Origin of the sequence: Nocardia paucivorans NBRC 100373, from assembly GCF_000308675.1 — a bacterium.
Lineage (GTDB): Bacteria > Actinomycetota > Actinomycetes > Mycobacteriales > Mycobacteriaceae > Nocardia > Nocardia paucivorans.
Genome location: NZ_BAGE01000018.1, coordinates 115,344 through 173,014, shown reverse-complemented (window position 1 = coordinate 173,014; position 57,671 = coordinate 115,344). Strand labels below are relative to the sequence as shown.

Sequence of the window (57,671 nt, the reverse complement as noted above, 5' to 3'; positions counted from 1 at the left end):
TCGTTGTTCTGGAACGACAACACCACATTGAACAGCGGGTTGTGCGCGGTCGCCCGACCCGGTGCCACCACCTCGACCACCCGCTCGAACGGGATATCGGCATTGGCGAAGGCCGACAGATCCGTTTCCTTCGCGCGGTCGAGCAGTTCGGTGAAGGTCAGCGTGGGCTCCACCCGGGTCCGCAATGCCAGAGTGTTGACGAACATACCCACCAGATCGTCCAGGGCGCGTTCCCCGCGACCGGCAATGGGTGTGCCCACCGCGATATCGGATTCGCCGGTCAACCGGGCCAGCAACACCGCGACCGCGGCGTGCACCACCATGAACAGCGTGGCGCCGTGTTCACGGGCGAGCCGATCCAACGCCCGGTGGGTCTCGGGCGCCACCACGAATCCGGTGGCGGCGCCGCGCATGGACGGCACCGCCGGCCGCGGGCGGTCCGCCGGCAGTTCCAGTTCCCCGGACAGACCGGCGAGTTGGGTGCGCCAGTACGCCAACTGTCGCGCGGCGATCGAATCGTCCGCGTCATCGGTGCCGATGACCTCACGCTGCCAGATCGCGTAGTCCGCGTACTGCACCTGCAGCGGCGACCAGCGCGGTGAATTACCGCTCAACCGCGCCATATAGGCGGTCATCAGATCGCGGGCCAGCGGCGCCATGGACGCGCCGTCCCCGGTGATGTGGTGCACCACCAGCGCCAGCAGATACTCGTCGGTCCCGGTGTGTAGCAGCAGAGCGCGCACCGGCACCTCGGTGGTGACGTCGAATCCGGTGGTGAGCAGTTCGGTGACCCGACCGATGGGGTCGGTCGTGGTATCGATCTCCAAACCACCGCTGTGTACCTCGCTGACCGGCAGAATCTGCTGGTAGGGGGTGCCGTCCGGTCCCACCGGGTACCGGGTGCGCAGCGATTCGTGCCGTTCCAGCACATCGAAGACCGCATGCCGCAATGCGGAGACGTCCAGGTCGCCGTCGAGCCGGATGGCCAGCGGGATGTTGTAGGCCGGGGAACTCGTGTCGAACTGGTTGAGCAGCCACATTCGCTGCTGGGCCAACGACAGCGGAATCCGCTCGGGTCGTTCCACCCGGGTCAGGGCGGGCCGGTCGGCGACCGTGCCGATGCCCGGGGTGACCCGGGCGGCCAACTCGGCAACGGTCGGCGACTCGAACAGTTCCCGAACCGCGACATCCGCCGCCAGGGCCTCGTTGATCCGGGCCACCGCCCGGGTGGCCAGCAACGAATTGCCGCCGAGGGCGAAGAAATCGTCGTCCAGGCCGACCCGATCGGTGCCGAGCAGTTCCGCGAACACCCCGGCGACCGCCTTCTCCAGCGGGTTGGTGGGCGCCCGGTACGGGGCGCTGCCGGTGACCTTCGGTTCGGGCAGCGCCTTGCGGTCGAGTTTCCCGTTCGGGGTCAACGGCAGCGCGTCGAGCACCACGATCGCGTCGGGAACCATGTAGTCGGTGAGGAATTCGGCGACCTGCGCGCGCACCTGCGCCGGCTCGACGTGCACCTGCTGCTCGGCGGCCGGAACCACATAGCCGATGAGCCGATCGCCCGCGGGCCCGTCGGTGCGCACCAGCGCCACCGCCTGCCCGATTCCCGGACAGCGCAGCAGTGCCGCCTCGATCTCACCGAGTTCGATTCGGAAACCGCGCAACTGGACCTGTTGGTCGCCGCGACCGGCATATTCCAGATTGGCGCGACCCGCGAAACCGGCCCAGCGGCCGATATCACCGGACCGGTACATCCGCGATCCGGGCGGGCCGAACGGGTTGGCCACGAACCGTGTGGCGGTCAGACCGGGACGCCCCAGATAGCCACGGGTGAGCTGGTCGCCCGCGACGTAGATCTCCCCGGCGACGCCGACCGGCGCCGGATGTAGTCGGTCGTCCAGGACGAACGCATCCAGACCGGGCAGGGCCCGACCGATGACGCTGGCCGGGTTGTCCACCGTCTGCTCGTCCAACGACAGGAACGATACGTGCACCGTGGTTTCGGTGATGCCGTACATGTTCACCAGCCACGGGGCATCCGAATCGGTGCCGCCCGGGCCCCCGTGCCGGCTGTACCAGTCCCGCAGCCGACGCAGATCCAGCGCTTCACCGCCGAACACCACGTACCGCAGGGCGAACCGTTCCGCCTCCCCCGCCCCGACGTTCGCGTGCGCGACCCGGTCGGCCTCGGCGAGCTGGTAGAACGCCGACGGGGTCTGGTTGAGCACCGTCACCCGCTCCCGGATCAGCAGTTCCCGGAACTGTTCCGGCGACCGGGAGGTCAGATAGTCGACCACGACCACCGTGCCGCCGTTGGCCAGCGCGCACCACAGCTCCCAGACGGAGAAGTCGAAAGCGAAGGAGTGGAACAGCGTCCACACATCGGTTTCGTCGAACTCGAACAGCAGTTGCGTGTTCGCGAACAGCTCCACCACATTGCGGTGCGCGACTCCCACGCCCTTGGGCAGACCGGTGGAACCGGAGGTGTAGATGACATAGGCGAGGTTTTCCGGACGCAGTCGGCCGAGCCGATCGGAATCGGAAACCGGTGCGTCGGAGAAGGTTTCGGCGTCCTCGAGCAACACCACCGGCAATTCGCCGAAAGGCACCGAGTCCTGTTCGCCGGCGGTGGTGAGCACGGCCGTCGGCGCGGCGTCGGCGAGCACGAATTCCAACCGCTGCGTCGGATATGAGGTGTCGATCGGCAGATACCCGGCTCCGGAGATCAGCACGCCGAGCAGCGCGACCGGCAGTTCCTCGGTGCGCGGAACCGCCACGGCCACCAGTGTTTCCGGACCCACACCCTGCGCGATCAACGCCCGCGCCACCCGGTTGGCCCGCGCCATCAGTTCCGTGAACGTGAGCGTGGTATCGCCGAAACGCACGGCCGCCGCGTCGGGCTGCTGCCGCACCTGCACCTGGATGAGGTCGACCAGCGTCACCTCGGGCACATCCACCCCGGTGCTGTTCCATTCCCGCAGCACCAGTTCGCGTTCGCCGGGGGCGAGCAGATCGATATCGCCGACGACCGCAGTGGCATCCGCGGCCACGGCACGCAGGATACGTATCAGCCGGTCGGCGTGGTCCCGCACGGTCGAGTCGTCGAACAGATCCTCGGCGTAGACGAACGAGAGCATCGCACCGGGTCGGCCGTCGGTCCGGTCGGCGAGATGCACCCGCAGATCCAGGTCGGCCGTCGCCTGTTCGACCACCGACGAGGTGGCGTCACCGGCGGTGAGCGCCACCCGGAAGGGGATGTACCCGGCCGCGGCGCGCACCGTGTCGAGCTCGGTCGCGAGGTGGACGGAGCCCCGGTCCGCGGTGCCGGACGCCTCGGCCGCGGTGCGGTGGGCGATGGCGAGCAGGGCGTCGAAGGTCGCGCCCGGGTCGACCGTGGTGCGCAGTACCGCGGGTACGGTCGCGACATCGTCGGAAGCGAACGCACCGACGGCCACATCCCGGGTTCCGGACAACCGGGCCAACAGGATCGCCAGTGCGGCGTGCACCACCGCGAATACCGTCGTCTCCCGCTGCCGCGCGATATCCGACAGCGCGATATCCACCTCGGCGGGGAGATCGAGGTGCACTTGCGCTCTCCGCTGCGACGCCATCGCCGGACGCGGTCGGTCGGCGGGCAGTTCCGGCTGCTCGGCGAGCGCACCGGGCGCCCGCCACCAATCCACCGGCGCGGCGAGGGCCGTCTGCGGGGCCACCCCGATGAAGCGGTCCACAGCCGCGCGCAGCAGCTCGGTGAGCGACCGCGCGGCGGGTTCGGTGACCGTATCGCGCCGGTACCACACCCGGCACCGCAACCGGGTTCCCGGCTCGACCACCACCGTCACCGGATAGTGGGTGTAGGTCATGGACGAGATGTCCACGACCTCCAGCCCATCGATGGAACCGCCTGCCTGCTGCAACCCCTCGGCATCGATCGGGTAGGACTCGTAGGCCACCAGGGTGTCGAACAGGCCGACGCCGCCGGCGGCGCTCTGGATATCGGCGAGCCCGAGGTAGTGGTGCTCCAACAGCCCGGCCTGCTCGGACTGGATCTGCCGGAGCAGTTCGCCCACGGTCCGGGTCGGGTCCAGTCGCACCCGCACCGGGATGGTGTTGGTGAACAGGCCGACCATTTCGTCCACCCGGTTCAACTGCGGCGGACGCCCGGAGACGACGGCGCCGAAGACGATGTCGTCGCGGCCGGTGAGCCCCGCCAACAGCAGCGCCCAGATCGCCTGCACCACCGTATTGACGGTGACCTCGGACTCGGCCGCGAACGCGCTCAGCGCCGCGGTCTCGGTGTCGGAGAGGATGAACTCGAGTTCACCGATACCGTCCTCCGGCCGCACCGTCCGGTCGGGACGGTCCAGAACGGCGGTGAGTTCGGTGGGCCGGGCTCCGGCCAGCACCTCACGCCACCGGGCCAGTGAGACGTCGGTGTCCTGGCGTGACAGCCACACCAGGTAATCGCGGTACGACGGCGCGGGCGGCAATACCGACGCGTTGCCGTCGGTGGCGTACAGGATCAGCAGATCCTTCATCAGCAGCGGCAGCGACCAGCCGTCCAACAGCAGGTGGTGTACGGCCAGCGCGAAATGGATACGCCCGGCCACCGTGCGGTAGACGGTGACCTGCGCCAGCGGTGCCGTCGCCGGATCGAACCGGGTGAGCCGCTCCTGGTTGATCCGGATCGGCAGCTCCACATCGGGGATATCGGTGCGGACCCGCCACGGCACCTCGGCCTCGTCCAACACCAGCTGCACCGGTGTGCCGTCGGATGTGGTCACGAAAGCGGTCCGCAGGGCGGTATGCCGGTCGACCAGGGCCTGGGCCGCACGATGCAGCCGATCCAGGTCGACGGTGCCGGCGAGTTCGAGGGCCAGCAGCATCACATAGTCGTCCGGCGCGCCCTGGGTGAGCTGCGTGTGGAAGAACAGTCCGGCGCCCAGGGGCGGCAGGGGCAGCACATCGGTCAGTCCCGGATACCCGGTCCGCCAGGTGTCGAGCTCGTGCCGACCGACGCGCACCAGCGGGACATCGGAGGGGGTGAGCCCACCGGCGGCCGGATCGTCCACATGCCGGGCCACCGCGGTGAGCGCGGCCATCCAGTCGTCGGCCAGTTCCCGCACGGCCGACTCGGGCAATACCCCGCTCGCGTACTGGAACGACACCGCCATCCGAGCCCCGTCGGGGCCGTCGGCGACGATCGCATTGATATCGATCGCCATACCGGCGGGCATGGCCGGATCGGGCTCGATATCGAACTCACCGAGCGCGCCGGTCGGCAACCAGGCCGACCCGTCGACACCTTCCGGCAGCTCGCCCGCCGAGATCCGACCCAGATAGTTGAAACCGATCTGCGCCGGTGGGCCGGAGAGCTCGGCGGCCGTCTCGGCGTCGAGGTAGCGAAGCAGACCGTAGCCGATACCGCGCTCGGGCACGGCCAGCAGCTGTTCCTTCACCGAACGCAACAGTTCCGCGGTGGTGGCCGCATCGCGCAGCGCCGCCTCGGCATCGATACCGGTCAGATCCAAGGCGACCGGATAGGCGCTGGTGAACCAGCCGACGGTGCGGGTGATATCGGCGCCGGGCACGACGCTTTCCTCGCGCCCGTGGCCTTCCAGCCGCACCCGGGTGATCGGCGCGTCGATCCCGCGACGGGTCCGCCAGGTCCGCACGGCCAGGGCCAAGGCGGCCAGCAGGCCGTCATTGGTCCCGGACCGGTACAGGGCGGGCACCCGGGTCAGCAGCACCTCGGTGATATCGGCGGGGATCTCGATACCGAATCGCCGAACGGTCGCGTAGGTATCCACCTGCGGATCGAGAGCACGGCTGCCCAAGATCGGGTCCGGAGCCGCCAGCACTCGCCGCCAGTGGTCGAGTTCCGCGCGCCGCGCCGGATCGGCGGCCGCGTCGCGCACACCGTGCGCCCACCTGCGGAACGAGGTGCCCACGGCAGGCAATGCCGGACGCTGCCCGTGCGACAGCTGCGCCCACGCCAGCACCAGGTCACCGATCAGGATGCGCCAGGACACACCGTCGATCACATAGTGGTGCACCGCGAGCAACAATGCGTCGGCGGCATCGGGCCGACGCAGCCACGTCCCGGCCACCATGCGGCCGGTGCGCGGGTCCAACCGCGCCACCGCGGAATCCATGGCGGTGCCCGCGAGCGCAGTGAGCTCCTCGCCGGTCGTGCCCGGGGGCACCTCGACCTCGGTGATCAAGGTGTCCGCGGCCACCGCACCGGGCACACCCACCTCGAGCCGGTATCCGTCACCGTCCCGGACCAGGCGGGCGCGCAGCATATCGTGGTGGGACAGCACGGCGTCGAAGGTTTCGACCAACCCCGCTCGGGTGATGCCGTCCGGCAGGGTCAGCACCATGTTCTGGGAGAAACGCCCGAATACCCCATCGGCGAGATACTGCGCCAGGATCGGAGTGTTCGGCACGTCGCCGATACCGCCGCCGGGCAGTTCCGCCAGCACCTCCACCGGCGTCGCGTCCCCGAACACCGCGACCTCGGCGAGCGCGGCCACGGTCCGCCGCTCGAACACGTCCTGAGGGGTGAACAGGATGCCGGCGTTGCGGGCGCGGGAGACCAGCTGGATCGACAGGATGCTGTCGCCGCCGATGGCGAAGAAGGAGTCGTCCACGCCGACCTGCTCCACATGCAGCACCTCGGCGAACAGTTCGGCCAATCGGGTCTCCATCGGACCCGAGGGCGCCCGCGACGAGGTCGTGGATGCGAACACCGGTGCGGGCAGTGCCTTGCGGTCGAGTTTGCCCACCGCGTTCAGCGGGATCTCGTCCAACACCATGATCGCGGCCGGGATCATGTAGGCGGGCAGTGTTTTGCCGAGGAATGCAGGCAGCGCGTCGGTGTCCACACTGTGGCCGGGGGTCGGCAGGATGTAGGACACCAGCGCGGTCGCACCCGAGGGCAGTGTGGTGCCCAGGGTGACGGCGTAGTCGATATCGGAATGTGCGGTGAGCGCGTTGTCGATCTCACCGAGTTCGATCCGGAAACCGCGAATCTTCACCTGGAAGTCGGTACGGCCCAGGTATTCGATGGCCTCGCCGGCGGGGGTATCGATACGACGCGCCAGGTCACCGGTGCGATACAGCCGGGCACCCGGGTTACCGGTATCGCCGCCGAACGGGCTCGCGACGAACCGCTCGGCGGTCAGCCCGGGTCGGTTGAGGTAGCCGAGCGCGAGCGCGGGTCCCGACAGATACAGCTCGCCGGCCACACCCGTGGGCACCGGCCGCAACCGCGCGTCCAGCACGAACACCCCGAAGCCCGACAGCGGGGTACCGATGGTGATCTGCTCCTGCGGATCCATGGCGTCGGTGCTGGTGGCGATGATCGTGGCCTCGGTGGGCCCGTAGGAGTTGAAGAAGGAGTGCTCGGCAGCCCAACGAGCCACCAGTTCGGGACCGAATTTGTCCCCGACCACCGCCACGGCTTCCAGGTCGTCCAGACCGGTCGGATCCACGGACTCCAGCGCGGCGGGGGTGATGAGCATATGGGTCACCTGTTCGGCCGCGATCAGTTCGCTGACCTGGTACCCACCGCCCACGGTGGCGGGGGCGACCACCAGCGTCGCGCCAGAGGTGAACGCGAGCAGCAGCTCCAGAATCGAGACGTCGAAATTGGGCGAGCACACGTGCAGGACCCGCGAGTCGCCGGTCACCCCGTAGTACTCGTTGGCCGCGGTGACCACCATGGCCAGGCCGCTGTGGCAGACGACGACGCCCTTGGGTTTACCCGTGGAGCCGGAGGTGTAGATGACGTAGGCGGGGTGCTGCTCGTAGAGCGGGCGCACCCGGTCGGTGTAGGAGATGGGGTGGCGGGGGTGACGCGCGATCCGCTCGGCGTTCAGCGGATCGTCCAGTTCCAGCCAGGTGGTGGCGGAGCCGAGCGAAGGGCGATGTGCCGCCGTGGTCAGGCCGAGGATCGCACCGGAGTCGGTGACCATATGGTCGATGCGGTCGAGCGGGTAGGAGGGGTCGATCGGCACATACGCCGCGCCCGTCTTGGCGATCGCCCAGACACACAGCACCGATTCCAGGCTGCGGGCGATCCCGATGGCGACCACATCGCCGGGGCCGACACCGCGGGCGATCAATTCCCGCGCGATCTGCGAGGACGACTCGTCCAGCTGCCGGTAGGTGAGCTCACGCTGGTCGGCGGGATCACCCGTGGGGTTGTATCGAATGGCCACTTCGGTGGCGGCGGATTCCACCGCAGCCGTGAGCAGCTGTCCGAAGAGTGGGCTGCCCGAGCGGCGCCGACGGCTGCCACGAGCGGAGCGACGGGCAGTTTCCATTCGAGTGCATTCACCTCTCGCGTCGAGTCCGGGCCCGGCCATGCCCTCATATCCTGGGCATCTACCCCGAGGCAGGCGCGGCCTGAGCCATCATACGGTCGACCGCTGTACGGCCGTCGCCGCGGCGGTCGTCACCGCGGCTCTCCGGCGCTGTATCGAGGAAGAGCCGCCGGGTGTTGCACGGCGGTAGAGATGGGTGAAACAGGTCACAACCAGCCGCGCCGAATCGCCTGAACCCCCGCCTGGAAACGAGTGCTCGCGCCGAGGCGTTCCAGTAGCCGGGCAGTGCGCCGTACCACGGTACGCCGGGACATGCCCAGTCGACGGGCGATCGTATCGTCGGTGGCGCCCATGCTCATCAGGGTGAGGATGGCGCGGTCGCGGTCGTCGAGTCCGCCTGCGGTGGGGTCGACCGATACCGGAGCGGCCATGGTCCACAACACGTCGAAAGTGCGGACCAACAGGTCCAGCAGCGGTGAGGACGCGATGCGCAGGCCCATCGGATCGGGACGGCGGTCATCGGTGTGCAGGACCAGGGCGGCCCGCTCGTTGTCGGCGACGATGAATTTGAACGGCGGTTCCGGCAGGGTGCGCGCCTGCGCGCCCCGCGTATTGGTCGCCAGCGCGTAACCGAGGCGTTCGGAATCCTGATAGATGGTGTCCTGGTAGAGGATCCGGTACCGCACTCCCTCGGCCAACCGGGCTCGTTTCAGCCCCGATATCCGGTGTTCCCGGTCGGTATCGCCCAGGTGTGGGCCACGTTCGACCAGTTTTACGGTGTCGCGGGCAGTGCGGTGCAGCTCCTCGAAATCGGCCAGGATCTCGGCCCGGTTGAACACCGGGACCACCTCACCGTCGTAGGGCGACCGTCCCACCGGGCGAAGCGCCCCGCCGAAACGGGACACCGCGGCGTGTACTGCGGCAATTTGCTGTCTACGCGGCTCGACGAAGAGCTCCACAGCCTCGGTCATATCCCGAACCCCTGATCTATCGGCCACCGAAACCCCTTCGGCGGCGACGACTTCGATGCCCCCACGGAAATCAGTACGACGGCCCCCACTCCAGCGGTACGCCCCTGGCCGCCAGCCAGGGTCTGGGGTCGATCTTGTTACCCCCCTGGTCCCAGATCTCCAGATGCAGGTGCGGACCGGTGGACTGGCCCCGATTACCGACGGTGGCGATGACATCACCGGTGTTCACCCGCTGACCGGCCTGGACGAACATCTCGTTGACGTGCCCGTAGACGGCCTGGGTGCCGTCGTCGTGCTGAACCCGCACCCAGAGTCCGAAACCGGAGGCGGGCCCGGCCTCCAGCACGGTTCCGCCACTGACCGCGTGAATCGGCGCACCGAGCGAATCGGCGAAGTCCAGTCCGTAGTGCATGGCGCCCCAGCGACTGCCGTAACCGGAGCTGATCACCCCGGCCACCGGACGCACCGTGGAGGTGGGGGCGAACTGCTGTTGGATCTGGTTGATGGTCTGCTCGGCGTGGGCCAGCGGGCCGGCGACCTCCGGCGGGAGGTTTTGCAGACCGAACGGCGCCGGGTCGGCCGATTTCTCGGCGATCTCGGCGGCCACGGCGGTGGCCGGAGCGGGTGCGGCCTGGGCGGCCTGCGCCTCGAAGACCCGTGTTTCGACGGCCTGGATCTCGGCGCTGGACACCGGTTCGGCTTCCACGACCCTGTCGGCGTCCTGCGGATCCGGCAGCAGCGGGGTGGCATAGGCGAGCGCCGGGGCGACCTGGGCCGCGGTACCGATGAGCGCGCCCGCGGCAACCGCGGCGCCGGCGGCGGCCTTGATCCGCTCCGCTGGGGATACCTCGGCCCGATGGCGGGTGGGACGAACCCTGACTTCGTCGCCGATCAAGCTCATCACGGTTATGGAGCTGGGGCCTACTCGATGGTGCGCCACGGGTTTGTCCTCGCGTTCCGTTCAACACTGGTCGCGGACGCCATTCCGGTTCGACCGACTCCGGAGAGCCGCCCGGGCCGAAAATAACGTTTCGGCATCCGTTGTGACGGCAACTCTACATTGTCGTGATCATTTCGCAATGTTTAGGACGAAAATTCCCGATACTCGCAGGTAACGCGCCTGATCCACCGTTACGTTCCAGGGTCGAGGTTGTGACCTTTCCGTCATACCAACCCTCGGGCGCACCCACTTCACCGACACGCCGAACCGGACGCCCGAAAACCCCGAGGCGCGGCCGACCCACCCTCTCGACCAGCGGCCATCACCGTCGACCCCATCCCTGGCACACCGAAAAACCGGGCAGCAGGGCAACTTTCACGACGAAACCCCCGTTGTTGACAACCAATTTCGTTTAGACTCGATCCCGGCACTTACGCCGCGGGTATCAATCACTCGCGCCCGAGCCGATCGAGGAGAGCCAATGTCCCTGGATGTCCCCACCGCCCTACTGGAACGCGCCGAACGCGGCGAGGTCACCGACGCCGAGTTCGTCGAATGTGTCCGGAACTCGCTGCCCTATGCCTGGGAAGTGGTCAGCCGGGTCGCCGGCGAACTGAATTCCGGCACCGCCGAATTCGCCGACAATGTGGTCCCTCCGCCGGACGAGACCGCCCGCGGACAGTTGCTGCGCGCCATGGCCTCCGACGCCATTCGTGGTGGTCTGGAACGCCACTTCGGCGTGAAACTGGCCTTCCAGAACTGCCACCGGGTGGCCGCCTTCCCGCTCTCGGCCGTCGGCGGCGAAACCTACAGCACCTTCATCAGCACCCGGGCTCAACTGCTCAACCAGAGTCCGGAACTGCGTAACTGCTGACCGAGCGCATACATCGGGCCCGGTGCGATCTCCCGCACCGGGCCCGACCCGCATCGACCGAACTCAGGTCAGCTTGACGACATTCAGCTCACCATCGGCGTACTGGGCGCGCAGCCGCTTCTTGTCGAACTTGCCCACACTGGTCTTGGGCACCTCGGGGATGAAGGTCCAGTATTCCGGCAGCTGCCATTTCGCGAACTTGTCGGCCAGGAACTCACGCAGCTCCTCGGGTGCCGGTTCGGTCCCGTCCGCGGCCACGATGGCGACCAACGGCCGCTCGTCCCACTTCTCGTCGGGGATACCGATCACCGCCGCCTCGGCCACCGCCGGGTGACCCACGATGGCGTTCTCCAGATCGACCGACGAAATCCACTCCCCGCCCGACTTGATCACGTCCTTGGCGCGGTCCACCAGGGTCAGATAGCCGTCGGGGCTGATCTTGCCGACATCGCCGGTGCGCAGCCAACCGTCGTCGAACTTGTCCGGATCGACCTCGACCCCGTCCGGGGAATAGTAGGAGCCGGTGATCCAGGGACCACGCACCTCCAGCTCACCCAGCGACCGGCCGTCATTGGGCACCACCTTGCCGTCGTCGGCAACCAGTCGGGCCTGCACACCGGCGGGGAACCGTCCCTGGGTGATCCGATAGGCCCATTCATCCTCACCGCTGACCCCGGCGGGCGGGTGCGCGACACTGCCCAGCGGTGACGTCTCGGTCATACCCCAGGCGTGCACCACTCGAACACCGTGCTTTTCTTGGAAGGTGCGCATCATCGCCGGCGGCGCGGCCGAACCACCCACCACCACCGTACGCAGATGCGTGATGTCCTGCGGCGATGTCGCGAGGGCCGCCAGCACCCCGCCCCAGATGGTCGGCACCGCTGCGGCGAAGGTGGGCTCGACGGCAGCCATGATCTCCAACAGCGGACCCGGCTGCAGGAAACGGTCCGGCATGATCAGGTTCGCGCCCGCCATCAGAGCCGCGTACGGCAGCCCCCACGCGTTCGCGTGGAAGAGCGGCACGATGGCGAGCATGGTGTCGGTGGGCAGCATCCCCAAACCGCTCGGCGTACACGCCTGCATGGCGTGTAACCAGTTCGAGCGGTGCGAGTAGACGACACCCTTGGGGTTTCCGGTGGTGCCAGAGGTGTAGCACATGGCGGCGGCACTGCGCTCGTCGAGCACCGGGAAGTCGTAGGTGTCCGGCTGACCGGCCAACAGTTCGGCGTAGGAATGCACCTGCACACCCTCGGGCGCGGTGAGGGTGGTGGCGTCACCATTGGCGACGATGACGTGCCGGACGGTCTTCATATTCGGCAGGTACTGGGCGAACATCGGCACCAGGCTGCCGTCCACGATCACCACCTGATCCTCGGCATGGTTGGCGATGTAGACCACCTGCTCGGGGAACAGTCGGATGTTCAGCGCGTGCAGCACCGCACCCATGGCCGGGACCGCGATATAGGCCACCAGGTGTTCGTTGTTGTTCCACATGAAGGTGCCCACCCGGTCACCTTCCTCGATCCCGAGCCCACGCAGGGCATTGGCCAACCGGGCCGATTCCGCACCGACCTCTCGGTAGGTCATGGTGCGCATTCCGTCGCCGGTCCAGGTGGAAACGGTGGAATTGCCGGCGAAAGTGGACGCGTAACGCAGCAGTGTCGCCAGCGACAACTGCTCGTCCATCATGGTGCTCAACATCGGAAAACGCCCCTTAACTCCTCGGGTGGACCAGCATGACGTGGTCACGCCACCAGAAGTTATGAACTCCTCCGATGGACATGACCCACATCACAGCCCGAGAGACTACCCAAGGGTAGCGGCACGCGGGGATGGGCTACCCCAAAAGCGACACGCAGAACCCGACACGCCGAAACATAGGCATCGGACCAAGAGGGGGAGCGGAGACCACGAGAGACCGACTCGGACTCACCTGACGACCCGAGGTGTACACAGCGCCGGCGACGCCCCCTGCGGGCCGCCGGCACTGCGTTCTACAACGCCGAGCACGCAATCGGTGATAACTACTCGCTCCGGCTCATGCCAGGCCCGAGCGCGAAAAGACATACGAATGAGACACATCCCCCGGGCCGGCTCACTTGTGACATTCCAAGAAATGCCGCTTGAACTGCCTATATTTACTGACCGGCCGGTTTCGAGGCATTCACCGGATTCAAATACAAATGCACGCGCAACACGCTCCCCCGACCTCGACACAGCTTCGCAACCGCGCCCGAGCCGAGCACAAGAGCCGGCCGAAAATATGGATTAGCTGTCCGGCGATCCCTTCGAAGCGGCTGTGCACCGGTTTACTCTCGGTCCCATGAAAAGGCCGTCGATCATCATCATCGGAGCCGGGTTCGGTGGGCTCGGCATGGCACTGGAACTGCTCCGTTCCGGTATCGACGATTTCACCATCGTCGAACGGGCCGATGACCTCGGCGGTGTATGGCGGGACAACACCTATCCCGGAGCCGCCTGCGATGTCCCCTCCCCACTGTATTCCTGGTCGTTCGAACCGCGCAGCGACTGGCCGCGCCGTTTCTCCGAACAGGCCGATATCCACGAATACATCCACCGGGTGGTCGCCAAGTACGGGGTGCAACGCCATATCCGCTTCGGCACCGAGATCACCGACGCCGAATTCGACGAAACGACCGGCACCTGGCAGGTCCGCACCGCCGACGGCGACACCCTGACCACCGATATCCTGATCTCCGCGGTCGGCCAGCTGTCCCGCCCCGCCCTGCCGAACATCCCCGGTATCGACACCTTCACCGGCACGGCCTTCCATTCGGCCGAATGGAACCACGACATCGACCTGACGGGTAAACGAATCGCCTGCATCGGCACCGGCGCCAGCGCCATCCAATACATTCCCCGCATCCAGCCCAAGGCCGAACACCTGACCCTGTTCCAACGCTCGGCCGCCTGGGTGCTGCCGAAGCCGGACACCGTCTACCGTCCGCTCCACCACGCCCTGTTCAAGTACGTCCCACCCGTCCGCTGGGCCGAACGCTTTGCCATCTGGCTGTTCTTCGAGGTGATGGCCCTGGCACTCACCGATATGCAGTGGATCGCCGAACCGGTCGTCAAGGTCGCCGACCACCACCGCGCCAAGCACATCCCCGACCCGATCCTGCGCGAGAAGCTGACCCCCGACTACAAGGCCGGTTGCAAACGCGCCCTGTTCTCCAACGACTACTTCCCCGCACTCGCCCGGCCGAACGTCAGCGTGGAGACCACCCCCATCGAGGCGATCACCCCCAAGGGCGTGCGCACCGCCGACGGCGTGGAACACGAGGTCGACGTCATCATCTACGGCACCGGCTTCAAGGGCACCGATTTCCTCACCCCCATGAACGTCTACGGCCTCGGCGGTCGCAAGCTGGCCGACGTCTGGGCCGGTGAGGGCGCCCGCGCCTACCTCGGTATCACGGTCCCCGAATTCCCCAACCTGTTCCTCATGTACGGGCCCAACACCAATGTCGGCTCCGGCTCCATCGTCTACATGCTGGAATCACAGGCCCGCTACATCCGCCAGGTCGTCGACTACCTCACCGACCGCCCCGGCCGTAGCGTCGCCATCCGCGCCGATATCGAACAGCGCTGGGACGATTGGGTGCAGAAACGCCTGAAGAACACCCCCTGGAACTTCTGCATGAGCTGGTACCGCAATGCCTCCGGCCGCATCACCAACAACTGGCCCGGCGCCACCGCGCTCTACCGCTGGAAGACCCACCGCTTCGACCCGGACGAGTACGAGGAACGACAGGCCACCCGACGCACCGCCTGAACCGGACGATCACGAGCCGGAGCGGGAACCCGACGTGGTATCGGCATACGATGCGGTCTCTCGGCTGCCGAACCGGTAGACTCCCACCATCCGGCCACCGGCCCGGCCCTCGTAGCTCAGGGGATAGAGCACCGCTCTCCTAAAGCGGGTGTCGCAGGTTCGAATCCTGCCGGGGGCACAATCTGCGAAAGCGTTCCACAGATCGAACGGTTGCTCTGATTCGATCCTCGAGAAAACACGGAGCAAGGCAACCGAACCGGTAATTCGACGGGACGCGGTTGCCGGGCGCGGCCGGTGTCCCCTCCTCGTTCGCCCGAGGTCCCGAGCGGCACCACCGGCACCTGGAGTGATGTAGGCGACTGCAATGGGTCGGACGATCCGGTCCGGTTCACGACATGACCACGTTTTCCGCTCGACACCCGCAACGGTCGGATGGCGATACCGCCCTGCACCGAGTCGAAACCGTCGGCGAAGTCGATGCCGCAGAACATTGGTGACCACACCGGCGCCGCTGTGAGTGGTCACTGCTACCGCGCTGGAATCCCCATAACCGACCACCACCGATGTCACGACCCGGATCCGAGGCATACGTGTCGGGGGCAATCCGATACCGCCATCGAGAATTCCATTTCGATATGCATATGATTTCCTGGATTTTTTGCAGCACAAGGACAGTGAGAGCTCGGTGTCCATCTTCCAGCGACATACTCGGCAACTATCGATCGTGGGCGCGGTGATATCCGGTCTCGCGGCCGTGACGGTATCGACAACCATCGGCGCGGGATCTGCCGCGGCGGTGCCGCCCGGTGACGCGTTCTGCTCAGCGGTTCCGATCGATGGCCGTGTCGATGTCGAATGCACGAATACCGATGTGGGACCGGCAGTTGCCGGACTGATGGTAACGTGCAGCGACCTCCGCGTGCTGGTTCGGGAGGAGCGGATACGCCCCGAATCGACAATCCGGTTGAGTGAGGACTGCGGCCCCGACGCACACCCGGTCACGTGGAATGTGAACGCCAAAACCGACTACCAACTCGATCGCGAACGCGAGCGCAAAATCGACCGCCACGAACGCGACCACGACCACGACTTCTGAGGCCACAGTTCGGTCACCGAGCATTCGAACCGACCACGATTGCTCCTACGACGGCGACTACCGCCGCACCCGCGGCCGGAACGCTTTTCCACGAGCAGTCGAACCCTCTCCAGTAGCGCTCTCGACTGCACTTCGGGGTGATCGCTCATGCGCAGAAGTCCGGACCGAGCGAGGTCGGCTCACCGATACGCTCACACCGGCGTCGGCCGTAGGTTCGCGGCCGACGCCGGACCTCGGCAGCACGCATCCGCCGGCCGGCAAGACGATGCTGCGGCAGCGGAGATGGGTTACCACGGCCGACCGTTCCGGTCGATACCGATGAGCCGCCGGTTGTTCATCGGAAAGCCGTCGAGCACAGTGCCGATCGCGCCGATATAGCGAGGCGAATCGGTTCGCCACGGATATATTCGTAAACCATGGGGCCCCAGCAGGAACGCACCTCGAACGTTTTCGTCGCGCTTGCCCGCCCTTGCCGCCGCAGAGTTTCCGGAGCGAGACCGACTTTGCGTGCGCTGCTCGTCGCGGGTCTGGTCGCCCTGGCGATGGTCGTCGTCCCGGCGGCGAGTCAGGCATCGCCCGGGGGGAATTACTACGAGGACGGAATGGCTCGGGTCCGGGCCGCCGGATTCGTGGAAAAACAAGTGGAAATCGAAGGGTACCCGATCAACTATGCCGAGGGGCCCGATAACGGATCACCGTTGGTGCTCGTCCACGGCCAGGCCTCATTGTGGCAAGATCACCTGCGGGTTCTACCCGAACTCGCCGCGCACCATCACGTGTTCGCCGTCGATGTCCCCGGCCATGGTGGTTCTGCCCGGCTGCCCGCCGACGAATACACCAATGTGCGGGTGGCGGGTCTGATCGCCGATTTCATGGCCCGGGTGGTCGGTGCGCCCGCCGTGCTGGCCGGTCATTCGTCCGGGGCACTGATCTCGGCGTGGATCGCCGCCAACCGGCCATGGTTGGTACGCGGTCTGGTGCTGGAGGATCCGCCCTTCTTCTCCTCGATCATGCCCCGGGCCGAGAAGACCACCGGCGGCGATATCGCCCGGGTGACACACGATTTCCTGGCGCAGGACGAGGAGACCGATTTCCAGCGGTACTACCTGCGCCACAGTAAGATCTTCGATTTGTTCGGGCCGCTCGCCGGACCGATCGCCGACTATTGCGTGCACTATCGCAACCAGAATCCGGACCGGCCGGTCGAGGCGTTCTTCCTCCCCGACGAGCTGAACATCTTCCTGCGCGGTATCGCCGACTACGATCCCGCTTTCGGCGCCGCGTGGCGGGACAATTCCTGGTACGAGGGTTTCGACACCGAAGCGATTCTGGCAGCCATCGAGGTCCCGACGGTACTGATCCACACCGATTACTGGTTCGTCCAGAACGGAACCTATTACGACCGGAACGGTGTGCTCATGGCAGCCATGGACGACAAGGATCTCGCTCGGACCACCATCCTGCTCGGCAATCCACCGGTCGTCGAAGTGGCCTCCGGCCATCTCGTCCACTTCGAGAAATCCGAGATCTACACGCGCACGGTGCTCGACTTCGCCGCAGAGGCGAGCTGAGTCCCGCAACCCGGCGAGAAGCCCGGTTCGCCAATTCACCCACCTGTAGAGAAGCCCGGGCAGCAGTGGAACCGTAACGATTACGGTGTCTCGCGAGGCGAGGGGACGCAGATGGAACGCACCGCTGTGCCGAGCGCCCGACCGTGCAGAGCGTCCAATCTCTCCGCGACCACCGTCGATCCGGCGGCCAGGGTCAGGTGGGCAACACATGGCACCGGCTCGGTGCGCGCATCCACCGTGGCGTCGAGTTGTTCGAGCAAGGCCGTGGTCAGCCGGTCGAGCTGTATACGGATCCGTCCGAGGTCCGGGCGTGTGGTGGGGGCTTCGTTCGGATGAGCCGTCCATCGAGCGAACAACCCCCGCTGCACCACTTTGCTGGCGTTGATCTGGTCGCGGAAGAATGCCGTCACCGCATTCGGGTCCAGGCCGAGGGTATCGGCTCGGACCCGCACCTGGTCGAGCACCTGACGTTCCCGGACCGGGTCGTCGATCGGCGAACCGGTGCCGAACTTGGCGGCCGCCACATCGTCGCTCACGTGTAGGCGGTCGGTGACGAGATCGGTCAGTGCGCCGAGCGGTCCAGGCGACCCACTCGGTGTGAGAGCGCTGCCCGGGGGCTCGGCCATGGCGTGGGGGACGATCGGTGATATCGCACCGGCCACCGTCAAGACGACAACCGCTATGCCGCGCATCATCGTGGTGTTGGCGCTCAACTGTTCGCCTCGCTTTCCATGCAGGAAATCTCCTACGGGCACGACCTTCGGTTACGGATCTCCCCCAGTCTGCGGCAAGGACGTGCAGTGCTCTTTCAACAGGACTCCCGACGGGTCGCATTCGTGCCGGTGGCTCACACACCGCCCGCACGGCACACTGGGCCTGCACAGAAATTACCGGGCGAGGGAAAGTAGCCGAGATGAGCACCTATCCGGGCGGATGGCCGCCTCCGCAGAACCAGCGATCCAACCGTCGGCTTCTCGTCGTACTGGTTCCCTTCGCGGTTTTGCTGTTGGTCGTCGTCGCGATCGGTATCGGGCTGCTGGCTCGGAATGTGCTGTCGGAGAAGGTCTCCGGTGCGGCAGTAGCACCGGACAATGCGTCGGTTCCCGCGAATGTGCAGGCCGATGGGCTGATCCGGGTCGGTGAAGCCGACGCGAAGGTGACCGTTCGCGTGGTCATGGATCTGCAGTGTCCCGCCTGCAAGATGTTCGAGGAGGCCAATGGCGCGGTGTTGGAGGACGCCGTGCGCGATGGGACCACGGCCGTCGAATACAGCATCATCACCTTTCTCGACCGCGCCAGTACGACCGAGTACTCCTCCCGGGCGGGCAATGCGGCGTTCTGTGTCGCGAATTCCGGTGTGGATCATTTCCAGACCTGGCTTTCGGATATGTTCACCGAGCAACCCGAGGAAGGCGGCGACGGTCTCCCCGACAGCACCTTGATCGATATCGCCGAAGCCGCCGGTTACACCGATCCCGATGTGGCCCGATGCATCACCGATCGCCGATACGACACCTATCTGCGCACGCGGACCGACGAGGTGATCGGCAGCGGCGTCAACTCCACCCCGACCGTGACCGTGAACAGCGAAGAGGTCTCCGACGGCAATATCCTCATGCGCCCGAACGGACTCGCCGCCGTTATCGCGTCCGCGCGCTGAGCTCGGCCTCCTGGGCGTCGTCACCCGAGTCGAGGCGGCACGGTCGCCTCGGGGTTCGGCGACAACCCCAGGGCGATGAGCCACAGGTGTGTGAGGGTCGCGGCGGTGTCGTCGAGTGAGGTTCCGGCCTTCGACGCCTGATAGAACGCGCGTTCGGTCATCCACACCAGTGCCGTCGTAACGGCACGCGAGCCGGTCGGGCCGGTGTTGTCGGCGAGCCCGGCGCGTTCGGCGATGGCCTGGGTGACGTCACGGATGGCGGCGACGGCCGAACGCCAGCTCTTGTCGATGGCCTCCACGGTGGGGGCGAGTTCGACGGCGGCGCGCATGACATTGCCGTGGTCGCGCCACAGGTCACGGGTTCGGGCGAGACTGCGGCGCAGGGCGAGAGCGGGGTCGTCGGAGGCGTTGGCGGCCTCGATCTCGGTACGCAGCGTGGCCACGGTTCGTTCGACCAATGCGGTCAGAACGGCGTTCTTGGAGGCGAAGTAGAAGTAGAACGCCCCCCTGGTTATGCCCACCGCCTTGGCGATCGTCTCGATCGTCATCCGCTCGAATCCGATCGTCTCCAGCTGTTCTTCGGTGGCGTCGAGAATGGCCCGTTCGCGCTGGTCGCCCTTGGTGGGCGTGGTGCGACGGCGTCCGCGGGAGGTTCCGGTCTCGGGCACGGATGCATTCTACCCCAAGACGACTATTTTCTACACTGTGTCTATTTTTTCTGACACTGCGTAGACTGCGTGTTATGGCCGATAGGAAACCCGTCAAGACCTTCTTCATCACCGGCGTGAGCTCCGGGCTCGGGCAGGCAATCGCACACAAGGCCGTTCAGGAGGGCCATACTGTAGTGGGCACGGTCCGAAAGGAGACCGATGCCGAACGTTTCCGGGCACTACACCCCGACCGCGCCATCGCGCGCATTCTCGATATCACCGACGACGAGGCCGTCTTCGCCACCGTGGACGCCATCGAAACCGAGGTCGGTCCGATCGATGTCGCCATCGCCAATGCCGGATACGGTCACGAAGGGATACTCGAGGAATCACCATTGGTCGAACTGCGAAATCAATTCGCGGTCAATGTCTTCGGCGCGGTTGCCACCATCAAGGCGGTACTGCCGCATCTACGGGCCCGTCGATCGGGCCATATTCTGGGCATTACCTCCATGGCCGGGCTCATGACGGTGCCGGGACTGGTGTACTACAACGGCAGCAAACACGCGCTGGAAGGCATCCTCGAGACGCTGGGCAAGGAAGTCGCCGAATTCGGCATTCATGTCACCGCCGTCGCACCCGGTTCGTTTCGCACCGATTGGGCAGGACGGTCCATGATCCGCACCGAACGCTCCATCGCGGACTACGACCAATTGATGAATCCGGTACGCGCACACCGCCGGGCGGCCGACGGAAATCAGCTCGGAAATCCGGAAAAGGCTGCGGACGCCATACTTTCGGTGATCGATACCGCGAACCCGCCGGCACACCTGTTGCTCGGCTCCGACGCCTTACGGCTGGTACGGGCCGGTCGAGCCGCCGTGGACGCCGAGATCGAGAAATGGGCCGATCTCTCGCGCTCGACCGACTTCGCCGAGGGTGTCCAACTACCGGGTTGACCGCGCACATCGATGCCGGAACAGCGTTGTACCCGAGTAGTGCCCGAACCCGCGTCGCTCCGAACGGGTCGTGTCACAATGTGTGACCGTTCGAACGGCGGTCGGCTCCGGACAGCATCGATCGCGCCGGAACTCAGGCCGGGTAGACGTGGATCTCGGTGGCCTTGACCGCTGCCCACAAGCGCGTGCCGGGTCGTAGACGCAGTTCGGCGACGGCGGCCGGTGTGATATCCGCGAGCACGGGCGGGGCGCCGTCGAGTCGGACCCGGGTGATGTCGGCGTGTTGTTCCAGGTCGACGACGGTGACGGGCCATGTGTTGCGGGGGCTGCCGGAAGGTCGTTCGAGGTGCAGACCCACCGCGGTGGGTGGGAAGGCGAGGAATACCGGTCCGGTCGTTCGGTCGGCGCCGGTGAGGTGTCCGCCGCCATCGATCTCGACGCCGGTTCCGGTGGCGGTGCCGCGGAACAGGTTGAGTCCGACGAGGTGGGCCACATAGTCCGAGCGTGGTCGGCGAGCGATCTCGGTGGGCGCGCCCTGTTGCACGATGGCACCGTCTTCGAGGATGACGAGCCGGTCCGCCAACACCATGGCGTCGAGCGGGTCGTGGGTGACCACCACGGTGTGGCCGGAATAGTCGCGCAGATGGTGGATGAGGTCGGCGCGCACCTGCAACCGGGTACCGACGTCGAGGGCGGCGAGGGGTTCGTCGAGCAGCAGCAGCCGGGGGTCGGTGGCCAGGGCTCTGGCCACCGACACGCGTTGGGCCTGTCCGCCGGAGAGGGTGCGCGGGGCGGCGTGGGCGTAACCGCTCAGTCCGACACGATCGAGCCATTCGGCCGCGCGGGCGTGGGCGGTGGCGCGACGCACCCCGCGAGCACGGAGCCCGAAGGCGACGTTCTCCAGCACCGACAGGTGTCGGAACAGCAGGTAGTCCTGAAAGACGACACCGGTGCGGCGGCGATCCGGCGGGACGAATACCGAGGGTGGTGCGTCCCAGACCTGATCGGCCACCGTTATGGTTCCCGCGGTGAGCGGGGTGAGGCCGGCCAGGGCGCGCAGGGCGGTGGTCTTGCCCGCGCCATTGGGGCCCAGGAGCGCCACCACCTCGCCGGGTTCGGCATGGAGGGTGATATCGAGACGGAACCGCGCGCGCTCGACCCGTAATTCGGCGTGCAGTGTCATACCGTCACACCGATCCGCGTATCCATCGTTCCCGCAGAGTGACCAGCACCGCCACGGAAACGGCCAATAGGACAAGACTCAACACGATCGCGGCATCGGGGTCGGTTTCGAGCGCGAGGTAGACGGCGAGCGGCATGGTGGTGGTTCTGCCGGGGAAATTACCGGCGAAGGTGATGGTTGCGCCGAACTCGCCGAGAGCTCGCGCCCAGCACAGGACCGCGCCCGCGACCACACCGGGAAGCACCGACGGCAGTGTGACGCGACGGAAGGTGTACCAGGGCGAGGCGCCCAGGGTCGCCGCCGCTTCCTCGTAGCGGGTATCGGCCGCGCGCAATGCTCCCTCGACCGAGATCACCAGAAACGGCATGGCCACGAACGCCTCGGCGACCACGACACCGGGGGTGGTGAACGGCAGTGCCACTCCGAACCAGTCGTGGAAATACCGCCCGATCAGCCCGCGCCGGCCGAACACCAACAATAGGGCGACACCGCCGACCACGGGCGGCAATACCAGCGGCACCGTCACCAGGGCGCGGATCAGTCCGCGGCCGGGCAGGTGCGCGCGGGCCAACAGCCAGGCCAGAGGGATGCCCAGCAGCAGGCAGACAACGGTCGCCAGCGTCGCGCAGACCAGGGAGAGGCGCAATGCCTCGCCGATTTCCGGACTGAACAACCGCGTGGTGAGGGTCGGCCAGGGCGCGCGCACCAGCAGCCCCACCAGTGGGACGAGGAGGAAGACCAATGCGCACCCGGCGGGCACCAGCAGGACGATCGGCCGGCGGCCGCGAACCGCCCGCCGTCGGGTCGGCCGCGCGGTCACCGGCATTCGGGGCCGCATCGGATCACCGTGTTCACGGGGTGTCGAATCCGGCGTCCGTGAAGACGCGCTTCGCGGTATCGGAGGTGACGAAGTCGACGAATGCCGCGGCCGCGGCCGCATTGGGGGCCGCGGCCAGGGGCGCAATCGGGTAGGCGTTGACCACCCGGGCGGATTCCGGGAAGTCGATGCCCTCCACCTCGGCACCGGCGGCGCGCACATCGGTGCGGTACACCAGCGCGGCGTCGACCTCGCCCAATGTCACCTTGGTGAGCACGGCCTTGACGTCCTTCTCCCTGGTGTCGGGTTGCGGGGTGATACCGGCGAGTTCGAAGACCTTATTCGCGGCGGCGCCGCACGGCACCTGCTCGGCGCACAGGGCGATACGCGGCTCGGTCCGACCGAAATCGGCGAGCCCGGTGATATGGCCCGGATTGCCCGTGGGAACCGCGATCTCCATACGGTTGCGGACGAATGTCACCGGCGGCGCACCGGTTTCTCCCGCGTCGACGATCTGCTGCATATTGGCCGGCGCGGCGGAGGCGAACACATCGGCGGGCGCACCCTGTGCGATCTGTTCGGCCAGTGAGGAGCCGGCACCGAAGCCGAATACCACCTTCACTCCCGGGTGAGCCGTTTCGAACTGTCCGCCCAGTTCGGTGAAGGTCTCGGTCAGCGATGCCGATGCGAAGACCGTGACGGTGCCGAAGATCCGGTTCGTCGAGGTCGGGGGGTCCCCGTCGGTGGCGGCACAGCCCGCCGATCCGAGGAACACCGCCGATACCGTCGCACCGACGCCCAGGGCGCGTAGTGGTCTCATTCGCGTCAACTTTCCGGTATCTCGACCACCACATGGGTGGATTTGACCGAGGCGACGGCAATGCTGCCGACCTCGAGGCCGAGTTCATCGACCGATTCCCGGCTCACCAGCGATACCAGCCGGAACGGCCCGGCCTGCATCTCGACCTGCGCCATCACGGTGTCCTTGACGATGCGGGTCACGATGCCGCGCATCCGGTTGCGCGCCGAGGCCGCGACGGTGGCGCCGGGTTCGGGTGGTTCGGTGTGCTGGTGGCGCAGGAATTCGGCGAGCTCCGCCCCGCGCACGCCCTTCCGGCCGTTCTCCAACCGGATCTCGGCCAACCGCCCCTGGTCGATCCAGCGACGTACGGTGTCATCGCTGACCCCCAGCAGAGTCGCTGCCTCGCTGATCCGTAGATTCGTCACAATACAGAGCATATTTCCGTATCCGCGGATATCAAGAGGGCGACTTCCGTGGTCCCCCTTCCTCCACACGAGAGCACGGCCACCTACTACGGCACCGTGGGTCCGCGTCCTCGCGTACCCACCCGGCTCCGGATGACCCGGGCCCGAGCCGGACGGATGCAGGCCGGCCGTAGGCGGAATGTTCGAGGTGAAGCACGGTCCGCCCACCGTTGCCCGAAACTGGGATCGCGATCGTTCGCTTCGGGCGATACATCACCGGATGACGCCATGTGCTGCCAATTTGCCATAATCGAAGTGTGATAAATCACACCCGCATTCCCGCGAAATTTTGATTACGCAATATTGCGTTTGTCCTGTGGGCGAATTTTCGGATCGGCGGCGCGGCCCGAAAAACAACGCCGGTCCGAATTCTCGGGCCCGATCCATCGCGGGAGCCGCGATCTGCGTGGGCGGCGCCGCAGTACCCCACACCGGCGGTCGCCACGAAACGAACCCGACGGATTCCGACCGGTCCCACTGTCGGTAGCCATGGCATTGCCGAGTATCGGACAAGGCCCGTCCGAGCGAAGCCACCGAACAGGGCGACTCGGCGCCATCTCGCCGGCGTGAACGAAGCCCCGAACCCCATCCGGAACAAACCACGTAGTCAACGGAGCGCAACCCGGCCCCGACACATACCGGCCGGCGCCGAACGGTTCCCGACCGAAACCTCTCCCACCCGCACACGGTGAGCCGGTGCGCGGGCACGAACATAGCGAAACCGTTGCTGGGAAGGCGATCGTCGATTACATCGGCCCCGATCGGCGGATCCTCCGGTGGTTGCACTCACGACGACGGACCGGTACTCCCCACCGATCGCATGCGATACCGACCCGTCGAGCGACACCCGGGGATCGGCGGTCTCCAGGTCGATCGACCAGATACACCCGGCCGCCGGCACGGGTGCGAACCACCATCCCGCAGGGGCTGTGTCGCCCCGACCGCACCCCGGCGCCTTTATACGTTCCGAGGCCGATCGACGGCCTTTTCGCTAATCTCTGGACCGAAGAAGTAATGCGCGCTGTCCGATAGCGGCAGCGCCGACACGATTTGGGCGGTGGACCGTATGCCGATGGTTTGGGATACGTGCGGACCCGAGAACGAGTGGGTCCGCGGTGGCTGACCGACTGAATCGGATCGCATTCCGTATTCCGGGATTGCGTGCGAACCGGGTCGTGACCCGCGGACGAATAGGAGTGCGGGTCCGGCTGCTCTCCATCGTCCTCATCACCAGTGTCACCCTGCTGACATTGGGTGTCGGTGCCGCGGCCTACCTGGTACATACAGGCCGGGCCGCCACGGAATGGGCGGAGCTGGCGAGCAGCACCACCGCACCGGCAATCGCGATGGTGCGATCCCTGGAGGAAGAGCGGCGGCTGTCGCTGCTGTATCTGGCCGGCGATCCCGTCGCGGCGAACGAGCTCGCTGCCGCTCGGAAACATTCCGATGCCGCGCTGGCCGAGGTCACCGTCAAAGGCAATGCGGCCCAGGAACTCAACCCCGAGGACTCGGCCGCCGAACTCGAGGGCTACCGGACCCTCTTCGAGACGGTCCCGGTGCTGCGCGGCGGGGTGGACACCCGCCGGGCGGCCCGGGAAGAGGTATTCGCCTTCTTCAGCGGGGTCATCGAAACCATTGTCTCGGCGTCCGTCCTGGCCGCCCGGGTGGCGCCCGACGCCGGTATCGGCATCGAACTCGGCCACGGCGTCGAACCGCTGCGGGCCGCCGAGGCGCTGTCGAAGGCCGATACCCTCGGCGCCGTGGCGCTCACCCTCGGGGAGCTGACCCCCGCCCAGTTGACCGAGTTCAACCGGTACGTCGGCGAATTCCGCGGTGAGGTGGCGTATTCCGGCGCGGTGCTGAAGGGAGAGCGGGCCGAGCAGCTGCGTGCCATCACCGAGGGGCCGGCCTACCGGCAGGTGCTCGCCATGCAGGATGCCGTCATGTCGCGCGGCCCCATATCGGGTGGTGCGCCCGCTTCCGGAACCGGCTCGACCACCCGAACGACGGATTCCCCCGCCGACGACGCATCGCCCCTACCCATGGACGTCGCGACCTGGCAGAACGCCTCCGGTCAGGTGATATCGGGTCTGCTGGAACTGTGGGAGGACCAAAGCCACGCGGCCCACGCCATCGCCCGACAACAAGGCGCCGACACCGCTGTCCGATCCGGAATCGGCGGCGCGCTGGTCCTGCTGCTCACGACACTCGCGTTCCTGGCGGCGCTGGTGCTGGCCAACCGGTTCATCGCACGTATGCGTCGTCTGCGCGACGACACCCTGCGGTTGGCGGACGAACGCCTCCCCGAGATCATGCGCCGCCTCGACGTGGGCGAGACGGTCGATACCGCCGCCGAGGTGTCCCGACTGGATTTCGGTAGCGATGAGCTCGGCCAGGTGGCCGACGCGTTCAACCGCGCCCATGTGGCTGCCGTGTCCGCGGCGGTCGGAGAGGCGACCACGCGCGCCGGTTTCAATACGGTGTTCCTCAATATCGCCCATCGCAGCCAGGTCACGGTGCACCGGCAGTTGGCGCTGCTCGACAAGGCGGAGCGCCAGGAGGAGGACCCCGACCAGCTCGAGCTGCTGTTCCGACTGGACCATCTGGCCACCCGCGCTCGCCGTCACGCCGAAAACCTCATCATCCTCGGCGGCGAACAGCCGGGCCGACGGTGGCGCAAACCGGTGCCGCTACTGGAACTGGTGCGCGCCGCGGTCGCGGAAAGTCTGGACTACACCAGAATCCACACCGGGCGCGTGGCGGGTGTGCGCATCGTCGGCAATGCCGTCGCCGACCTGATCCATCTATTGGCCGAACTGATGGACAATGCCACCGCGTTCTCCCCACCGGAATCTCGGGTCGATGTCACGGCCACCGTGGTCGGCCGCGGGGTGGCGGTCGAAATCATCGATCAAGGCCTCGGCATGACCGAAACGGAACTCGCCGAACGCAACCGACTGCTGGCCGAACCCCCCGATTTCGGGGTGGCCGCATTGTCCGATGACACCCGGCTGGGGCTGTTCGTGGTGGCGACCCTGGCCGCGCGGCACGGGATCTCGGTGCGCTTGGCCGAGTCCATCTACGGCGGTGTCCAGGCCGTCGTACTGCTGCCCCGTTCCCTCACCGAGACCGGTGAGCCCGATACCACCGAGCTACCGGCGGCTTCGGCACCCGAATCGGATTCGGACAGCAATACGCTGGGCGAACAGGACACGACACCGCGAATCCGGCCCGTCGAACCGGTGCCCGCCGGTATCGCACCGGCTCACGTCGATACCGCCGCGCCGGCATCGACGGATATCGCATCCGCGCCGCCGAACTCACCCGCCCGCCCACCGCTACCGCGCCGCCGCCGAACCACCGCCACCGGCGATCCGGACGACTCCGTTGTCGAAACCGTCCGGCCGCGTACGGCCGACCAGGCCCGAAATCTGATGTCCGCGATCGAACGTGGAACCCGACAAGGGCGTCGCCCGGCCGCCGATTCGACCGCAACCGATCCCGCTCCACGAGAAGGCGACAATGACCACTTCCCCGCGCACTGATCTCAGCTGGCTCGTCGAAGAACTGGTCGACGGGTTACCCGACGCCGAGTCGGCGGTGCTGTTGACCACCGACGGACTGATGCGAGGGCATTCGTCCGGACTGGACCGCACCGAGGCCGAACGGTTCTGCGCCATGGCGTCGGCGTTCCACAGCCTGGCCCGAAGCGCCGGCCGTCAGTTCGATGCCGGGGGAGTCTGCCAGACGGTGGTGGAACTCGATCGGGCGGTGCTGTTCATCACCGCGGCCGGCGCGAACGCCTGTCTGGCGCTGCTGGCGTCCGAGACCGCCGATATGGGCATGGTGGCGTATGAGATGAATCAGACGGTGCAACGAGTGGGCACCCACTTAGGGGTCGAGGCACGTACGCAGCCCAACGGGTCGAGACGGCAATGAGCCATCCGCGCGAACCCTGGTACGACGACGAGTCGGGCCCCCTGGTCCGGCTCTACGCCGTAACCCGGGGCAGGGCTCGTCCCGCGCGGCCGGAACTGAGTATGAACAGTCTGGTGGTCGATATCGGGCGCGGTACGATACTGCGGCGCACCGACCCCGAATACGCCGCCATCGTCCGGCTGTGCGCTGTCCCACAGTCGGTGGCGGAAGTGTCGGCGCACCTGCATCTGCCCCTGACGTTGACCAAGATTCTCGTCGGTGACCTGATCGAGGACGGCCGGTTGGCCGTCCGGTCCGCGGTGCAGGCCTCACACGGCAATGCCGATCTCGATATCCTGCGGGCGATCGCGCACAACCTCCGCGGGGATTGAACGGTATCGGGCCTCAGCTCAACCGCGCGGCCAGTCGTTTCGCGTTCATATAGGCGATCGCCTCGATCGACACCATCGGGTTGACACCCGAGGCGGTGGGGAAACAGGAAGCGTCGGCGACGACGATATTCCGCACATCCCAGGTGGCGCCGTCCGGATCGGTGGCCGAGATATACGGCGAGCCACCCATCCGGGCCGAGCCCATGATGTGCAGAGCGGCGATCGCGCACCGCCCGGGACGGTAGCCGGCCCTACGACAGGCGGTGGCGAACTCCTCGTGCGAACCGCGAACACCCGGCTCGTAGGAGACCCCCGATTGATGGCCCGAGACGATGCGACGCGCGCCGGCGGCCTCGAGAATTCGGGCCGCGCCGACGATTCCGGTGTGCAGGTGGGCCGCGTCGTACCCGGACAGGCGGTATTTCACGACCGGTTCACCGGTGCGATCGACGTCCACACTGCCGGAATCACGGTCGCGGGTGATAACGCCGAGGGCAACCGAACGCCCGAAGTCCATCATGGTCTCCCGATGTCGGTCGGCGCCCCGCCAGCTCATGAAACCTGTTGCCAGACCGGGATGTATCGGTCCTGTCTCGTAGATGACCCCGTAACCCTTACCGTCCAGGTCGGCGTGCCGGCGACAGATCCGGGTCTGCATGCCCCCTTCCCAGGGGCGGATCTCCTCGTCGAACACTCCGAACACCGCGGCCGCCGGATGCAACCGCAGATGGCGGCCGATATTCCGGTTGTCCAGACCGGAGCGCCGCAGCAGGGCCGGCGTCTGGATGGCCCCGGCCGCCACCACCACGGCGCGGGCGCGTACCTCGAATTCGATTCCGTTCGTGGTGCGCACCGAAACACCCTGGGCCTTTCCGGCGCGCACCATGATCCGACGAACATCGGCATTCACGATCAACCGCGCACCCCGCGCGGCGGCATCGGCCGGCCAGGTCTTGGTGACCGAACGTTTGGCGCCGACCCGACAACCGTATCCGCACCGTCCGCATTCGACCCCGGCATCACAGGCGGCGGAAACATTGCGCGGCAACGGATCCACCTCCCATCCCAGGGCCTGCGCCCCGCGTTCGAGGACGGCGTCCCGGGCGGAGAGCGTCGAGCGACGCTCGTTCACACCCAGCCGCAGCCGAACGGCGTCCAGGGCCTGCGTGAACTCGTCCTGGGCGAACTGTTCGGCGCCCAGCTCGGCCCATTCGGCCCGGACGCTGTCGGGCGTCGGCAGGGATGTACTCCAGTTGACCACCGTCCCACCGCCGAGGCAGGTGCCCGCCACCAGGGTGACCTGGCCTTCCGCGGTGGCGGGCGGGCCGGGCGCGTACAGCTGCCGCAATGCCGCGAACTCACCGTCGCCGAAGTCCCGGTCGTCGTAGTAGTCGCCGCGCTCGAGAACGATCACGTCGAGGCCCGCTTCGGCGAGCACCGCCGCCGTCCCACCGCCGGCGCCCGACCCGACGATCACCACATCGCAGGAGAGAGCCTCGGGTTCGGTCGGCCGATGGACGGTCAGGGCCGGTTGCGGCGCAGACTCCAGTAGACCGGGCGGGCCGGGATAGCCGATTTCGTGCCACAGCGGATTACTGCCGGTGGGGCCCGTGGTGATGTTGTAGGCGAGCAGCGACGCCTGCGCGAGCGCTTGGAAAACCGCACGGATTGCTCCGCTGCGGGAATCGCCGAGCCGCAACAGCGCTCGTTCCCGCTCTGCCTGGGACAGACCGGAGAAACGGCGCGGCCCATTACCGGTCAACAGGCCGAGTAAAGGCGAATCCCAGAGGTCGAGCAGTTTCGCCGGCTGTTTCAGCTCCGCTTCCCGCGGATTGCGGCCCAGTAGGGCGATAACGGTCTCGACGGCGCCGAGCTCACTCGCCGACGGCAGCGTCGCCCCGTCACCCGGCACGAATGTATCGCAGATCATACTCAGCGCCGCGCGCTGCTTGGCCGTCAGTTCCATGTGAGTCCGCCCTTCACGCTGCCCACGAAGTTCTACCACGCAGCATGAATCCTTGCTCACAAGCCCGGCATATGCGCAGATATATAGCGTACTCGCTCAGGAATGGCCGATCACATCATCCGCTGTGTGCACTGCTCTTTCCCCGTCGAACCGGGGCCGGGCCGCGACCATGTTCGTTCCCGAATCCGATGCTTCGAGCACGACCTCACGCGGAAAGCCGTTATCTGCCCCGTCCCCCCGACTCGCACCTGTTCCTCGACCAACCGGCCCGGGACACCACCGATACGAGCTCCCCGACCTTCATGCCCACCGAACTCGAGTCGGCCGGTCGGTGGGATCAGTCCGCCGGGTTCAGACGCAGAAGCACCATCGGCAGGCCGTCGACCGACGCGCCGGTGGCCTGTTCGATGGTGGCGCGCAGCCGTTTCCAGGCACGGGGGTGTTCGGCCGCGTAGCGGGCGAGGACGGCGGCCGATTCGTCCACGCTCATCGGGGTCGCGGTGGCCGCCACACCACGACGGGCACCGATCCAGATCCGCACTCGCGGATGGGCCCGGATATTGCGATACCACTGGGACTCGGTCCCGAACCCGGACGCGATGACGATCCGATCGGGAGTCGGCCGGTCCACCACCTCCAATACGGCGAACCGCCGGGTGCCGGTCTTTCGCCCGATATGCTCCAGCAGGAGCAGCCGCGAACCGAAGAGAAAACCGAGACCCGCCCGATAGAGCGGAATGGGCGCGCGAACGAACGCACGAGTACGCAGCAGGCGAGCGCCGAGCCGGCTTCCCGGCACTTCCGATGTCATCGCGGCTCCCCTTCCCGTTACCGGACGCATCCTCTTCCCACTGTAGGTCGGCCGCGGCGGAACCGACCGCACGCACCCGGGCGCTTACACCTACTCCGACGGAAGCGGTACGAGGATCACCGTGCCGTCGAGGGTGACCTCGAGCGTGGCCGCGTCATCGGTGTGCTGCGCCAACCGAACCATCACCTCGCAGGCGACCTCCCGCGCAGTCTTCGCCTCCGGCAGGCGGACCAGGGAGTACGTAGCGGGCCGCAACCGGCCGCTGGTACCCGACTCGCCGGTTTCCCACTCCCCCGCCGGGACCGCCAGTCGCACGACCACATCGCACTCACCGAAGCTCCCCGGACTTTCCGGAAGTTGAGTACCGACCTCGACAACCCCGACCGCCACCACCTGATCGGCGCGAACCCAGAACCCATTGCGGGTGGCCACCCAAAGTTTTTGCCCCATAGGCAATTCTCCCCAGAAATACCGCCTCGACGGCGGTGGTTTTCCGATTCCGGAACCCCGATCCCACCCAGTGCCGCCCGGCTCGGTCCCCGCACGGCCCGCACCCGATGAATCCGAGCGCGCCCGGTATGAAGACGCGCGCTGTTTCACCGCGGCCGGATCGTCTCCCGATCCGAGCCATCACCCGGGCTCCCATCGCGTCGGCCATCCCGCGACATACCGGACGGTATGGTGGGCACGGTCGGGTCGACCGCTCCGGCGATCGTTCGCGAACATGTCGTGAAGTCGGTGCGTTCGATAATGCGAAACCGTTCTTCGGACACAATCGGGGGTGGTGAAGACCGATGTGTATGCACATGCGACCCGAGGAAACCCTCATGGCGATCTCCTCGAACCGGCCCGATCGCGGTCACGAAAACCTCGTGTCGAGCGGGATGGGCCCGCGGCACCACCTCCGACCGCCCACCCCGACGAATCGCTGCCGTCCATCGGGCGGTTGCCCAGGATCGCACGGACGGCACTGTGCGAGTACCTGCCCGAACCGGGAGCGGGTGCTCCGACCCGAAGAGACGCGCGACACCGAGGAGCCGATCGGACGCATATGTAACACCCTGCGACGGCTGCTTCGCCTTCGTCTCGGGAGCCGAGATGCCCGAATGCGCGATGGAGTCGGAGGTACCCGAACGTCCGAGCCCGTCATCACCGCACACGGGACGCGGGCACCGGTCACCGACCTGTCGCATATGTCCCCGCTGGACGAGTTACACGACCGCGCCTGCCGCGGCGACCTCGACGACAAGGCGCTGACCCGGGAGCTGAGCGGACTACAGCGCCGGTACGGTCCCTATCACCTCGATAATCTGGTCGCATGGCACAACCCCTCCTGGGTCGACAAGGACGGACGTGCCTTCCCGGCACTCACCCGCTTCGTCGCGGATATCCGCGACGAAGCGGGCAAAGACGCCGGATCGCTCATCTACAACTTCATCCGCGACGACCAAGGGGAGTTGGTGGCCACCAACGAACGCACGGAACTCCACAAGGACTGCATCGGTAGAGGATTCGCAACCACGTTCTCCGCCTCCACCGAGGACTACTTCCGCCGATCGGGCGTCGACAGGATAGAGCTGGTCGCCACCAGGCTCAATGCGGACGACCCCCTCGATGGCGGAGTCGCCTGGGCCAAGTCCGGCTACGACTGGAACCCGGACCCCGAGAAACTGGCGAAGTCCGTCATCAATATGCGAGCCCGCATCGACTCGCTGCTCGGCGGGGAAATCGGCCCCCTGACCCCCGGCGACATCGCACTGCTCGAGAATATGCGCACCCGATTCGACGGACCGGTCGCCGGATTTCCCTCGCCACGAGAACTGGTCCTGCTCGCCGGGGACAACCCGAGACTCGGCGAGGAACTGATGAAAGGATCGACGTGGCACGGGATGAAGAATCTATGACCCCCACCCCGGAGGAACGTGAGTTCATCCGGGCCCGCAGCGAAGCCACCTCCACCCATTTCATGCGGTTCGTCACCGAACGCGGCCTCGACACCGATCCCGACACCTGGCCGGCGGCCGACCGGCAGGAATTCGACCGGCAAGCTCGTCAACTCGTCGAGGAATGGAAATCCCGCGCCCGCGACACCTTCGGTCTGTGAACACCGTCGACCGCGGCGAAGGGCCCGACGGCGACGGCCGAATCCACATCGATCCCGAACAGGCTACCGGCGTCCGCCGAAAGTGCCGTCGGACACCGGTTCGCGCACCGCGTCGCCCGAACCGGGGATGCGAATAGGGGCATCGATATCGGCACATATCGTCCCCAGCGTCTCCCGCATCCGGTCGGCCATCTTCTCGATCGTCGCCCGCTCGAACAGTTCTGCCGCGTAGACCAGCTCACCGCCGATACCGGCAGGTCCCCGGCCCGGGGTGTAGCCGTCACGCAGCTGGAGCAGCAGATCGAATTCCGTACGTTGCGGCGGCAACGGCAGCAGACGGGCCGTGGCGCCGCCGAAGGAATGATCGGTCACGATATCGCGGTAGAACGTGGACGCGACCTGGAACAGCGGATAGTGGTGGCGCGAGCGCGGCGGGTTCAACAGGGTCACCAGCCGGTCGAACGGGAATTCCTTGTGCTCGGTGGCGCCGAGCAACCGATCGCGTAACCGGACCACCAGTTGCCGGTAGGTGGGTGCGCCGGAGGTGTCCGCCCGAAGGACCACGGTGTGCACGGCGCAGCCGATCATCCGGTCGAGCGCCTCGTGGTCCCGGCCGCTCACCATCACACCGACGGGGATATCGTGCCCGGCACCGAATTCGGCCAGCACGCAGACGAAAGCGGTGTGCAGAATCAGATAGGTGCTGGCCGAGCATTCCCGGGCGATGCGCACGATCGCCCGGTGAGTGGCCGCGTCGAGGGACAGCGGCACCGCCTCGGCGCGATTGTCCACCCGTTCCGTCCGAGGGTGATCGGTGGGCAGTAGCGGCGATTCGGGCAGCCCGGCGAGTTCGGCCAACCAGTAACGCGCCTGGGCGGCCGCTCGGGTTGTCGGGTCCGACTCCTCACCCATCAGATCTCGTAACCACAGGGTGTAGTCGGCGAATCGCACAGCGGGCATCGGCCATTCCGGAGCATGGCCCGCGACACGGGCCGTATAGGCGGCGACGAGCTCCTGCGACAGACGCACCAGGGACTCCGCATCACCGGCGATATGGTGCACCACGATCAGGAACACATGCCGTGTCTCGCCGAGCCGGAACAGCACAGTACGCAGCGGCACCTGGGTCCGGACATCGAAACCGCGCTCGAGTTCGGCAGCGAGCATCGCGGACAGATCTTCCTCGGTACGGTCTTCCACTCGGAAATAGGTCTCGATCCCGGAGATGCGGTGCGCCCCGTCCACGCCGCTGTCGACCGCCGGAGCGGGTAGCACCCGCTGCACCGGCCCGTGGTCGAGGTAGGGCAGGACGGTGCGCAGGATCTCGTGTCGCGCGATCACATCCGCGACGGCCGCGCGCAACGCCGCGATATCCAACGGACCGTCGATCTCGACGGCCTGCGGCATCAGATAATCGGCCTGTCCCCCGGACAGATAGTTGATGGTCCACAGTCGCTGCTGCGTGGGCGTCAACGGAACCGGTTCGGTATGCCGGCGAGGGACGAGCGGTGGACGACTTCGGGCCGGGTCGGCCGTATCGAGTCGATGATCCAAACCGGCCACGGTGGGGTGCTCGAACAGGTCACGCAGGGTTATCCCGGCCTCGAAGGTGGTATTCACCGCGTCGACCAACCTGATCGCCGAAAGCGAGTTACCACCTGCGGCGAAAAAGTCCTCATCCACTCCGATCTCGTCGACACCGAGCACACCGGCGACAACACTGGCCAGAACTTGTTGCCGCTGCGTGCCCACCGCGCCCGAGGAGGTGGATTCGGGGAGCGGCAGGGCCGCGATATCGACCTTTCCGTTCGGGGTGAGCGGTAGTTCGTCGAGTGGCACGACCACGGCCGGCACCAGGTAGGACGGCAGCGTCTCGGCCAATCGGGCCCGTACTCGCACCGGATCGATCCGCCGGTCCCGCCCCACCACATATGCCACCAGCGATTTCCCGGTTTTCGACTGCCGCGCGGTGACCACTGCCGCGGCGATATCGGGGTCCTGCCGTATGGCGGCCTCCACCTCACCCGGTTCGACCCGGAAACCGTTGATCTTCTGCTGCCGGTCGGCCCGCCCGAGGAAATGCAGCCGGCCGTCGGCGTCCCAACGGCCCAAGTCCCCGGTGCGATACATCAGGGTGCCGGGCCGACCGTACGGGTTCGCGACGAACCGGGCCGCGCTGAGCGCGGGTTGCCGCATATATCCGCCCGCCACCCCCGCACCGGACAGATATATCTCCCCCGCCACCTCGACCGGAACCGGCCGCAGCGCGCTGTCGAGCACCGCGACCCCGGTGTTGTCGACCGGGGCTCCGATCGGCACCGGTCGGTCGTCGACGGGTTCGCACGGAATACGATGCGCGAGCGCGAACGCGGTGGTCTCCACCGGGCCGTACAGGTTCGTCACCGCCACCGCCGGACGGGCGGCACGAACCCGGGCGATCGCCGCGGGCGCCGGCACATCACCGGCGATCGCGATATGTTCCACGCGCGCCAGTTCCGCGGGCATGGCCTCGGCGAGCACCTGAAACAGCCCGGCCGAGATCAGGATCGAGGTGACCGAACCACGGTCGATCACCTCGCGGTAATCGTCGGCGACCAAGGGGCCGGGCGGCGCTATCGCCACACTGTGCCCGGTCAACAAGGGCATCCACAGTTCATAGACGACCATGTCCCAGGTGTAGGGGGAGTGCAGAAGCAGCCGCCGATGCTCGTTGCCGTGGCCGATCCGATCGAGGGCGCGGGCCACGATATTGCGGTGCGTGACCTGCACTCCCTTGGGAGTTCCGGTCGATCCCGAGGTGAACATCAGCCAGGCCGGCGCGTCGGAGGCCACGACCGTCCCCGGGTTCGTGTCGGGCAGTTCCGCGGCGGCGTTCTCGTCCGCGCCGATATCACGCAGAACCAGTTCGGCCCCGGTATGGCGCAACAGCCATTCGACACGCTCGGGTGGGTAGCCGTCGTGGATGGGCAGGCAGACCGCGCCCAATTTCAGCACCGCGAGGAAGGCCACCACCAGTTCGGGTGAGCGTGGTAGCGCGATCCCCACCGGCGTGCCGGCGCCTACCCCCAGCCGGGCCAGTCGACGGGCGAAACGATTGGCGCGGGCGTTCAATTCACCGTAGGTGATCTCGGTTCCCGCGCACCACAATGCGGTCCGCGCACCGTACACGGCCGCTGTCGTCTCGAAAACCTCGGCCACCGTTCGATCCGGAACCGTTACGGATACGCCCGAACGCCGGTCTAACACCCCCGGCGCCGGTATTCGAATCCGCCCTACCGGGTCGTGTGGTCGGTTCGCGACGGCCGCACACAGACCGGACAACACCGACCATATGTCCTCGGCCGTCCCGAACCAGTCCACCTGCCCCGGGCGGATACCCAGACGGAATCTCAGCACCGGCCCGGGGAACACGGTCACCGCCAACGGATAGTGGGTGCGATCACGGTAATCGACCGTCAGTACCGACAACTCGGCCGTCGGATCGGTGAAGGCCGCCATATCGAGCGGAAAATTCTCGAAGATCAGCGCCGTGTCGAACAGTTCGCCGACATCCCCGGCGGCAGCGAGAATATCGCCGAGCCCGAGGTGATCGTGTTCGAGCAACGCCGAACGTCGGGACTGTATACGCATGGCCAACTCGACCACCGAAACCGCCGGATCCACCCGAACCCGCAGCGGAACCGTGTTCATGAGCATCCCGACCAACCCTTCGGTGTCGGTGCCGATATCACGTCCCGAGACGGTTACCCCGAACACCACTTCGCTGCTGCCGGTGAGATACCCGAGAGCCAGTGCCCATACCGCCTGTATCAGGGAGTTGAGGGTCACCCCATGTGCCGCCGCCGTGGCGGTGAGCGTCGTGGACGTCGTGGGATCGAGGGAGAACATATGCGGTTCGGCCGGCCCGGTCGGACCGGAGCGGCCGAACCGGATGGGCTCGACACCGCGGAGTTCCTCGGCCCATGCACGGCGCGCGTCCTCGTGATCTTCGGCTGCGAACCTTTCGAGCGCACTCCGATACGACGGCGCGGGTTCGAGCTCGATACCGTGATAGCTCTGCAACAGCTCACGGAGCACGTTGCCGGTCGACCAACCGTCGAGCAGCGCGTGATGGAACGAGAACACGAGCCGCCACCGCCCCGGCCCGATGTGTACGACAGCGATGCGAAAGAGCGGGGCCACCTCGGGGTCGAGCGCCCGCAGGTCCTCCCGCGCCAGCCGGTCCACCGTATCGTCCGCCGCGGGGCCGGCGGCCTCGACCACACGCACCGGCAACGACGGGTCGGCCGGCAGCACGAGCAGTGGCCGTTCCACGCCCCGCACCACGAAGGCACCGGTCAACTGCGGGTGGCGACGCAGCACCGTGCGCGCCGCCCGGCGCAGCCGGTCCACATCCACGTCACCCCGCAGGGTGAGCAACAGCTGCACCGCGTACGGATCGGAAGCGGTCTCGTAGAACGAATGAAACAGCATTCCCGCCTGCATCGGGGTGGTGGGCAGCAGGTCGGTGAACGCGCCGTGGTGCCGTTCGATCCGGTCGATCACCTCTTGATCGATCCGCACCAGCGGGAAATCCGACGGGATGTGGACGCCCGTGCCGGGAACACGGTGGTGGCGGACGAAGGTGGACAGCACCTGCGCCCACAGCTCGGTGAGTTCGGTGATCGTCGCGCGGTCGAACAGAGCGGCGGGCCAGATCCAGTGGGTGCACAGTCCGCCCTCGGCGTCCACGTGGGCGACGAGGTCCAACTCGTGCCCGTAGGCCGTTTCCGGGCCGGCCGGGCCGCCGAACGATTCCGGCTCCACCACCGTGCCGCTCGGATCGAATCGACCGAGGTAGGTGAAGCCGAGGGCAGCCCGCGGACCGAGTTCGGCGCCGGCTTCACCACGACACAGCAGCCCGTACCCGAGGCCGTGGTTCGGCACGGACCGCAACCGCTGTACGACCGCACGTACCGCGCGTACCAGCTCCGGCCCCCCGGACAGCATCTCGTCCCAATCGGTGACGGCAGCGTCGAGCACCATCGGGTACGACACGGTGAACCGGCCGACGGTGCGGGAGACATCCGGCCCCGGCACGATATCGCGGCCGTCACGCGCTATGTCGACGAGCACCGGCCCCGCGCCCTGCCAACGCGCCAACGCCACCGCCAGTGCGGCGAGCAGGAGCTCGGTGACATCCGCGCGGAACCGGTGTGACACCACGGTGAGCAGTGTGTGGGTCGAGTCCGGATCCAATCTGTCGGTCAGCTCGACGGCATCCGTCGAGCGGTCGTGCCCGGGGTCCGGGCGACGGTGACCGATAGTGGTGGCCGCGGACCCGACACTCGTGCGCCACCATTGGGCTTCCTCGTCCGAAATCTCCTGTTGCGCGATCCTTTCGGCCCAGACGCGCAGTGCGGCCGGTACCGGTTCGAGGGGGCTTCCCGATATCGCCCGTTCCAGGTCGGACAGCAGGATCCGCCAGGAGACATCGTCGACGACCAGGTGATGGATCGTCAGTAGCAGTAGATCGCTCTCCGCCCCGGCGAACCGAACGGCCTGCACCATCACACCGTCTCGCGGCACCAGACGTCGCTGCGCGGCAAGCCGCTCCTCGACCAGTTGTGTGGGACTGCCGGTGGACACGACCCGGCGCAACAGAGTCTGCGCACGTACCGATCCGGGCTCCGGGATCTCCACCCGCCATCCCTCCCGCGCCGTCCATTCGGCCCGCATACGCAGTGCATCGTGGTGGTCGAGGAGAGCCTGTAGCGCGGTGAGCAACACCGGATCGGGAACCGCCGCGGGCAGCCGAATCACCGTGTACTGTGCGAAGTCGTCGGCGGTTGTGCCCGATCGGGCGAGCCGCTCCATGATCGGCGTGGCCGGCATCGCGCCGTATGCGGCGGATGGGTCCTGTGCCGCAACCGCATCCGGAACCGAGGCGGCGATACCGGCCAACGCGCGCACCGTCTGATACTCGAAGACGTCCTTCGCGCTGATCGCCAATCCGTCCGTACGCGCCCGGTCGACCAGGCGGATCGCCTGGATACTGTCACCGCCGATGGCGAAGAACCGGTCGTCGATACCGAAGTCGTCGCGTCCGAGTGTCTCCGCGAACAACCGATGCAGGCGCTTCTGTAGGTCGGTGCGGGGTCGGTCGATCGCATCGCCGGACCTACTCGGTCGAATGGCGAGCAGACGGCGCTCGTCGAGTTTGCCATTGCCGGTCAACGGCAGCTCCGGGACGGCGACAACGGCCGAGGGGAGCGCGTGGGCCGGTAGCGTCGCCGCGATCCGATCGCGGATGACCTCGGTGTCCAGCTCGGACACCACGTAGGCGATGAGCCGGGGTGTGTCGTCGACCAGGACGGCGGCCGCGGATACCTCGGGCAGCGCGTGCAGGGCGGCCTCCACCTCGCCGCGTTCGATACGAAACCCGCGGATCTTCACCTGTCGATCGACCCGGCCCAGATACTCCAGCATGCCGTCGACCCGGCGGGCGATATCACCGCTGCGGTACATGAGCGCCCCCGGCGGACCGACGGGATCGGCCACGAACCGGGCGGCGGTGAGCCCTCGCCGACGCAGATAGGCGCCGGCCACCCCCGGCCCCGCGATATAGAGCTCACCGGGTACCCCGTCCGGCACCGGACGCAGAGCGGCGTCCAGCAGATACACCTTCAGGTCGGGGATGGGCCGGCCGATGATGTCGGCGGGTGTCCGCGCGTCGATCACGTACCCGGTGGTGAACACCGTTGTCTCGGTGGCGCCGTACATATCGACCACCGGCCGGTCCGGGTGGCGTTCGTACCACGCGGTCACCCGATGCGGTTCGATCGCCTCACCGCCGAGGATCACCCAGCGCACCGCGAGTTCGGACGCGGGCCGGGATGCATCGGCGTCGACCAACATGCCGAAGGCCGACGGTGTCTGGTTGAGCACGGTCACGCTCTCGGCGGCGAGCAGGTGCCGGAAATCGGCGGGCGAGCGGGCGGTGTCGGTGTCGACGACCACCAGTCGGCCGCCGTACAGCAGCGCACCCCAGATCTCCCACACCGAGAAGTCGAACGCCACGGAATGGAACAGAGTCCATACATCGGTGGAACCGAATCCGAACCATTCCTCGGTTCGGGTGAACAACCGCACCACATTGGCGTGGGTGACGAGAACACCCTTGGGTTTCCCGGTGGATCCGGAGGTGTAGATCACGTAGGCGGGATCTGCCGGGCGCGGGAGCCGCACCGGCTCGGCCGGAATGTCGGCGCCCGGCTCGTCGACGGCCAGGATCGGCGCAACCACGGTCGGAAGGACCATCTCCGAGGTGGTGACGACGAGGGCCGGTGCGCAGTCGTCGAGGATCATCCGGATCCGTTCGACGGGATTGGCGGGATCGACGGGAACATAGGCCGCCCCGGTTTTCAGGACCGCCACAATGCCCACGACCAGCTCTGCCGAGCGCGGAAGCGCGATGGCGACGAACGCGCCCGGCCCGACCCCGGCGGCGGCGATCCGCCGGGCCAACAGGTCGGACCGCTCGTCGAGTTCGGCATAGGTCAATGTCTCGGCGCCACAGGTGAGGGCCGGGTTACGGCCGTGCGTCCGGACGCTGTGCGCGAACCAGGAAACGAGCGTGCGCCGCGCCTCGACGTCGTCGGGAGCGGCCATCGGGTCGTGCGGACGGACAACGACGGTGCGGCGCGGCGCGTTCGGGCCGTGTGGGAGCGCCGTCGAACCGGGTGGTGTGTCCGCTCCGGCCGCGATATCGAACCGCAACCGGCCGATGGTCGGTTCTGCCGGTTCTTCGGATGCCCGCGCCAGCGCCCGCAATGCCGAGAGGAACCGCTTGTGCTGAGCCGCGAGATCGGGTTTCCGAAACCGCGCGGTGGTGCTGTCGATGGCCACGCGCAGTCGTGGCAGGCCCTCGTACACGCTGATCGTGAAATCCTCGGTACGTCCGGCCGACATATCGTGCAAGGTCGCCGGATACGGGCCGAACAGCACATCCTGTTGTCGGGGCAGGATATTCACCACCGGTCCCACGATGCGGCGCTCACCGCCGGCCGCGTGGACATCGGCGAGCATATCGGCCAATCGGTATCGCTGGTGGCGCAGCGCGCTCAACGATTCCGCCCGCGCCGCCCGCGCCAGCGCGGCCACCGTATCGGCGGGATCGACGTCCAGACGCAGCGGCACCACATTGGCCGTCATACCGAGTGCGGTGCGCGACCGCTTCGCCGGAACCGCGAGACCCAGCGCGACCGTGCGTGCCCCGGTGTCGGCGTGCAGGAGTATCGCCGCCGCCGACAACACCAGGGCGGGCCATCCGACCTCCCACCGCTCACCGAGCTCGCGTAGATCCCGCCAATCGCTCGCCGCGAGATCACCGGTATGCCGGAGGTAGGCGGTGGGGTCCGACCGACCGGGCCCCTCGGCGAACATCGGCGCCTCCGGCATATCCGCCAGCCGGTCCGACCAGAATTTCCGATCGGCGGCGAACCGCTCGGATTCGCGATAGTGGTTGTCCTGGGCGACCAGGGTCTCCACTCGATCGAATACCTCGGAGACGACCTCACGGCCGGCGCTCAACTCGGTGTAAACCCCCGCCACACGCCGCAACAACGCGATGAAGGACGCCCCGTCCAGCACGATATGGTGCGCTTTCACGAACCACAGATATCCGGCCTCACCCACATCCAGCAGCCGCTGTTCGAACAGCGGCGCGGTACCGAGATCGAACGGATTGTGCAGTTCGGCGTACAACCACCGCTCCGCTTCGGCGACCGTACGGAACCGGTCGCGCTCCAGCGGCCAATCGGGCAATTCCTCGACGATCTGCGTGTTTCCGTCGATACGCACCCGCAGGGTTTCGCTGCCCGCGACGACGATCCGGACCGCCCGTTCGAACAGGTCGGCATCGATCCGCCCGTGGATGTGTACGTAGCCGCCGACTATGGAACGCACGCCGGTTTCATCGAGTTCGTGTGCCAGCCGGATCTCCTGCTGGGCGGCGGTCAGGGGCCATTTCGGCCACACCCCACCGGTTCCCATCACAGCGCCTCGACGGTGATGTGCGGATCTCGGGCGACAGCGGTGAGCAGGTCGCGTAACTGCTCACCGATCGCGACCACCCGCGCCTCGTCGAAGACGTCACACCGGTAGCCGAATCGGATCGCCAGCGCCGGACCCGGATAGACGGTGAGCGTCAGGGGATAGTGGGTCCCGTCGTGCAGCTCGACATGGGTGTCGAGCGCACCGTCGACAGCGGCGGCCGCCGCAGTGATCCGCTCGGTATCGATCGGATACGACTCGTAGGCAATGGCCGTGTCGAACAACGCGTCCCGTATTCCCGCGGCGGTACTGATCTCGGTCAGACCGAGATGGTGATGCTCGATCAGTTCCGCCTGTTCGCTCTGCACCGAGCGCAGCAGAGCCGCCACACTCGTATCCGCGTCGAAGCGGACCCGCACCGGCACGGTATTGATGCACAACCCGACAATGGTTTCGACCTCGGGCAGTGCGGCGGGACGACCCGAGACGGTCGCCCCGAATATCACGTCGCGACGGCCGAGGTTGCGCCCCAACAGGATCCCCCAGGCGACCTGCAGCACCGTGTTGACGGTGACCCCGAGCTCGGCCGCCACCTCACCGAGCGCACCGGTGGTGTCGGTGTCGAGCGTCCACCGGTATTCCGCCGTGGTGTAGGTGGTTTTGCGAGTGCGGTTCGGTTCCGCGACCAGCGTCGGCCTGTTCACGCCCGCCAGGGCCCGCCGCCAGGTGGCCACCGACACCGCCGTATCGCGGTCGTGGACCCATTCCAGGTAGGAACGGAACGACCCCGCGGCCGTCGGCAACGGTCCATCGGCCGCGTACAGCGCCAATAGATCCCGTGTGACCAGGGGCACCGACCAGCCGTCCAACAGGATGTGGTGATAGGTCACGATCAGGACGAACTCCGAATCGGACCGACGAGCGAGGGCGAACCGCACCAGCGGCGGCGCGGCCGGGACGAACCGGTGGGCACGTTCCCGAGCGATGAGGGCGGCGAGATCGCTTTCCGAACTCACCTGCGCATCGCGCCACGGCAGGACGACCGTCTCCGGCACGACCTGCCGAGGCGCCCCCATCGCATCGGAGACGAAGGCGGCACGCAGATTCGGATACCGCCGCAGCAGTTCATGCGCGGCGCGCCGCAACCGGTCGCGTTCGAGCACCCCGCGGAACCGCACCACGGCCTGCACGTTGTAGACGTCGACACCGGTGTCGTCGGACGTGGAAGGCTCGGTGGGGACGGCATGCTCGGTGAGGACGGCATGGAAGTACAGACCGGACTGAAGCGGCGCGAGCGGCCACACATCGGCGAGTCGTCCGTAGGCTTGTTCCCACCGTGCGATGTCGTCACGGCCGACCCGGACCAGCGGAAAGTCCGAGGGGGTGTGTCCGCCCGCGTGTGGGGTGCGCGCATGGGCGGTGATCGCGTCGAGGGTTTCCACCCACAGGTCGGCCAGTTCACGCACATCGGAGTGGTCGAGAAGGGTTTCCGGATAGGAGAACCCGGCACGCAGCCGACTACCCGCGACGAGGGCGTTGATATCGATGACGGCGGCCGCGGGCAGGTCCGGATCCGGTGCCGCGGATGGGGTCGTGAGCATTCCGGCGCCGCGCTCGTCGACCCGCCCGAGGTAGTTGAAGCCGATCTGCCCGGGTAGCGGTCCCGGCAGGCTTTCCGCGGTATCGGGATTCAGGTAGCGCAGCAGTCCGTAGCCGATCCCGTGATCGGGTACGGCGCGCAACTGCTCCTTGACCGTCTTGATCACTTCCCCGGCCGCATCCGCACCGGCCGTTACCGCCTCGAGGTCGATTCCGGTGAGGTCCAACCGCACCGGGTACACGGATGTGCACCACCCCACGGTGCGGGACAGGTCCGCGCCCGGCACGATCTGTTCCTCGCGTCCGTGGCCCTCCAACCGCAGCAACGACACCGGTGTGCTCTCGCCGCGCCGCGCCCGCCACATCGCCAGCGCGACGGCCAGCGCGGATACCAGGATCTCGTCGACACCCGCGTGGAACAGGGCGGGGACGGTCCGCACGAGTGACTCGGTGACCGTCTCGTCCACGGTGATGTCCACCGTCTTCACCCGGGCCGCGAGATCGATACCGGCATCGAACGGCCGGGACCCGAGCAGCGGGTCCGGTGTCGCACAGATACGCCGCCACAGACCGAGTTCGGCGACCCGGTCCGGGTGGTGTGCCGCATCCAGCAAGGCGTGTGCCCACCGGCGCATGGAGGTGCCGGTCGGCTCCCAGCGCGGCGGAGCACCATTCGCGACCGCGTGCACCGCCGTGAACAGGTCGAGAAGCAGGATCCGCCAGGACACACCGTCCACCGCGATATGGTGCGCGCAGATGATCAGTCGAGCGGGCGCGCTGCGGCGTCGGGGGTCCAGCCAGACGAACCGCACCACGGCCCCGGCCGTCGGATCGAGATGCTCCGCCGCTGCGGCGAGTTCGGCCTCGACCGCCATCCGCCACGTATCGGCATCCGCGTCGTCGTCGATTTCGCGACGTCGCAGTATCCCGGCCGGGTCGATCGTGCCCGGCGGCGCGGTTTCCAGTCGCCACTCGCCGGTGTCGTCCCGGTACAGGCGGCTGCGCAGCATATCGTGCCGGTCGACGACCGCACCGATGGCGAGCACCAGGGTGTGTTGGTCGGTACCGGCGGGCAACTCGACGGTGAGACTCTGGTGGAAGCGACGGAAGGTACCCCCGCGCTCGACCAGCCAACGGACGATGGGGGTGAGTGGTAGCTCACCGACTCCGCCCCCGGGCAGCTCCGGTAGCTCGGGCCCACGTGCTTCCTCGGCGGTCGCCCGCGCTCGGGCCGCGATACCGGCCACCGTACGGTGCTCGAACACATCTCGTGGCGTGAAATGCAGGCCCCGCGCCCGCGCCCGGGACGCGAGCTGGATGGAGGTGATGCTGTCGCCACCGAGGGTGAAGAACGAGTCCTCCACGCCCACACCGTCGACCCCGAGCACTTCGGTGAACACTTCGGCCATCGCCTGTTCGGCGGGGGTGCGCGGCGCCTGCCGGGAGCGCGGTCGGACCACGGGATCGGGCAACGCCGCCCGATCGAGTTTGCCGTTGGCGGTCAGCGGCAGAGCGTCGAGCACGACCACCGCCGCAGGCCGCATATAGGTCGGGACCCGCTGGGCGATATGCGCTTCCAGTGCCGTCGGATCGAGCACCGCACCCGAGGTGGGCACCGCATAGGCGACCAACCGCGGCGATGGCCGACCGGAGGTGCGGGCCACCACGGCCGCCTGTGCCACTCCGTCGTATCCGAGCAGGGCGGCCTCGATCTCGGCCGGTTCTATCCGATAGCCGCGGATCTTCACCTGCCCGTCACCACGCCCGAGGTATTCGAGCTGTCCCTCGGCGTTCCAGCGCGCGAGGTCGCCGGTGCGGTACATACGGGTCCCCGGCGACCCGAAGGGGTCGGCGACGTATCTGTCGGCCGTGGCCGCCGCTCGGGCGTGGTAGCCGCGAGCGATCTGCTCCCCGGCGAGGTAGATCTCCCCCGCCGCGCCGACCGGCGCCGGACGCAGACGCGAGTCCAGGACACGCACGGTCGTTCCGGGCAGCCCGCGTCCGATGACACTGCTCCGGGCGGAGCCGGCGCGAGCACGGTCCACCACCAGCTGCGTCGCGTGCACCGTCGCCTCGGTGATGCCGTACAGGTTGGAGATCTGTGTGTCCGCCTCCGGATGGGTGTCGTACCAGGCACGCAACCGGCGTAGATCCAGGGCTTCGCCGCCGAGCACGATATGGCGTGGAGCGAAGTCGGTGACACCGCCGGTATCGCTGTCGAGCAGGGTGTAGAACGCCGACGGTGTCTGGCTCATCACCGTGACCCGTTCCCGGGAAAGCAGTTCCACGAATTCCGCCGGCGACCGTGTCAGGTCGCGGTCCACGATGACGAGGGTGGCGCCACTGGTGAGCGCGCCCCACATCTCCCACACGGAGAAGTCGAAGGCGTGGGAGTGGAACATGGTCCACACATCGCTGTGATCGATGTCGAACACCGCCCGGGTGCCGGCGAGCATGGCGGCGATATTGCGGTGTGTCACACACACGCCCTTGGGCCGCCCGGTGGAACCGGAGGTGTACAGCACATAGGCGGTGTTGTCCGGATGTGGCGTCGCCGGGGTGATATCGGACGGCATCGTCATACCGGCGAGGTCACCCGTGCCGTCGAGCACCACGTACGGCAGCTCGGTGGCGGGCAGTGCCGCGCGATCGACATCCGTCGTGATCACGCAGACCGGTTTCGTCTCGGTGAGCACGAATTCGAGGCGCCGCGGCGGATTGTCCAGGTCGAGCGGAACGTAGCCTGCCCCGGCCCGCAGGATCCCGAGTATGCCCACGATCAGTTCGACCGACCGGGAAACGGCCACTGCGACCAGCGATTCGGGTCCGATCCCCTGAGCGGCGAGTGCGCGCGAAAGCCGCTCGGTCGCCCGATCGAGTTCCCCATAGGTCAGGGCACGGGTTCCGTACCGCACGGCGACGGCGTGGGGTCGGGCGGCGGCCTGCGCCCGGAACAGGTCTACGACGGTGGCGTCCGATACCGGCCCGCCGGATCGTTGCCAGTGCTCCAACACCAGGTCCCGTTCCACCGCATCGAGTGGATCGATCTCGGCCACCGCGATGTCGGGATCGTCCACGATGGCCGACAGCACCCGCACCAAACGCTCACCCAACCGGATGACGTACTGCTCGTCGAGCAGGTCCGGCCGCCAACTCGTCAGAATGTGCAGCCGGTCGGTCCACCGGACGGTCAGTGTCAACGGATAGTGGGTCGCCTCCCGGGAGCGCAGCCCGGTGACCGACACACCTGTGCCCGACGCGGCGTGCGCCCGCAGTCCCGCTCTGTCGAACGGATACGTTTCCACGACCAGAAGCGTGTCGAACAACCCGCGCTCACCGACGTCGATATGGGCCGCGATATCCGCAAGGCCCAGATGGTGGTGCGGCGACAGGTCGAACTGCTCCCGCCGTACCCGACGCAGCAACGATCCCACGGTCTCTTCCGGGGCGAGCCGGACCCGAACCGGAACGGTATTGATGAACAGGCCGACCATGGACTCGACCCCCGCGAGGTCATCGGGACGTCCCGATACGGTGGTGCCGAAAACAACGTCCGTACGATCGGTCATCCGGGACAGCAGTAGCGCCCACGCAACCTGCAATACGACGTTCACCGTGACCTCGAGCTCGCTCGCGAGCCGGAAAAGCCCTTGGGTACGGGTCTCGTCCAGCACGATCTCCCGCTCCGAGGGCAATACGGTCGGGGCCCGCCCGTCGGCATCATCGACCAACAGCGTCGGGTCCGATACGCCCGCCAGTGCCTGCGCCCACGCCCGCGTGGCGGTCGACTCGTCCCGGCCGACGAGCCATTCCACATAGTGGCGGTAGGGTCGCGGCGTTTCGACGGCCATACCGGCATAGCCGGCGACGATCTCGCGCAGCAGCAGCGGAATGGACCACCCGTCGAGCAGTAGGTGGTGGTAGGTGACGACCAGTTCGGTCCGCTTCGTACCCTGGCGGATCAGCAGGAACCGCAGGAGCGGCGGTTGTGTGAGGTCGAACGGCGTCGCGCGTTCGGTGTCGAGCACGCGGTCGAGTTCCCCTGCGGGCGCCCCGGCCAGATCCAGTTCACGCCAGGGCAACTCCACATCGTCGAGGACGAGCTGAACCGGGGTCCCGGTCCCGTCCACCGTGAACGCAGTGCGCAGATTCGCGTGTCGCTCCGCTACGGCGATCGCGGCCGCCCGCAACCGACCGGCGTCGACGGCCCCATCCAGGGTCAGCACCAGCTGCACCGTGTACACGTCCAACGCGCCGGGGTCGAACAGGGCGTGGAACATCATTCCGGCCTGTAGCGGTGAGACCGGCCACACGTCGGTCAACGTGGGATACCGTGCTTCCCATCCATCGATATCGCGCTGTGTGAGGGCGACGAGCGGGAAGTCGGAGGGAGTGTGTCCGCCGCGTGTGCGCGGATCGTGCGCATGCCGTGCGATGGCGACGAGCGCATCGTGCCACAACTGCACCAGCTCGGCACCCGCGGCGTCGGTGATCAAGGTGCGCACGTACCCGATGCTGGTCCGCAGCCGGCCACCGACGACTATGGAATCCACCTCGACGGCACCGAGCGCACCTCGACGCGGGTCGGGACGGATGGGCAGCGCGCGGTATTCGGCCGAGGGCAGCCAACCGATTCCGGCCAATTCGTCCGGGATGTCGGTTCCGGTGATGTGGCCGAAGTAGTTGAACGAGATCTCCCCGGGCTCCTCCCGCGGCAGCAGCGCCGCGGTCTCCTCGTTCAGGTATCGGAGCAGGCCGTATCCGAATCCATTGTGCGGAACCGACCGCAGCTGCTCCTTGACTACCTTGATGGCCGCGCCAATGGCCGGTCCGCCGGCGAACGCGTCATCGATGTCCACGCCGGTCAAATCCAGCCGGGCCGGAGCGATCGAAGTGAACCACCCGACGGTGCGGGACAGGTCGGCGCCCGGTACGGCATCCTGTTCCCGACCGTGGCCCTCGAACCGCAACAACACCGACCGTTCGTCGTCACCACGCCGGGAACGCCAGCGGACGACCGCGAGGGCCAAGGCCGTCAGCAGCGCGTCCGCCACCCGCGCCCGATAGTGATCGGGTACGGCGGTGATCAACGCAGCGGTCTCGCGTTCGTCGAGTTCGATCGCGGTATGCGCCACGTCCCGGGCGAAATCGCGGTGCGGATCGAAGGGTCGGTCGCCGAACGAGGACCGGGGCCCTTCCACGATCTCCCGCCACACCGGTAGCTCGGCGACCCGCACCGGATCACGCGCGACCTCGGTGAGCGCGTGCGCCCAGGCCCGCATGGATGTTCCGACGGCGGGTAGCCGGGGGGTGTGTCCCGCCGCGACGGCCACCCACGCGGAGACGAAGTCGGGCAGCAGAACCCGCCAGGAAACACCGTCGACGGCGATGTGGTGGGCGACCACGATGAGCTGTCCGGACGACCGGAGATCTTCCGGAGTGAGCCAGACGAACCGCAGTACCGCACCGGTGGCGGGATCGATCCGGCCCACGGCGGCGTCGAGCTCGGCGGTGGCCAGTTCCGCGAGTGCCGCACCACTGAGCGCGGGGTCGTACCGGACATGGTCGACGAGCGCGTCGACGTCGACGCTCCCGGGCGGGGAGACACTCAGATGCCACTCACCGGCGTCGTCGCGATAGAGCCGGGACCGCAACATATCGTGGTGGTCGATAACGGCGGAAAGAGTGGAAACGATCCCGGCGCGGTCGATTCCGGCCGGCATTTCGAGCGTCATCGACTGGCAGAAGCGGTCGAAGTCGCCGCCGCGCTCGACCAGGAATCGGATGACCGGTGTGAGCGGCAGCTCCCCGACGCCACCACCGGGCGGCTCGGGTAGGGGTCGCGGTGCTCCGTCTTCGCTCGCGGTCCCGGCGATCTCGGCCAAGCGGGCCACGGTGCGGTGCTCGTAGACCTGCTGCGCGGTCACCGTGATACCGCGGGATCGGGCACGGGACACGAGCAGGATGGACATGATGCTGTCGCCGCCGAGGGCGAAGAAGGACTCGTCGACGCCGACGGTTTCACGACCCAGTACCTCGGCGAACACGGCGGCGAGCTCCCGTTCCGTCCCGGTGCTCGGGGCGCGGAAGGGAACCGGTTGCGAGGCGGGCTCGGGCAGCGCCGCGCGGTCGACCTTGCCGGAGCGGTTGGTGGGCAGTGCGGCGAGGACAACAATCGGCGACGGCACCATATGACGAGGCAGCACCTCCCCGAGCCGTTGCTCCAGAGCTGTCGGGTCGATTCGACGACCGGCCGTTGGGGAGACGTAGGCGACCAGTCGGTCGCCCACCGCCCCGTCACCGCGGTGGACCACCGCGACCGCCTGCGCCACGGCTCCCTGTTCGGCCAGGACCGCCTCGATCTCTCCGAGTTCGATCCGTATGCCGCGCACCTTCACCTGGGAGTCGCCGCGTCCCAGGAATTCCAGCTCGCCGTGCTCGGTCGAGCGCACGATGTCCCCGGTGCGGTACAGCCGACCCCCCACACCGCCGAATGGGTCGGCGACGAACCGTTCGGCGGTGAGTCCGGGACGGCGCACGTATCCGCGGGCCACGGCGGTGCCGCCGAGATAGAGCTCACCGGGCACACCCACCGGGACCGGGTGCAGGCAGGAGTCCAGTACGTAGGCGTGCGTATCCCAGGATGGTGCGCCGATCGGGACTGCGTCGGTATCGTGCCGTCCGATCTCGTGCCGAGCGACGGCGACGGTCGCCTCCGTCGGCCCGTACAGGTTGTCGTATCGTGCGTCGGGCGCGACGGCGGGCAGTTGGGCGGCGAGGGCGGGTGTCATGGCCTCACCCGCGACGAGTACGCGGCGAACGCTCGCCGCGAACGGTTCGGTGACCGTCCGCCGATGTGCCGTGAGGGTGGACGGTGTGAACTGCACGGTGGTGACGGCGTGCACGGCGATCATCCGCGCGGTCTCGACCGGATCGAGGTGCGTGCCGGACGCGACGACGACTCGCGCGCCGACGGTGAACGGCCACAGCACCTCCCACACCGATACGTCGAACGACAGCGCGGTCTTGCGCAGTACGACGTCCGTGCCGTCGAGTCCGTGCACGTGCTGCATCCAGGCGAGGTGACCGCAGACAGCGGCGTGGGAGACACCCACCCCTTTCGGTCGGCCCGTCGACCCGGACGTGAACAGCACGTACGCGAGGTTCTCCGGCCGCAACGGGACGATACGGTCGATATCGGTCACCGGGTCGGGCGACTCGTCGGACAGGTCGAGCTCGTCGAGGTGCAGCACGCGCACCCCCGGCGGCGGATCCCACGTATCCCGACCGGTGGTGAGCACGCATACCGGCCGAGCGATATCGAGCAGGTACATATGACGCTCGCGGGGATGTTCCGGATCCAGCGGCAGATACGCCCCACCGGCCGCCAGGATCGCGTGTACCGCGCGGATCTGATCGATCGGCGAGCCGATCGCCACGGCCACCGGTTGTTCCGCCCCCACTCCCATGCGGATGAGCCTGCGCGCCAAACGATTGGTGTCGCGATACAGGTCCGCGTAGGACAGCCGGCGTTCCTCATCGACGAGGGCAATGGCATCGGGCGAGCGGGAGGCCTGTTCGGCGAGCAGATCGGCCACCGTCGCGGTGAGGGGCACAGGCGCGGTCTCGGGGCGCCGACCCGCCAGGTGCGCGATCTCACCGGGTTCGACGAGACCGATACGGCCTATCGGCGTGTGGGCTGCGCGGACGAGCCGGTTCAGCAGCGCGACAATATGCTCCCGGTGCGCTTCGTGGCCCGCCCCGACAACGGCGATGCGTGCACTGCCCACGGTCCGGTCGTCGACGCAGACGGTGAGCCCGTCACCCGTCCCGGCGGTCGCGGTCACGACGGCTCCGCCGAGCCGGTCCACGGCGGCATCGGGCAGCAGGTGGACCGCGAGCGGCCACTGTCCGTGCACCGGTGCCTCGGGCCACCGATCGTCGATATCGGGGATGTATCGATGGCGCCGTGCTCTGCGCAGTTCCAACCCCACTCGTTTGACGAGCGCATCGAACGTCGTGTGCGGTACCACCGGCAAACGCAGCGGCACAGTGCTTTCCCCGAGTGAGACGGCGATGACGAGGTCGTTCGTCGTGGTCGATCGGGACGCGTAGACGGCCAACGCCGCCAGGACGACGGCCGCGATACCGCCACCGCCGGTGCGCGCGAGCCTGGTGAGTTCCGATGTGGATGCGGCCTCGGTCCACGGTCCGCCGACCACGCGATCGGCGCCATGGCCACCGGATCGTGTCGGAAGCGGATGCGGCCGGGCGGCTCCGTCCAGGTATCGCTCCCAGTAGCCGCGGTCGGCCGCCCATGCGCCCGACTCGCGGTAACGGTATTCGTCGTCGAGGCGGTCCGATACCGCGCCGAACGGCGGAGACACGGGGGGAGACGATGACACACCGTCCAGCACGTCGCGCACCCTGGCGGCGACGACGAGCATTCCCACCTCATCGTTGACGAGGCGGTGGTAGCGCTGGTACCAGCCGAACCGACCGTCCGGAAACAGGATGACCGTCTGCCGGTACAACGGCCCGTGGGCGATGTCCAGGTCGCGTGACCGCTCCTGCGCAATCCATTCGGATACGAAACGGTCCGGGTCGGCGCTATCGGCGGTGATCGTTTCGACGGGTGCGCGTTCGCTCGCGTACACCCGTATCGCACCGAAGTCGTCGGCGCGGAACACGCTGTGCAGGACGGGGCACTCCCCCATAACGGTACCGATGGCGGCGCACACGATGTCCGCCGATTCCGGACCGCTCAGTTCGAGATACAGATCCACATAGCGATCACCGGCGGCCAGCGCCGCGCGTTGCGTATCGGCGGGCATCCCCGATTCGGTCATCTCGACAGCGGTTGTCTCACTGGTAGTCATGGAACCCCCGTCCGGTCTTACGGCCGAAATGCCCGGCGTCTACGAGCGACGCGAGGGCGGCCGGTACGCGATAGTGCGGCTCACCGGTTTCCCGCCGCAGCACTTCGATGGTGTCCGCCACGTTGTCCAGACCGATCAGGTCGGCGGTGCGCAGCGGGCCCATCCGGTGGCCGAGGCAACGTTCGAAGAGAGCATCCACGGTGGCGGCGTCCGTACCGGTGTCGAGGGTGGCGGCCGCCTCCGCGATACACAGCATGAGTATGCGATTCACCACGAACCCGGCGCGGTCGTCGACGACGATCGCCTCCTTGCCGAGCGCAGTGAGCAGCTTCTCGGCACGTTCGAGGGTCTCCGGCGAGGTGTGCGCGCCGCGCACCACCTCGACCGTGCTCGTCAATGGTGCCGGGTTCATGAAGTGCAGACCGAGCACTCGGTCGGGGCGTCGGGTGGCGGCGGCCAGACGCGCGATCGGTATCGCGGAGGTGCACGAGGCGAGAACGGCGTCCCCTGGGCAATGCTTGTCGAGTTCGCCGAAGATCTGCTCTTTCAACTCGATCCGTTCGGTTGCGCACTCGATGACGAACTCGGCCTCGTTCAACTCCTCGACGCGCTCCGCCCATCGCACGCGCCGACCGACGGTGGCAGCCGACCGGCGGTCGCCGTGACCCAGTAACAGCGCCAGCCGCACCGCCTCGGCGAGGCCGCGACGCGCCCGCTCGACGGCCTCACGCTCGGGTTCGACGACAACCACGTCGTATCCCGCCTGCGCCAGGCATTGCGCGATCCCGGCGCCCATGGTGCCCGCTCCGATCACCCCCACGATCCCGCTCATCGGGTCACCTCCGCTCCGGCGACGCAGCGCAGGGCGATATCCGGGACCGGGTCGTTCGGCGTCTCCAGCAGACCGCGCCACAGCCGGATCAGGTCGGCGAGCATATCCCGGGCCGACTTCTCGTCGAAAAGCTCTGTGGCGTATCGGATTTCCACGACAGCGCCGGTACCGTCGCGCGACCAGTCGAGTGCGAGCTCCGTGGTGGGCCGGGTGTCGCGGTAGCGGACCGCCCGATCACCGTTCTCGCGCGCCGGCACGGCCGATACCTGCGCGACCCGCGCGATCAGTTCGGCACCGCTCGGCTCATCGGCGAGATCGACCCGGGCGGCGCCGGTCGCGAAGCCCACCTCCACCTCGTCGGCACCCGAATACCAGGACAGCAACGCCACCCAGGCGCCGAGCAATGCCATATCGGCAGGCTCGGTGTCCAACCGCTCGTGCACCGTGGCGCGCGTATAGCGCACCGCACCGGTGCCACGCGGCCGATCCGTCGGAACCTCGAACACCGCCACGGAACCCGGCGACGAAATCACGGGTGCGACGACGAGTTCGTCGATGGAGCGGTCGGGGGACGACTCCACCAGCTCCGTGAGGATGTCGAGGTAGGACGTCGCAAAACTGTCGGCGGTGCGCCGGGTGAACAATTCGGCGCTGTATTCGAAGCACGCCAGCATGTCCTGGCCATCCTTACGGTCGTAGGTGATCAGGCTGAGATCGAATTTCGCCGTGCCGGCGGGCAATCCTCCGAAGGCGTTCTGTATCGAATGCTCGAGGTCGAAGAACTCCGGCTCCCCGCCCCCGATCGGATTCGCCATACCGGGAAGCTCCTGGTGTACGTACAGGACGTCGAATATCGGGGTGCGGGACAGATCCCGCTGATCGTCGAGGGCATGGACCACCCGCTCGAAGGGGATCTCCTGGTTTTCCAACGCGCCCAACACCGTGGCGCGTACCAATGTGAGGAGATCGCCCAGTGTGCCCGGGCCGGACAAGTTGGCGCGCAGGGCGACCGTGCTGTTGAAGAAACCGATGAGCCCTTCGAGCTCGCGGCGGGTGCGGCCGGTGGTGGGCGTGCCGATCACGAGATCGCGTTGTCCGCTGCGGCGGGCAAGCAGGAGATAGAAGGCCGACAGCAATACGACGAACAGCGAGACCGATTCCCGCTTCGCCACCTCACGGGCCCGAGTCAGCAGCTCACCCGGAACCGTGAAGGGTGCCAGGTCACCGACGAACGTCTTGCGCGCGGGCCGTGGGAAGTCGGTGGGCAGGTGCAGCTTCGGCGCGTCACGCAGAAGATGCACCCAGTATTCGAGCTCGTGGTCGAGCGCCCCGGTGTCGACCAGTTCACGATGCCAACGCGCGTAGTCGCGGTACCGGACCGGCAGCGGTTCGAGCACGGTGGGCCTGCCCTCCTGTCGGGCGGCATACAGTTCGGGAATCTCACGGGCGAGAATCCCGGGGGTGGCGCCGTCGGTGACACAGTGGTGACAGGTCACCTGCAACACGTGTGTCTCCGGCGCCAATGTCACCACCAGAACCCGGACCAGCGGATCGCGCGCCAAATCGAACGGCCGCGCCGCGGCTTCGCGAATCAACTCGCGCGCGGCGGCGGTGGGGTCGGGTTCATCGGACACATCGGCGACACGGAAGAAGTCGCCGAGCGACGGCCGGACTCGAACCACCGGTTTCCCGTCGACCTCGACGAGGTTGTAGCGCAGTGGCTCGTGCCGCTCGGCGAAATCCTCGAAAGTCCCTTTGACGGCGTCGATATCGATGGGTCCGCGCAGCACGTTGACCACCGGATAGTTGTAGAGGGTCGTATCCGGAACGAGTTGGTGGTGGAACCACATGCGCTCCTGTCCGGGCGACATCACCAACTCGTCGGTTCGGGTGATCGGCGGTACGTCCACGGTGGATGGTTCGGGCCCGGCCGCACCGCGCAGCAGTGCGGCGAAGTCGGCGACCTTGGGTCGCTCGTAGACATCGAGCAGTTTGGGCCGGAACCCGTAGGTGTCGGCGACTCGCTCGACCAGCTGGACGGCGATGATCGAATTGCCGCCGAGGTCGAAATAATCGTCTTCGAGGCCGATCTCGGTCTCGGAGTGCAGCAGTTCTCGCAGTACGGTGCGCAACCATTCGCTCGCGTCCTGCGGCGCTTCCGCCGGCGGCCGCGGGGCGGGGGCGGACTCGACCGCGGGGCCGGACGCGGCCGAGGGGCGCGCCTGGGTGGGTAGTTCGACCCAACACCGGGTGCCGTGCAGCGGATGTCCCGGCAGCCGCACCCGCCTGCCGTCATCGGGCCCCACCCGGGCCCAGTCGATATCCACGCCACGCTCGTAGAGGCGACCGAGCAACTCGAGCGAACCGTCGGGATCATCGGTGCCGAAAAGGACCTGTGCATCGGTTCGATCCGCCAGATCCTCGGCGAGATACCGACCCAGCGTCCCCTCCGGAGCGGGATCGACGAAGACCACCGGTCCGTCCCGCAAGAGGGTCTGTGCCGCTATGGCCAACCGGGACCGATCCACGGCGGGTGAGTCCGCGGCGGCGGCCAATTCCTCGGCGGAAACCGAGTCGGTCGATCCGAGCAGATACCGCGAAACGTACCGTGACGCTCCCCCACTGAGGACCGCGGCGAAACCGATACCGCACCTGCGCAGCAGATCGTGTACCGCGATCTGCCCGGCGAGCACATCGGCCACAGCGCCTGTTGCCGGCAGTTCGGCGGGTAGCGGGAACGATTCGGCCCAGGCAGGTGCCGCACCGGGCGAGAGCAGCAGGGCCACCCGCGGCGAAACGGGTGCCCGCTGTTCGATATCGATATCGGCGGCTCGTGCGGTGAGCGCATCGGCGAGCCCGTCGGTGCTGTCGGCGCGCACCGCGATGCGATACCCGAAGTGGGTGCGACCTCGCCCGAGAGTGAAGGCGACATCCGCCAGATCCATCGGGTTCCGGCGCAGGGCGGCGGCGAGGTCGTCGCACAGCTCGGCCAGGGCCGCCGGTGTGCGCGCCGAAACACCGACCAGCCGGCGACCGGGTCGAGGCGAAGCGGACACCGCGGGTTCGTCGGGAGCCTGCTGCACCACACAGTGGGCGTTCGAACCACCGAGACTGTACGAGCTGATCCCCGCCAGACGCGGACCGCTGTCGCTCGGCCACGGCCGTAGCTCGGTGACCACCTCGATCCCGGCGCCGGCCATATCGAAATCACCCGTGGGACGCCGATAGTGCAGCGACGGGTACAACCGACCGTCGGCCACGGACAACACACCCTTGACCAGTCCGGCGACGCCCGCGGCATGATCCAGATGCCCGATATTGGTTTTGACCGACCCGATGGGCAACGGCCGTGACCGTCCGGCGAAAGCGATGCGCAGCCCCTCCAGCTCCACCGCGTCCCCGAGTCGGGTGGCCGACCCGTGTGCTTCCAGATATCCGGCATCACTCGGGTCCGCACCCGCGGTGCGCCAGGCCGTGGCGATCACCCGCGCCTGGGATGCCGCGCTGGGGGTGCTGATGGTCGCGGCGGAACGTCCGTTGTGCAGCACCGCACTACCCCGAATAACGGCGTACACCGGCGCGCGATCGGCCCGGGCACGGGAGAGCGTGGTCAGCAGCAGCGCGGCGCCACCCTCGCCGGCCACCGTACCGTCGGCGTCCGCATCGAACGCCCGGCATCGCCCACTGGGGGAGGCGAGCTCCGTCATGGTTTGCGCTGTCCACTCGGGAGAACCGTTGGCACGCACGCTGACCCCACCGGCAAGGGCGTAGTCGGCCGCGCCACAGGACAGTTCGCGGCAGGCGTGATGGACGGCGATCAGTGAGGCATTGCAGCCACTGTCGACGGCGTAGCACGGGCCGGTCAGGTCCAACAGGTGTGCAATACGGGCGGATGTGGCGAACGGCAGATTGCCCAACATGCTCAGCGGGCCGGGATCCACCGCCATGGCGTGATACGCGGGCGTCGGCGCGCTGAAAACCACCGCGGTGGTGGCCTGTTGCAGCGTGGCGGGTGCGTACCCGGCGT

General features: G+C 67.4%; 28 protein-coding genes and 1 tRNA gene (2 of these 29 cut by a window edge). 12 read left to right on the top strand and 17 right to left on the bottom strand.

Annotation, left to right across the window (positions count from 1 at the left end; translation table 11 throughout):
- The 3 genes from ON32_RS29510 to ON32_RS03305 form a co-directional block, all read right to left on the bottom strand.
- Positions 1–8,327: the 5' portion of a non-ribosomal peptide synthetase gene (locus ON32_RS29510; RefSeq protein ID WP_157224055.1), read on the bottom strand. Its footprint begins 1,144 nt before the window's first position; 8,327 of the gene's 9,471 nt are visible here — the first part of the coding sequence; the start codon lies at positions 8,325–8,327; its stop codon lies off the left edge, out of view.
- 206 nt (positions 8,328–8,533) lie between these two features.
- Positions 8,534–9,298 (bottom strand): LuxR C-terminal-related transcriptional regulator, encoded by a 765-nt coding sequence (locus ON32_RS03310; protein ID WP_083873949.1) that lies wholly within the window; start codon positions 9,296–9,298, stop codon positions 8,534–8,536.
- A gap of 70 nt (positions 9,299–9,368) precedes the next feature.
- Positions 9,369–10,199 (bottom strand): M23 family metallopeptidase, encoded by an 831-nt coding sequence (locus tag ON32_RS03305; protein WP_051132803.1) that lies wholly within the window; start codon positions 10,197–10,199, stop codon positions 9,369–9,371.
- A gap of 520 nt (positions 10,200–10,719) precedes the next feature.
- On the opposite strand from ON32_RS03305, the gene ON32_RS03300 reads away from it, so the two are divergent.
- Positions 10,720–11,112 carry an SCO5389 family protein gene (locus ON32_RS03300; protein WP_040788599.1) on the top strand — a complete coding sequence of 131 codons (393 nt, stop codon included), beginning with the start codon at positions 10,720–10,722 and terminating at the stop codon, positions 11,110–11,112.
- Positions 11,113–11,175: 63 nt separating this feature from the next.
- Here ON32_RS03300 and ON32_RS03295 read toward each other — a convergent pair whose 3' ends face one another.
- Positions 11,176–12,813 (bottom strand): long-chain fatty acid--CoA ligase, encoded by a 1,638-nt coding sequence (locus ON32_RS03295; RefSeq protein WP_040788598.1) that lies wholly within the window; start codon positions 12,811–12,813, stop codon positions 11,176–11,178.
- Between the two features lie 622 nt (positions 12,814–13,435).
- On the opposite strand from ON32_RS03295, the gene ON32_RS03290 reads away from it, so the two are divergent.
- From ON32_RS03290 to ON32_RS03275, 4 genes are all read left to right on the top strand, one after another.
- Entirely contained in the window at positions 13,436–14,908 is a 1,473-nt protein-coding gene (locus ON32_RS03290) for a flavin-containing monooxygenase (RefSeq protein ID WP_040788597.1), read from the top strand.
- 105 nt (positions 14,909–15,013) lie between these two features.
- Positions 15,014–15,086 (top strand) — tRNA-Arg (locus ON32_RS03285).
- Positions 15,087–15,593: 507 nt separating this feature from the next.
- Positions 15,594–16,004, top strand: a complete 411-nt coding sequence (locus ON32_RS03280; protein WP_157224054.1) for a hypothetical protein — start codon at positions 15,594–15,596, stop codon at positions 16,002–16,004.
- 503 nt (positions 16,005–16,507) lie between these two features.
- Positions 16,508–17,575, top strand: a complete 1,068-nt coding sequence (locus tag ON32_RS03275) for an alpha/beta hydrolase (RefSeq protein WP_051132802.1) — start codon at positions 16,508–16,510, stop codon at positions 17,573–17,575.
- 80 nt (positions 17,576–17,655) lie between these two features.
- Here the strand turns inward: ON32_RS03275 and ON32_RS03270 are convergent, their stop codons facing one another.
- Positions 17,656–18,288, bottom strand: coding sequence for a chorismate mutase (locus ON32_RS03270; RefSeq protein ID WP_217998020.1), 633 nt, complete (start codon positions 18,286–18,288; stop codon positions 17,656–17,658).
- 200 nt (positions 18,289–18,488) lie between these two features.
- Here ON32_RS03270 and ON32_RS03265 point away from each other — a divergent pair, with 200 nt between their 5' ends.
- Positions 18,489–19,235, top strand: a complete 747-nt coding sequence (locus ON32_RS03265; RefSeq protein WP_040788592.1) for a DsbA family protein — start codon at positions 18,489–18,491, stop codon at positions 19,233–19,235.
- A gap of 20 nt (positions 19,236–19,255) precedes the next feature.
- Here ON32_RS03265 and ON32_RS03260 read toward each other — a convergent pair whose 3' ends face one another.
- On the bottom strand, positions 19,256–19,903 hold the full coding sequence (locus ON32_RS03260; protein ID WP_051132801.1) for a TetR/AcrR family transcriptional regulator: 648 nt from the start codon (positions 19,901–19,903) through the stop codon (positions 19,256–19,258).
- Positions 19,904–19,977: 74 nt separating this feature from the next.
- Here ON32_RS03260 and ON32_RS03255 point away from each other — a divergent pair, with 74 nt between their 5' ends.
- On the top strand, positions 19,978–20,844 hold the full coding sequence (locus ON32_RS03255) for an oxidoreductase (protein WP_040788590.1): 867 nt from the start codon (positions 19,978–19,980) through the stop codon (positions 20,842–20,844).
- Between the two features lie 133 nt (positions 20,845–20,977).
- Here the strand turns inward: ON32_RS03255 and ON32_RS03250 are convergent, their stop codons facing one another.
- The 4 genes from ON32_RS03250 to ON32_RS03235 are packed head-to-tail and all read right to left on the bottom strand — an operon-like array spanning position 20,978 to position 24,071.
- Positions 20,978–22,027 carry an ABC transporter ATP-binding protein gene (locus ON32_RS03250; protein WP_040788589.1) on the bottom strand — a complete coding sequence of 350 codons (1,050 nt, stop codon included), beginning with the start codon at positions 22,025–22,027 and terminating at the stop codon, positions 20,978–20,980.
- A gap of 4 nt (positions 22,028–22,031) precedes the next feature.
- Positions 22,032–22,853 carry a molybdate ABC transporter permease subunit gene (gene modB, locus ON32_RS03245; RefSeq protein WP_040788587.1) on the bottom strand — a complete coding sequence of 274 codons (822 nt, stop codon included), beginning with the start codon at positions 22,851–22,853 and terminating at the stop codon, positions 22,032–22,034.
- A gap of 25 nt (positions 22,854–22,878) precedes the next feature.
- The gene (gene modA, locus ON32_RS03240; RefSeq protein WP_040788585.1) at positions 22,879–23,664 is read right to left on the bottom strand and encodes a molybdate ABC transporter substrate-binding protein; all 786 of its coding nucleotides are present in this window, start codon (positions 23,662–23,664) and stop codon (positions 22,879–22,881) included.
- A 5-nt stretch (positions 23,665–23,669) separates the two neighbouring features.
- Positions 23,670–24,071: a TOBE domain-containing protein gene (locus tag ON32_RS03235; protein WP_040788822.1), complete on the bottom strand. Its 402-nt coding sequence runs from the start codon at positions 24,069–24,071 to the stop codon at positions 23,670–23,672.
- A 1,154-nt stretch (positions 24,072–25,225) separates the two neighbouring features.
- Here ON32_RS03235 and ON32_RS03225 point away from each other — a divergent pair.
- From ON32_RS03225 to ON32_RS03215, 3 genes are read left to right on the top strand one after another with little or no spacing between them, the layout of a single operon-like run.
- Complete coding sequence (locus ON32_RS03225) at positions 25,226–27,655, top strand: sensor histidine kinase (protein WP_245550777.1); 2,430 nt, start codon at positions 25,226–25,228, stop codon at positions 27,653–27,655.
- A complete protein-coding gene (locus ON32_RS03220; RefSeq protein WP_040788583.1) occupies positions 27,633–28,049 on the top strand; it encodes a roadblock/LC7 domain-containing protein in 417 nt (138 codons plus the stop codon). Before ON32_RS03225 ends, ON32_RS03220 begins: the two co-directional genes overlap by 23 nt.
- Positions 28,046–28,420, top strand: coding sequence for a DUF742 domain-containing protein (locus ON32_RS03215; RefSeq protein WP_040788582.1), 375 nt, complete (start codon positions 28,046–28,048; stop codon positions 28,418–28,420). Before ON32_RS03220 ends, ON32_RS03215 begins: the two co-directional genes overlap by 4 nt.
- 13 nt (positions 28,421–28,433) lie before the next feature.
- Here ON32_RS03215 and ON32_RS03210 read toward each other — a convergent pair whose 3' ends face one another.
- The 3 genes from ON32_RS03210 to ON32_RS03200 all read right to left on the bottom strand — a co-directional run bounded on the left by ON32_RS03210 (position 28,434) and on the right by ON32_RS03200 (position 31,647).
- Positions 28,434–30,386, bottom strand: coding sequence for a GMC family oxidoreductase N-terminal domain-containing protein (locus tag ON32_RS03210; RefSeq protein WP_040788581.1), 1,953 nt, complete (start codon positions 30,384–30,386; stop codon positions 28,434–28,436).
- Between the two features lie 337 nt (positions 30,387–30,723).
- The gene (locus ON32_RS03205) at positions 30,724–31,197 is read right to left on the bottom strand and encodes a nitroreductase family deazaflavin-dependent oxidoreductase (protein ID WP_040788579.1); all 474 of its coding nucleotides are present in this window, start codon (positions 31,195–31,197) and stop codon (positions 30,724–30,726) included.
- 90 nt (positions 31,198–31,287) lie between these two features.
- A complete protein-coding gene (locus tag ON32_RS03200) occupies positions 31,288–31,647 on the bottom strand; it encodes a hypothetical protein (RefSeq protein WP_040788577.1) in 360 nt (119 codons plus the stop codon).
- Positions 31,648–32,303: 656 nt separating this feature from the next.
- On the opposite strand from ON32_RS03200, the gene ON32_RS03190 reads away from it, so the two are divergent.
- Positions 32,304–33,101 carry a hypothetical protein gene (locus ON32_RS03190; protein ID WP_040788574.1) on the top strand — a complete coding sequence of 266 codons (798 nt, stop codon included), beginning with the start codon at positions 32,304–32,306 and terminating at the stop codon, positions 33,099–33,101.
- A complete protein-coding gene (locus tag ON32_RS03185) occupies positions 33,098–33,301 on the top strand; it encodes a hypothetical protein (RefSeq protein ID WP_040788573.1) in 204 nt (67 codons plus the stop codon). The genes ON32_RS03190 and ON32_RS03185 overlap by 4 nt, the downstream gene beginning before the upstream one ends.
- Positions 33,302–33,364: 63 nt before the next feature.
- On the opposite strand, the gene ON32_RS03180 is transcribed toward ON32_RS03185, so the two are convergent.
- The 4 genes in view from ON32_RS03180 to ON32_RS03165 are tightly spaced (each overlapping or abutting the next) and all read right to left on the bottom strand, a layout consistent with a single transcriptional unit that may run on beyond the window.
- Positions 33,365–42,334: a non-ribosomal peptide synthetase gene (locus tag ON32_RS03180; protein ID WP_040788571.1), complete on the bottom strand. Its 8,970-nt coding sequence runs from the start codon at positions 42,332–42,334 to the stop codon at positions 33,365–33,367.
- Positions 42,334–52,812 (bottom strand): non-ribosomal peptide synthetase, encoded by a 10,479-nt coding sequence (locus tag ON32_RS03175; RefSeq protein ID WP_083873945.1) that lies wholly within the window; start codon positions 52,810–52,812, stop codon positions 42,334–42,336. Before ON32_RS03175 ends, ON32_RS03180 begins: the two co-directional genes overlap by 1 nt.
- Positions 52,799–53,644, bottom strand: coding sequence for a 3-hydroxyacyl-CoA dehydrogenase family protein (locus ON32_RS03170; protein WP_040788570.1), 846 nt, complete (start codon positions 53,642–53,644; stop codon positions 52,799–52,801). The genes ON32_RS03175 and ON32_RS03170 overlap by 14 nt, the downstream gene beginning before the upstream one ends.
- A protein-coding gene (locus tag ON32_RS03165) for a condensation domain-containing protein (protein WP_245550776.1) crosses the window boundary here: on the bottom strand, positions 53,641–57,671 show its 3' portion. 295 nt of this gene lie beyond the right edge of the window; 4,031 of the gene's 4,326 nt are visible here — the last part of the coding sequence; the start codon falls outside the window, past its right edge — the gene reads right to left on this strand; its stop codon occupies positions 53,641–53,643. The genes ON32_RS03170 and ON32_RS03165 overlap by 4 nt, the downstream gene beginning before the upstream one ends.

Coding starts and splice junctions, on each gene's coding strand:
- ON32_RS03310 (WP_083873949.1), bottom strand. CDS start 9,298: ATGACCGAGGCTGTGGAGCTCTTCGTCGAGCCGCGTAGACAGCAAATT.
- modA (WP_040788585.1), bottom strand. CDS start 23,664: ATGAGACCACTACGCGCCCTGGGCGTCGGTGCGACGGTATCGGCGGTG.
- ON32_RS03170 (WP_040788570.1), bottom strand. CDS start 53,644: ATGAGCGGGATCGTGGGGGTGATCGGAGCGGGCACCATGGGCGCCGGG.
- ON32_RS03300 (WP_040788599.1), top strand. CDS start 10,720: ATGTCCCTGGATGTCCCCACCGCCCTACTGGAACGCGCCGAACGCGGC.
- ON32_RS03305 (WP_051132803.1), bottom strand. CDS start 10,199: ATGAGCTTGATCGGCGACGAAGTCAGGGTTCGTCCCACCCGCCATCGG.
- ON32_RS03210 (WP_040788581.1), bottom strand. CDS start 30,386: ATGGAACTGACGGCCAAGCAGCGCGCGGCGCTGAGTATGATCTGCGAT.
- ON32_RS03215 (WP_040788582.1), top strand. CDS start 28,046: ATGAGCCATCCGCGCGAACCCTGGTACGACGACGAGTCGGGCCCCCTG.
- ON32_RS03265 (WP_040788592.1), top strand. CDS start 18,489: ATGAGCACCTATCCGGGCGGATGGCCGCCTCCGCAGAACCAGCGATCC.
- ON32_RS03205 (WP_040788579.1), bottom strand. CDS start 31,197: ATGACATCGGAAGTGCCGGGAAGCCGGCTCGGCGCTCGCCTGCTGCGT.
- ON32_RS03190 (WP_040788574.1), top strand. CDS start 32,304: ATGCGCGATGGAGTCGGAGGTACCCGAACGTCCGAGCCCGTCATCACC.
- ON32_RS03250 (WP_040788589.1), bottom strand. CDS start 22,027: ATGACACTGCACGCCGAATTACGGGTCGAGCGCGCGCGGTTCCGTCTC.
- ON32_RS03290 (WP_040788597.1), top strand. CDS start 13,436: ATGAAAAGGCCGTCGATCATCATCATCGGAGCCGGGTTCGGTGGGCTC.
- ON32_RS03220 (WP_040788583.1), top strand. CDS start 27,633: ATGACCACTTCCCCGCGCACTGATCTCAGCTGGCTCGTCGAAGAACTG.
- ON32_RS03185 (WP_040788573.1), top strand. CDS start 33,098: ATGACCCCCACCCCGGAGGAACGTGAGTTCATCCGGGCCCGCAGCGAA.
- modB (WP_040788587.1), bottom strand. CDS start 22,853: ATGCCGGTGACCGCGCGGCCGACCCGACGGCGGGCGGTTCGCGGCCGC.
- ON32_RS03180 (WP_040788571.1), bottom strand. CDS start 42,334: ATGGGAACCGGTGGGGTGTGGCCGAAATGGCCCCTGACCGCCGCCCAG.
- ON32_RS03295 (WP_040788598.1), bottom strand. CDS start 12,813: ATGTTGAGCACCATGATGGACGAGCAGTTGTCGCTGGCGACACTGCTG.
- ON32_RS03200 (WP_040788577.1), bottom strand. CDS start 31,647: ATGGGGCAAAAACTTTGGGTGGCCACCCGCAATGGGTTCTGGGTTCGC.
- ON32_RS03255 (WP_040788590.1), top strand. CDS start 19,978: ATGGCCGATAGGAAACCCGTCAAGACCTTCTTCATCACCGGCGTGAGC.
- ON32_RS03175 (WP_083873945.1), bottom strand. CDS start 52,812: ATGACTACCAGTGAGACAACCGCTGTCGAGATGACCGAATCGGGGATG.